We start from the raw sequence: 57,671 nt of genomic DNA on the forward strand, positions 1-57,671 counted from the left end.
GTCGTCCTTCTCGGAGCCACAGGCCGTGAGGCCGACGGCGGCGGCGACGAGGCAGGCCGCGACGGCGGCGGTACGGCGCGGGTGGTGACGGTGACGCATGGGAATCCCCCCAGGGAGCTCGTTCGGTGGGGACATCAGACCAGGTCCCTGTGAACCGAGTCAACACGGGTATGGGTGAGCGTTGAGTTAACGCCGTGAAGCGGCCCGTGCCGCTGATCTCCTGGGTATGCTCGACCCCGCGCGACTGACCCCGCGCACGACGCGCGACTGACCCCGCGCACGAGGGGAGCTGCCAGATGACGCCGCGGGACGACGCGACCGAAGTCACCGCCGCCGGGATCGCCCGCCTTGCCGGGGTGGGCCGCGCCGCCGTCAGCAACTGGCGCAGGCGCCACGGCGACTTCCCCAAACCCGTCGGCGGCACCGACACCAGCCCCTCCTTCGCGCTCGCCGAGGTCGAGCGGTGGCTGCGCGGCCAGGGCAAGCTCGTCGACGTCCCGCTCCGCGAACGCGTCTGGCAACAGCTCGCCGGACACCCCGCGGGCCCCGTCACCGCCCTCCTGCACGCCGGCTGCGTCCTGCTCCTGATCCGCGACAAGCCGTCCGCCTGGCTCGCGGTGAGCGCCGTGTCCGACGAACGGCTCGCGCAGCTCCTGCCGGACGCGCTCGACGAGGTGGTGGCGATGCGGTTCGGGGTGCGGCGCAGGCGCGCCGTCCACGTCCCCGCGCCCACCGAACTCCTGCCGTCCGCCCCGCTGTTGCGCGGAGTCGCCGAGCTCGCGGCCGAGCTCGGCGCGAAGCAGACGTACGAGTTCCTGCTCGGCCGGCAGACCGACGCCAACCCCCGCCAGTACACGCTCACTCCGGCAGGGCCCGCCGAGCTGATGGCGCGGATCGCCGAGAGCAGGGCCCCCGCCCGCACCGTCCTCGACCCCGCCTGCGGCACCGGCGCCCTCCTGCGCGCCGTCACGCCCCGCCCCGACCAGTACCTGTACGGCCAGGACAGCTCCCCGGAGCTCGCCGCCCTCACGGCGCTCCGGCTCGCCCTGCACTCCGACGCGACCGTGCGCACCGCCGTCGCCGACACCCTGCGCGCCGACGCCCACGAGGGCCGCAAGGCCGACGCGGTCCTCTGCCACCCGCCGTTCAACGAACGCAACTGGGGCCACGACGAACTGGCCTACGACCCCCGCTGGGAGTACGGCTTCCCGGCCCGCTCCGAGTCCGAACTCGCCTGGGTGCAGCACGCGTTGGCCCGCCTCACCGACAGCGGCACCGCCGTCCTCCTGATGCCGCCCGCCGCCGCGTCCCGCCGCTCGGGCCGCCGCATCCGCGCCGACCTGCTGCGCCGTGGCGCGCTCCGCGCCGTCATCGCCCTGCCGGCCGGCGCGGCACCCCCGTACAACCTGCCCCTGCACGTCTGGGTGCTGCGCAGGCCGGACCCCGCGGCCCGGCCCGCACCCGAGCTGCTGCTCGTGGAGACGGCGGGACTGCTCGCCGCCGACGGCCGCGACAAGCAGCTGTGGCCCGCCGTGCGGGACGCCGTGCTCGACGCCTGGCAGCACGTCGAGCGGCACGGCACCCTCGACGAACGCCCCGGCTCGGCCCGCTGCGTGCCCGTGCTCGAACTCCTCGACGACGAGGTCGACCTGGCCCCCGCGCGCCGCCTCCCGCCACCCGCCGAATCCGGCGGCGGCACGGAGCTCGCGACCGTACGCGACGGCCTGGGCGAGGCGCTGCGCCGGGCCGCCGACCTCACACCGCCGCAAGGCGACCTGACCCCGGCGGCCGCCGACACCGCACGTCCGCCGCTCACCACCGTCGGCGAACTGGCCCGCGCCGGCGCCCTGACGCTGCACACCGGCACCGGCGCGGGAGCCGCGGGCACCCCCGTCCTCACCGACCACGACGTGCTCACCGGCGCCGCCCCCTCGGGCATCGCGCACGAGGGCCCGGCGGACGACGACCCCGTGCGCACCGCACCCGGCGACGTCGTCGTCCCGGTCTTCGGCGGCGGCGCCGCGGCCCGCGTGGTCGACGAGGCCACCGCGGGCGCCGCCCTCGGCCGCGGCCTGGCCCTGCTCCGCCCCGACCCGGCCGCCCTCGACCCGTGGTTCCTCGCCGGGTTCCTGCGCGGCACCGCCAACCACCGCCAGGCGAGCAGCTACGCGTCGACCGCCGCCCGGCTCGACGTCCGCCGCCTCCAGCTGCCCCGGCTGCCGCTCGCCGGACAGCGCGGCTACAGCGAACGCTTCCGGCGGCTCGCCGACTTCGAGGACGCCCTGCGCCATGCGGCCCGGCTCGGCGACCGGCTGGTGCGCGGCATGCACGACGGTCTGACGGAGGGAACCCTTCCGCCCGGGGCCGCGTGACCAGTACGACAACGGTTCGGTACACCCGGGACCGGTCGCGCCGGACGGCCTATACGCTCGAACCCTCAACCATTCGTTCATCGGGCACCAGGAGCAGCCATGCACGGCCAGGGCTACGCGCCGCCGCAACCACAGCCCCCCTCCGGGGGGACGCATGTGACGCTGCGCGTGCTGTTCGTGGTGCTCGCGGTGCTGTCCTGCGGGCTCCTCTCCTGGGCCGCGATGCTGCGGCTCGCCCTCGTGACCCGCAAGTCGTACGACTGGGTCGTCCTCGGCCTCGTGACGGCCCTCGACATCCTGGCCCTCGTGCTCGTCGGCATCGACCCGGGCGAGGAGGAGTTCCAGGGCCCCGGCAACGCCGGCATGATCGTGACGCTCTGCACGATGGTCGCCGCCGTCGCGTACTACCTGTTCGCGGACATACGCCACTTCAGCCCGTACCGGCAGCAGCCGCAGTTCACCGGCTACGCGCAGCCGCAGCCCTCGTACGGCTATCCGCAGCCGCCCGCCCCGGCCGCGCCCGCCCCGACCGTGCCAGGACCGGTGCACACGCAGCCCACCCAGCTCGGCCACCCGCCGTTCCAGCAGACCCCGCCGCCCGCGCGCCCCGCCCCCGCCCGCATCCACCAGGTCAGGGCCGAGCTCGACGAGCTGAGTGACTACCTGCGCAAGCAGGAAGGCGGCAGCTGACTGTGCGCGTCGTCGCCGGGCGCTACGAACTCTCCACGCTCATCGGCCAGGGCGGCATGGGCCAGGTCTGGACGGCCTACGACCAGCGCCTGGACCGGCGCGTCGCCGTCAAGCTGCTCAGGCCCGACCGGGTCGCGGGCGCCGAGGCCGAGGAGCTGCGCCGCCGCTTCGCGCGCGAGTGCCGCGTCACCGCGCAGGTCGACCACCCCGGCCTCGTCACCGTGCACGACGCGGGCAGCGAGGGCGAGGACCTCTACCTAGTCATGCAGTACGTCGACGGCGCCGACCTCGGCGACCACCTCGCCGAGCACGACCCCTACCCCTGGCAGTGGGCCGTCGCCGTCGCCGCCCAACTGTGCGCCGTGCTCTCCGCGGTGCACGCCGTGCCGATCGTCCACCGCGACCTCAAACCGCGGAACGTGATGGTCAAGCAGGACGGCACCGTCTCCATCCTCGACCTCGGCATCGCCTCGGTCATGGACACCGACACCACCCGCCTCACCCACACCGGGTCCCCCATCGGCAGCCCCGCCTACATGGCCCCCGAACAGGCCATGGGTGGCGCGGTCGGCCCGTACACCGACCTCTACGCACTCGGCGTCCTGCTGCACGAACTCCTCAGCGGCGACGTGCCGTTCTCCGGATCCACCGCCCTCGGCGTCCTCCACCGCCACCTCTACGAACCGCCGCTGCCGGTCCGCCGACTGCGCCCCGAGGTGCCGGAGGCCCTGGAGACCCTCGTCCTGCGGCTCCTCGCCAAGGACCCCCAGCACCGCCACGGCAGCGCCCAGGAGGTCTACGAGGAACTGGCGCCGCTGCTGCCCGCCCGCGGCATCCCCTCCGGCCGCCCCCTCGACCCCACCCGCCCCTTCCTGCGCCCGCACGCGCCGTGGCCGGACCGCGCGACGACGCCCGCACCCGCCCCCGACATGCCGCCGCACCCCCCGGGAGCACCGGGCACACCCCCCGGGCAGGACATCGCCCGGGCCGTCGAGGACGTCAAGCGGCTCCTCGGCGAGGGCCGCATCACCCAGGCCGTGGACATCCTCGGCGCGATCCTCCCGGCCGCCGCCGCCAAGCACGGCGAGCACTCACCCGTCGTCCGCACCCTGCGCAAGCAGTACGCCGCCACCCTCATGGACGACGGCCAGTACCGCCGCGCCCTGCCCGAACTGCGGCGCCTCGCCGACGAGCGCGCCGCCGAGTCCGGGCAGGCCGACCCGCACTCGCTCCAGTTCAGGTACGAGGCCGCGCAGTGCCTGGAGCAGCTCGGCGAGCCGGCCGCGGCCCTCGCCGAGTACCGCGCGCTGCTCCCTTATTACGAGAACCAGTACGCGACGGAGGACCGCCACCAGTCCCTGGAGATCCGCCGCCGCATCGGCCAGCTGCTCCTCGCCCTCGGCGACCGGCATGCCGCCCACGACACGCTGGCCAGGCTGCTCCACGACGCGGAGCTGCTGCACGGTCCCGGCCACCCGTTCCCCGCGGAGATCCGGCGCACGCTCCAGTGGCTCGGACAGGTGCGCGGTTAGCGACGGGCGGTGGAGTGGTGCCGGGTGCCCGAACTCCGGCCGAATCGTTGGTCGAATGGCTGGCCGAGAAGACGGCCACTGCCTACCATCGATCACTGCCGGACTTTGTGCACCGACGCACAAACTCGTAGCAGGGAGGCCCACCTTGCACCGCCGCAACAGCCGTCGCACCGCGCTCATCCTCTCCGCCGCCGCGCTCGCCGCGGCCCCCCTCCTCACCGCCTGCGGGAGCGAGGCGCACCCAGGCGCCGCGGCCGTCGTCGGCGGCGACCGCATCACGGTCGCGCAGCTGGAGGGCCGGGTGAACGAGGTGCGCGAGGCGCAGCGGGCCGCCATCCCCGACGACGCGCAGTACTCGCAGGCCATCGCCAAGTCCGGCGGCCTCACCCGCAGCACGCTGCACACGATGGTGCTCGACAAGGTCCTGCACCGCGCTGCCACCGACGCCGGGGTGAGCGTCACGCGCCGCGACATCCAGACCATGCGGGCCGCCATGGAGCAGCAGGAGGGCGGCAAGAAGGCCCTTGAGCAGTCCTGGCTGCAGCAGTACGGCGTCGCTCCGGCGCGCCTCGACGACAGCCTGCGCACGGAGATCGAGGCGCAGAAGCTCGCGAAGAAGCTGGGCGCGGACATGCAGTCGCCCGAGGGCCAGGCGGTGTTCTGGAAGGCCCTGTCGGCCGCATCCAAGAAGCTCGACATCGACCTGAACCCGCGCTATGGCGCATGGGACGTCGACAAGAACAAGCGCACGGACGCGAAGACCCCGTGGGTGCGCGAGGTCACCGACGCCGGGGCACCGACGGAGGAACAGCCGGCGTAAGAGGCGGCGCAGGGGTATAGAGGAGGGCCGCTGGCGGGCTGGGTTACGTTCGACGGGTGAACGAGACCGAGACCACGCCCCCGGCCGACTCCGCCGACGCGCCCGCCGGCCGCGTCATCCTGCTGACCTCCAGCCACCGGGTCGCGCCCGGCCTCCTGTCCTGGCCCGCCTGGCAGGCGCTGCACGGCGCCGACGCGGTGCTGTGCGCCGACGCCTCCCACCCGCAGCTGCCGTATCTGCGCGAGGCGGGCGTGCGCGTCGAGGAGGCCGCGCCCGGTGCGCAGGAGCTGGTCGACGCCTGCGCGGGCGGCCGCACGGTCCTGGTCGTCGCGACCGCCGAGGGCGACCGGGCACTCACGGACGGCCTGGCCAGGCTCGCGGGCTCAGGCCGTGTCGCCATGCCGGATTTGGAGCTCCTCCCCGGGTCGTACGACCTGCCGGGCGCCCGCCTGCTCGACCTGGTCCAGGTCATGGACCGGATCCGCGACGAGTGCCCGTGGTCCTCGCAGCAGACGCACAAGGGCCTCGCGAAGTACGCGATCGAAGAGGCGTACGAACTGGTCGAGGCGATCGAGGAGGGCGACAGGGAGGAGCTGCGCGAGGAGCTCGGCGACGTCCTCCTCCAGGTCGTCTTCCACGCGCGGATCGCCGAGGAGGCCTCCGGCGAGGACGGCGACGAGGCGTTCTCCATCGACGACGTCGCGGGCGGCATCGTCGAGAAGCTCATCCACCGCCATCCGCACGTCTTCGGCGACGACTCGGCGGACACGCCGGAGGACGTGAAGGCGCACTGGCTCCGCACGAAGGCGGAGGAGAAGCAGCGCACGTCGGTCACCGAGGGCATCCCGCTCGGCCAGCCCGGCCTCGCGCTGGCCGCGAAGCTGGCGTCCCGGGTGCGGACGGCGGGCCTTGAGGTGGAGGTGCCCTCCGGGCAGGGCGTCGGCTATGAACTGCTCGCCCTGGCCCTGCGCGCCGAGGCGGAGGGCGTCGACCCGGAGGCGGCACTGCGCGTCGCCGCCCGGGCCTACCGGGACGCGGTTCGCTCCGCCGAAGGGGCGGGCGCTTAGTACGGTTGCCCTTCAGGCGGTCGGACCGGCTTGGGGGGCGTGTGTGGCAATGCAGTTGGAGGAGCTGGCCGCCGAGGCGGCGGATGTCCTCGTGGCGGCGATGTGGGGCAACGAACGCCGCTGGCGGTGGGTCCGGCACGAGTTCGCGGAGTTCCTCCGGCAGTCGGGCGCCGATGCCGGCGAGCATGATCTGGACATCGACAGGATGCGGGCGACGTCGCTGGACGGCAACCCGGACGCGATGCGGCGGTTCTGGGCGGGGGAGCTGGGCAACTGCCTCCGGAACGGCGACCTGCTGCGGGCGAGCCGCCTCGGCGTCATCGTGGTCGACTCCGCGCTCGCCTCCCGCTGGGCCGTGGCACCGGCGGCGGGCGACGAGCCGGACAAGGCGCGGGACGCCGGGGCCGCGGACACCACCGGCGACTTCTCCATCGACTACACACCCCCCACCTGGTACACCGCCGCCCAGTCCGAAGGCGGGCAGGAGTCCGCCGCGCAGGGCGACCCCGCCACGCGGAACTCCGTCACCGGCGGCGCGCAGAGCACCGTCGTGCAGGCCGACTCCATCGGCTCGCTCACCGTCAACGCCCCAGCCCCGTCACCCGCACCCCAGCACGCCGCCGCCGACGGCTGGCCCCGCCTCGACGGGCTCCGCCGCCTCGGCCTCGGCGTGCGCCCCACCCGCAGACCGGCCGGTACGACGGCGCTGCCGCCCTACATCACCAGGGACTGCGACGACGAGCTGACCGTCCTCCTGAAGCAGGCCGTGCACTACGGCGGCCTCGTCATCGTCACGGGCGGCCCCCTCTCCGGAAAGACCTCGACGGCGTGGGCGGCCCTGCGGGCGAGCGTGGCGGAGGACACCCGGGTCTTCGTCGCGGGCGGCGGAGCGAATCTGAGCGACCTGCCGGACCAGCTCCGGGGCCGGGAGGCCACGGGCACCCACGTGGTGTGGCTCGACGACCTGGACGGCCACCTCGCGGAGCCCGGCACGCCCGGCGTCCTCGCCCGGCTCACCCACGACCGCGTGCTGGTCCTGGCGACGATGCGGGACGAGGCGTACGACCGACACCGCTTCGGACACCATCCGGCCGCCCGGGTCCTGAGCGTCGCGCAGACCGTCGAGGTCCCCACACGGTGGAGCGAGGCGGAGCTGGCGCGGCTCGCGACGGCCGACGACCCGCGCCTGACGGACGCCGTCCGCTGGCGCGGGGACCTCGGCGTCACGGAGTTCCTCGCACTCGGCCCGGACCTGTGGGAGGAGTGGCGCAGGGCGCGCCGCGTGGGCGCGCGGCTGCTGGGCCACCTCCTGGTGCGTGCGGCGATCGACCTGGCGCGGTGCGGGCTGACCCGGGGCGTCACGCCGAAACTGCTGAGGCGGGTCCAGGAGGAGTACGCCCTTGAAGGCCTCTCCGCGACCGAGGCGCGGTCCGAGGAGGCGTTCGAGGAGGCGCTCGCCTGGGCCACCGCGCCCCGGCACGGCGTGACGGGCCTGCTCGTACCGGGGGAGTGGCCCGGCACCTGGCGGGCGTGCGGCTCGCTGATCGCGGACGCGGCCCGCTCCGAGGTGACGGCGCCGGCGCCGGTGCCGGACAGCGTGTGGATCCGCGCGTACGAGGAACTGGAGCCGCACGAACCGGCCGAGCTGCGCGACCTGGTGGCCGCCTTCCGGCTGACCCTCGTGCCCCGCGCCGCGAGCGGGGACGTGGACGCCATGTCGTGGCTCGGACTGCTGGCGGGGGACGAGGGGGACACGGCGGCCGCGGAGGACTGGTTCCGCAAGGCGGCCGACCGCGGGCACTCCCGTGCGGCCGGCCGCCTCGGCCACCTCCTCGCGACCCGGGTCGCGTACGAGGAGGCGCTCCCCTATCTCACGGCCGCCACGAAGGCGGGCGAGACCGGGGCGGCCGCGCTGCTCGGCCAGGTCCACCAGCACCTGGCCGTCCACTACTTCCGCATCGCCGAATCCGAGGGCGACCCTTCGGCCCCCCGCCGCCTGAAGGGCCCCCTCCGCCCCACAGGCCCCCCTTCCCCCCACCCTCCGGACCCCCACTTCGACTGACACCTCCCGGGCCCGCCACCGACGCCCGCCCGGAACCGGCTCCACCCGACGGGCCGCCCCCCGGGGCATGGACCGAACCCGGCTCACGGCCGGGCCCGGAGACCCGGCCCGGAGCCGCCCCTCCCGACTGGCCCCTGGGAGGGGCCCCCAAGCCACGGCCCACGCCGGGCCGGGCCGGAACACCGACCGGGGCCCGCCCGCCCCCGCCCAAGGAAGAGCTCCGGCTCCCCCTAGGGATACGGTCGCCGCATGCACGACCAGCCGTCCGCGACCTGCCCCGCAGGAGCCACCCCCGCGCCCGGGGCGATTCCGCAGCCCGACCTCTTCAGCTGGGAGTTCGCCACCGATCCCTATCCCGCGTATGCCTGGCTGCGTGAGCACGAGCCCGTCAGCAAGCAGCGGCTGCCCAGTGGGGTCGAGGCCTGGCTGGTCACCCGGTACGCCGATGCCCGGCAGGCTCTCGCCGATCAGCGGCTCAGCAAGAACCCCGCCCACCACGCCGAGCCCGCCCACGCCAAGGGCAAGACCGGCATCCCGGGCGAGCGCAAGGCCGAGTTGATGACGCATCTGCTCAACATCGACCCGCCGGACCACACCCGGCTGCGCCGCCTCGTCGCGAAGGCGTTCACGCCCCGCCGCGTCGCCGAGTTCGCGCCCCGGGTGCAGGAGCTGACGGACCAGCTCATCGACCGGTTCGCCCGCGAGGGCAGCGCCGACCTCATCCACGAGTTCGCCTTCCCCCTCCCCATCTACGCCATCTGCGACCTGCTCGGCGTCCCCCGCGAGGACCAGGACGACTTCCGCGACTGGGCGGGCATGATGATCCGGCACGGTGGCGGGCCCAGGGGCGGTGTCGCCCGGTCCGTCAAGAAGATGCGGGGCTACCTCGCCGAGCTCATCCACCGCAAGCGCCTCGAACCCGGCGACGACCTCATCTCCGGCCTCATCAAGGCCTCCGACCACGGCGAACACCTCACCGAGAACGAGGCCGCCGCGATGGCCTTCATCCTTCTCTTCGCCGGCTTCGAGACCACCGTCAACCTCATCGGCAACGGCGTGTACGCGCTGCTCACCCACCCCGAACAGCGCGAGCGGCTGCAGCGGGCACTGGACGACGGCGACACCGGCCTCCTGGAGACCGGCATCGAGGAACTGCTGCGCTTCGACGGGCCCGTCGAGCTCGCCACCTGGCGGTTCGCGACCGAGGCGCTCACCATCGGCGGACAGGACATCGCGGCGGGCGACCCCGTCCTCGTCGTGCTCGCCGCCGCCGACCGCGACCCCGCCCGGTTCGACGACCCCGACACCCTCGACCTCTCCCGCCGTGACAATCAGCACCTCGGATACGGGCACGGCATCCACTACTGCCTCGGCGCCCCGCTCGCCCGCCTGGAGGGCCGCACCGCCCTCGCGACGCTGCTGCGCCGCCTTCCCGACCTGCAACTTGCCGCGGACCCCGCCGATTTGCGGTGGCGTGGCGGGCTGATCATGCGAGGACTGCGCACCCTGCCCGTGGAGTTCACAACCGCACAGAAAACGGTGTCCGGCGTACACCCCACTGACGAGCCGTCAGGACTGTGATCTTCACGTGATCTCGGCTGCATCGACTTGTGACAAGCGTTCGACTGCGGCTACGTTCACGACGACTTGAGCGCCCCAGGCGCCCAAGTCGTCGCTGCAGTCTCCTGAAAGGCACCCGCATGCTCTCCGGTCATGGTCGTCACCGACGCCCCCGCCAAGCCCCGGCCCTCATCGTCGCGGCAGGTGTCACCGGATCAGCCATCGCCATCCCGCTGCTCGGCGCCACCAGCGCGAGCGCCGCCGAGACCACCACGTGGGAGAAGCTCGCCGAGTGCGAGAGCGGCGGCGCGTGGAGCGCCAACCCCGGCAACGGCTACTACGGAGGCCTCCAGCTCTCCCAGGAGACCTGGGAGGCGTACGGCGGTCTCGACTACGCGACCAGCGCCGACCAGGCCAGCCGCTCGCAGCAGATCGCCGTCGCCGAGAAGATCCTCGACGCCAAGGGCACCGCGGCCTGGCCGAGCTGCGCACCGATCGCCGGGCTCAGCCAGGACGGTGCCGCGGCCGACGTCGACCCGGGCGGCCCCATCGCCCCGACGCCCTCCGACTCGACGGGTCCGGCCGACTCCAAGGGCTCCAAGGGCCCTGAGGGTTCCAAGGACTCCGAGGCCCCTGAGAAGGGGACGGGCAAGCCTTCTGACGAGGCCACGGACTCCGCCGACCCGGAGCGGCCCTCCGGCGACGCGAGCGACACGCCCGCCTCCGGCGACAGTTCGCGAGAGAAGAATCACGAGGAGTCCGGCGAAAAGGACGGCAAGGGCGGTAAGGACGGCAAGGGCGACGCCGAAGGCGCCGAAGGTGCCGAAAACGCCGACGGCAAGGGCGACTCCGGCAAGTCCGGCCAGAAGGACACCACTTCGCCCACGCCCGAGAAGTCGACCGACCCGGCCGACGACGCCACGGACCCCAACGGCTCCTCGTCCGGCCGCCACCGCGGCGACCGCGCCGACGAGAACGACAGCGCCGGCGACCGTCCCGGACGGCACGCCTCGCGCGGCGCCGACCGCTCCGAGAAGCTCGCCGACGGCACGTACACCGTGCGCTCCGGGGACAACCTCTCGGTCATCGCGGACGACTTCGGGGTCGACGGCGGATGGCACGAGCTCTACAGCGAGAACAAGAAGACCGTCGGAGGCGACCCGGACCTCATCCTCCCCGGTCAGAGCCTCGATGTGGGCGAAAAGTAACGGAAATTGACGATGCGTCTGCGGGGGACTTGGCATGTGTTGTCCGGTTTGGCGCGAGTGAGAGATGGGTCTCAGAAGCCCTGATCGTCTTTGAAATTCGGTGGGGAGCGTGTCTACGGTCGTGACCGCTCGCCACTGGTGAGCCCCGCCGGTCGGTACGCCGAATCCTGCCAACGGCCGGACGGGAACAGTCGTCGCTCAAGAGCGCCGTGGGCAGGAGCGGGGGACCCAAGGTAAGTGCCGTGTCATGCGGCTAGGGGTGAAGCCGCACTCGCGAGAGTGCGGCCGGGCAACCACATCGGCCCGAACCCGACAGCTCACCTCGCAGGCGTCGGTGTAGGGGATCAACTCATGCTGCTTTCCGGCAAGGGCAAGCACCGCCGCCCGTCCAAGGCCACTCGTGTCGCCACGCTCGTCGGCGTGACCGGCGCCGCCGTCGCCGCCCCGCTGATGGCGGCCGGCTCGGCCTCCGCCGCCACCGCGTCCGAGTGGGACGCCGTCGCCCAGTGCGAGTCCGGCGGCAACTGGTCCATCAACACCGGCAACGGCTACCAGGGCGGGCTGCAGTTCTCGCCGTCCACCTGGGCCGCGTACGGCGGTACGAAGTACGCGCCGACCGCCGACAAGGCCTCCAAGGCCCAGCAGATCGAGATCGCCGAGAAGGTCCTCGCCGGCCAGGGCAAGGGCGCCTGGCCGAGCTGTGGCGTCGGCCTCTCCGGTGCCTCGTACAACGGCGGCGGCTCGCAGCAGCAGGCCCCGCAGCAGCAGAGCAAGCCGCAGCCGCAGCAGACGCAGCAGCAGGCCGCTCCGCAGCAGCAGGCCGCGCCGAAGCAGGCGGCTCCCAAGCCGCAGCCGACGCCGCAGACCGAGACCAAGAAGACCGTCGAGACCCCGACCGGCAAGAAGGTCGAGAAGGGCGACGGCGAGTACAAGGTCAAGACGGGCGACACCCTGTCCAAGATCGCCCAGGCGCACGACGTCAAGGGCGGCTGGCAGAAGGTCTACAAGCTCAACGGCGACATCATCGACGACGCCGACTTCATCTACCCGGGCCAGCAGCTCCACCTGAGCTGACCCGGCCGGTCACGGCCGTGCCTCGGCGGACGCACGGCCGTACCCCCCGTCCCCACGGGCTCCCCGCCCCGGTGCGCGTATCCCCCGTACGCACCGGGGCGGGGCCATGTCCACACCCCGGTCCGGATCCGCGCCACGCCCCTCTTGTTCGCTACTAGCGAGTAGAGAACATGGTCTTACGCCCTGTTTCCACGCCATATGGGCCTTGTGCCGTCCCAGGGGACGGGCGGTCGGCTGGCTGAAGCCCCGGAGCCGGTTAGGCTCAGGAGACGCAGGGCCGAAGCGGCCCGGCGTAATCGTGTTTACGCGTCACACTCCCAGAAGGAGATGCTCGTGCCGTCCATCGACGTCGTCGTAGCCCGGGAAATCCTGGACTCCCGAGGCAACCCCACGGTCGAGGTCGAGGTCGGCCTCGACGACGGCAGCACCGGTCGTGCCGCCGTTCCGTCCGGTGCCTCCACCGGTGCCTTCGAGGCCATCGAACTCCGTGACGGTGACCCCAACCGTTACCAGGGCAAGGGTGTCGAGAAGGCCGTCCTCGCCGTCATCGAGCAGATCGGCCCGGAGCTCGTCGGTTACGACGCCACCGAGCAGCGCCTGATCGACCAGGCCATGTTCGACCTGGACGCCACCGACAACAAGGGCTCGCTCGGCGCCAACGCCATCCTCGGCGTCTCGCTCGCCGTCGCGCACGCCGCCTCCGAGGCCAGCGACCTGCCGCTGTTCCGCTACCTCGGCGGTCCGAACGCGCACCTGCTGCCCGTCCCGATGATGAACATCCTGAACGGCGGGTCGCACGCCGACTCGAACGTCGACATCCAGGAGTTCATGATCGCCCCGATCGGCGCGGAGTCCTTCTCCGAGGCCCTGCGCTGGGGCACCGAGGTCTACCACACGCTGAAGAAGGTCCTGAAGAGCAAGGGCCTGGCCACCGGCCTCGGCGACGAGGGCGGCTTCGCCCCGAACCTCGACTCCAACCGCGCCGCCCTCGACCTCATCCTCGAGGCCATCAAGGAGGCCGGTTACGTCCCCGGCGAGCAGATCGCGCTCGCCCTCGACGTCGCCGCGTCCGAGTTCTACAAGGACGGCACGTACCAGTTCGAGGGCAAGTCCCGCTCGGCCGCCGAGATGACCGAGTACTACGAGGAGCTCGTCGCCTCGTACCCGCTCGTCTCCATCGAGGACCCGCTGTTCGAGGACGACTGGGCCGGCTGGAACGCCATCACCGAGAAGCTCGGCGACAAGGTGCAGCTGGTCGGCGACGACCTGTTCGTCACCAACCCGGAGCGCCTGGCCCGCGGCATCGAGGAGAACTCGGCCAACGCCCTGCTCGTCAAGGTCAACCAGATCGGTTCGCTGACCGAGACCCTGGACGCCGTCGAGATGGCCCAGCGCAGCGGCTTCAAGTGCATGATGTCCCACCGCTCCGGCGAGACCGAGGACGTCACCATCGCCGACCTCGCCGTCGCCACCAACTGCGGCCAGATCAAGACCGGCGCCCCGGCCCGCTCCGAGCGCGTCGCCAAGTACAACCAGCTCCTGCGCATCGAGGAGATCCTCGACGACGCGGCGGTCTACGCCGGTCGCAGCGCGTTCCCGCGGTTTCGCTCTGCGAACCAGTAGGCACAGCAAGGGCTGATCACCGCGCTTAAGGGCTGATCACGCACGAAGCCCGGCAGTGACGCCGGGTTACCTACGTCCCCGCACCCGGTCCCGTACCGTGTGCGGGGACGTACGTACGTGCAGGCGCTGCGCCGGGGAGGCGGAACCATGGCCAAGGCCGGGACCAAGGACCGGTTCTCCACCGCGACCCGTCTGCGGCTGCTCGGCGAGCAGACCGCGGAGCGCGTCTACCGCTCCCAGACCAAGCGCCAGGCCCGCCGCTCCCGGCTCACCGGCCGCGCCGCGCTCCTCGCGCTCGTCCTCTGCTCCCTCGTCGTCGCGCTCGCGTACCCGATGCGGCAGTACGTCTCGCAGCGCGCCGAGATCGACGACCTGCGCAGACAGCAGGCCGAGCACCGCGCGGACGTCGAGAAGCTGCGCGACGAGAAGGCCCGCTGGCAGGACGACGCGTACGCGGAGCAGCGCATCCGGGACCGCCTGCACTACGTGATGCCGGGCGAGACCGGCTTCACGGTGATCGACCCGGCGGCGGCGCAGAGCCGCCGCACGGACCAGGGGGCGGCCGCGCGCCCCTGGTACTCGAACGTCTGGGACGGCGTCGACAAGGCGGACCGCCCCGACGACTGACTCCCCGATCCGTACCCGACCCGTACCGAAACGAAAGACAGGCATGGAAACGCCCCCGCCGAGCACCCCGCGCACCGAGCCCACCGACGCCGACGTGGCGGCCTTCAAGCAGCAGCTCGGCCGACCGCCGCGCGGCCTGCGGGCCATCGCGCACCGCTGCCCCTGCGGACAGCCGGACGTCGTCGAGACGGCGCCGCGCCTCCCGGACGGGACGCCCTTCCCGACGACGTACTACCTGACGTGTCCGCGGGCCGCCTCCGCGATCGGCACGCTGGAGGCCAACGGCGTCATGAAGGAGATGTCGGAGCGGCTCACGAAGGACGAGGAGCTGGCGAAGCAGTACCGCGCGGCCCACGAGGACTACATCGCGCGCCGTGACGCCATCGAGGTCCTTGAGGGCTTCCCGAGCGCGGGCGGCATGCCGGACCGCGTGAAGTGCCTGCACGTCCTGGTCGGTCACTCCCTGGCCGCGGGCCCCGGCGTGAACCCGCTGGGCGACGAGGCCATCGCGATGCTCCCGGAGTGGTGGGCGAAGGGTCCGTGCGTCACGCCGTGCGGGGACGACGCCGATGCCGCCGCCGAGGGCGCCGAGTGACCCGCGTCGCCGCCATCGACTGCGGCACGAACTCGATCCGCCTCCTGGTGGCGGACGCCGATCCGGCCACGGGTGAACTGGTCGACCTGGACCGGCGGATGACGATCGTCCGGCTCGGCCAGGGCGTCGACAGGACGGGGCGCCTCGCCCCCGAGGCGCTGGAGCGCACCTTCGCGGCCTGCCGCGAGTACGCCGCCGTCATCAAGGAGCACGGCGCCGAGCGCGTCCGCTTCGTCGCCACCTCGGCGTCCCGCGACGCCGAGAACCGCGACGCGTTCGTCCAGGGCGTCCTGGACATCCTGGGCGTCGAGCCGGAGGTCATCTCCGGCGACCAGGAGGCCGAGTTCTCCTTCACCGGCGCCACCAAGGAACTGACGGGCCGTGACGACGTCGCCGCGCCCTACCTGGTGGTGGACATCGGCGGCGGCTCCACGGAGTTCGTGGTCGGCACGGACCACGTGCGGGCGGCCCGCTCCGTCGACGTCGGCTGCGTCCGCATGACCGAGCGTCACCTCGTACGGGACGGGGTCGTCACCGACCCGCCCACGGCCGAGCAGCTCGACGCGGTCCGCGCCGACATCGAGGCCGCCCTGGACCTGGCCGAGCGCACGGTGCCGCTCAAGGAGGCCCGCACGCTGGTCGGCCTCGCGGGCTCGGTGACCACGGTCGCCGCGATCGCGCTCGGCCTCGACACGTACGACTGGCGGGCGATCCACCACGCCCGCATCCCGTACGAGCAGGTGAGCGCCATCGTGGACCGCCTGACGCACGCCACGCACGACGAGCGCGCCGCGATCCCGGTGATGCACCCGGGCCGCGTCGACGTCATCGCGGCGGGCGCCCTCGTCCTGCTCGCGATCATGGACAGGGTGGGCGCGCGCGAGGTCGTGGTGAGCGAGCACGACATCCTCGACGGCATCGGTTGGTCCGTCGCCTGAACTCGCTCGCGAGAAAGTTCGTGAAGTTCTTCACAAGGAAAAAGGCCCTGATGGGCGAGGTTCGTCGGTCTCGGGCCGCCTAAAGGGGGCTTTTCGAAGGGCCGCGCCCGTGCGCGGGATGTTTCGTGCGGGTGACCGGAGTGTCGCGGGGCGCTCCGGTTCGGGCCGGGCGGGGCCTCGGAGTGCAGCTCACAAGGGGTGCACAACGACTCGTGTGGCATCGTGGTTCCCCACCGGCACCATGACCTCGGTCACGTGGGCGGCGAAGTGTAGCAGAGGCCCTTGGCATGCTTGTGAAGGGGCGCACGAGCGACCCCCGCCGGGCGGGTGGATACTCGATGGCATGAGCACCACGGAGCGTCCCAGGATCCTCGTAGTAGGCGGTGGGTACGTAGGCCTGTACGCAGCTCGGCGCATTCTCAAGAAGATGCGCTTCGGAGAGGCGACCGTCACGGTCGTCGACCCCCGGTCGTACATGACCTACCAGCCCTTCCTCCCCGAAGCCGCCGCCGGCAGCATCTCGCCGCGGCACGTCGTCGTACCGCTGCGACGCGTACTGCCGAGGGCGGAAGTCCTCACCGGTCGGGTCACCACCATCGACCAGGACCGCAAGGTCGCCACGATCGCGCCGCTCGTCGGCGAGGCCTACGAGCTGCCTTTCGACTACCTCGTCATCGCGATGGGCGCGGTCTCCCGCACCTTCCCGATCCCCGGCCTCGCCGAGCAGGGCATCGGCATGAAGGGCATCGAGGAGGCCATCGGCCTGCGCAACCACGTCCTGGAGCAGCTGGACAAGGCTGACTCCACGACCGACGAGGAGGTCCGCCGCAAGGCGCTGACCTTCGTCTTCGTCGGCGGTGGCTTCGCGGGCGCGGAGACCATCGGCGAGGTCGAGGACATGGCCCGCGACGCGGCCAAGTACTACAAGAACGTGAAGCGCGAGGACATGCGCTTCGTGCTCGTCGACGTCGCGGACAAGATCCTCCCCGAGGTCGGCCCGAAGCTCGGCCAGTACGGCAAGGAGCACCTCGAGGGCCGCGGTGTCGAGGTCTACCTGAAGACCGGCATGGACTCCTGCGTGGACGGCCACGTCGTCCTGAACAACGGCCTCGAGGTCGACTCGAACACGATCGTGTGGACCGCGGGCGTCAAGCCGAACCCGGCGCTGTCCCGCTTCGGTCTGCCGCTCGGCCCGCGCGGCCACGTGGACACCCAGACGACGCTCCAGGTGCAGGGCACGGACTACATCTGGGCCGCGGGCGACAACGCCCAGGTGCCGGACGTCGTCGGCCGCAAGGCCGGCAACGAGAACGCCTGGTGCCCGCCGAACGCCCAGCATGCGCTGCGCCAGGCGAAGGTCCTCGGCGACAACGTGATCTCCGGCATGCGGGGCTTCCCGCAGAAGGAGTACAGCCACGCCAACAAGGGTGCGGTCGCCGGTCTCGGCCTGCACAAGGGCGTCGCGATGATCGTCATGGGCAAGATGAAGATCAAGCTCAAGGGCCGTCTCGCCTGGTACATGCACCGCGCGTACCACGGCATGGCGATGCCGACGTTCAACCGCAAGATCCGCGTCTTCGCGGACTGGACGCTGGGCATGTTCCTCAAGCGCGAGGTCGTCTCCCTGGGTGCTCTGGAGGCTCCGCGCGAGGAGTTCTACGAGGCGGCCAAGCCCGCCCCGAAGCCCGCGGTGGCGGCCGAGCCGGCCCCCGCGGTGAAGACCGAGGAGCGGGCGAAGGCCTCCTGACCTCGCGTCACCGATCCACCCCGAAGGGGCCGCCTGCCATCCGTGGTGCGGGCGGCCCCTTCGGCATGTCGGGATGCCGGCTCGGCATGTCGGCGAAAAGTAGATGCCGGGGGCATCTATTTTGCCGTACCGTGACGCGGCAACGGGACTGCGTCCGGGCCCTTCCGGTGTTGCCGTGGTGTTGGACCGTTCCGGGATTTTCCCTCATTGTCACAACAAAGGGATGCCCCCATCCACGGAGGTGTGCGCCATGCAGGACGCCGCACAGCGGCTGAAGACCCTCGCCGAGCAGCTCACGGGAGCCCCGCTGCCGGTACGTATCCGCGCCTGGGACGGCTCGGAGGCGGGACCGCCGAACGCCCCCGCCCTCGTCGTACGCAACCGCCGCGCCCTGCGCCACCTCCTGTGGAAGCCGGGGGAGCTGGGCCTCGCCCGTGCCTGGGTGGCCGGTGATCTCGACGTCGACGGCGACCTCTACCAGGCCCTGGACGCGATGGCGGAGTTCATCTGGGAGCGCGACGACAACCCCAGGAGCCTGCGGCAGTCCCTGCGCGACCCGGAGTTCCGCGCCGCGGCCCGCTCCCTGCTCGCCCTCTCCGCCCCCTTCCTGCCGCCCGCCCCGCCGCCCGAGGAGATGCGCAGACACGGCCGCCTCCACCTGCACACCAAGGGCAGCGACCGCCGCGCCATCAGCCACCACTACGACGTCGGCAACGACTTCTACGAACTGGTCCTCGGCCCGTCGATGGTCTACTCGTGCGCCTACTGGGAGTCGCCCGACGGCACCCTGGAGGACGCCCAGCGCGACAAGCTCGAACTCGTCTCCCGCAAGCTCGGCCTGCAGCCCGGCATGCGGCTGCTCGACGTGGGGTGCGGCTGGGGCTCCATGGCGATCCACGCGGCGCGCGAGCACGGCGTCAGCGTCGTGGGCGTCACCCTCTCCCAGGAGCAGGCCGCCTACGCCAGGAAGCGGGTGGCCGAGGAGGGGCTGACGGACCGGATCGAGATCCGCGTCCAGGACTACCGCGACGTGCGCGACGGGCCGTACGACGCCATCAGCTCCATCGGCATGGCGGAACACGTCGGCAGCGAACGCTACTTGGAGTACGCCCGCGACCTGTACGCCCTCCTCGGGCCCGGCGGGCGGCTGCTCAACCACCAGATCGCGCGCCGCCCGCAGGCCGACGAATCGGCGTACTCCGTGGACGAGTTCATCGACGCGTACGTCTTCCCCGACGGCGAGCTGGCGCCCGTGGGCACCACGGTGGCGCTCCTGGAGCGGGCCGGCTTCGAGGTCCGCGACCTGGAGTCCATCCGCGAGCACTACGCCCTCACCCTGCGCCGCTGGGTCGCGAACCTGGAGGCGCGCTGGGCCGAGGGGCAGCGCCTCACCTCACCGGGCCGCGCCCGCATCTGGCGCCTCTACATGGCCGCCTCCGCGCTGGCCTTCGAACACAACCGCATCGGCGTCAACCAGGTCCTCGCGGTGAGGACCCCGGACAGCGGCGCCTCGGGGCTGCCGCTGAGGGCCAGGGACTGGCGGTGAAATCCAGCCCGTCCGGCGTTTGAGGACGAGCCGCGCAGCGGCGACACGGGGCAAGCCGAAGGGCCCCGGACGAGGTTCGTCGTCCGGGGCCCTTTTTCCGTACTGCCGAGCGGAGCGCTACTCGCTCTTGATGGCCATCAGCGGGTTCAGCTTCGCCGCGCTGCGGGCCGGCCACATCGCCGCGAGGACACCGACCAGGGCCGCGATCCCGAGGAAGATCACGATCCGGCCGAGCGGGATCTCCATCGAGTACGTGGAGACGCTGTTCGAGATGGTGCCGCCCGCGACCCAGCCTATGAACAGGCCGAGTCCGATGCCGAGCACCGCGCCGAACAGGGAGATGATGACCGCCTCCAGGCGCACCATCTGCTTGACCTTCGCACGGTCCAGGCCGATGGCCCGCAGCATGCCGATCTCGTGCTTCCGCTCGAAGACCGACATCGCGAGGGTGTTGATGACGCCGAGCACCGCGATGAGGACGGCCATGGCGAGCAGGCCGTAGAGCATGTTCAGCATCATGTTGATGGCGCCGGCCACCTGGTTGCTGATCGCGTCCTTGTCCTGGACGGTGATGGCGGGGTTCTCGCCGAGGGCCTTGACGATGGCGTCCTCGGCCTTGTCGGAGGTGCCGCCCTTCATCTTCACGAGGACCTGCTTGTCGACGACCTTGGTCAGGTGCGGGTCGACGACGGAGGTCGGCGCGAAGAGGCCGTTGAGCATCTCGTTGCCCTCGTAGACACCGGCGACCTTCAGCTCGACCTTCTTGCCGTCGTCGTCGAACTTCAGCGGGAGGGTGTCGCCCGCCTTGAGGCCCTTGTCCTTGGCGGTGTCCGTGTCGACGAGCACGCCGCCGGACTTCAGGCCGTCCACCGAGCCGCCGGTGAAGTCCAGGCCGACCAGCTTGCCGAAGGTCTTCGGGTCGACGCCGGAGATGGAGACGAAGCCGCCGTCGGCCTCGCCGTAGGTGCTGCGCAGCGGGGTGGTCGCCGCGACGTCCGGGATCTTGTCCAGCTTCTCGCGGACCTCGGGGGTCAGCGGCTGGAAGTTCGCCATGGAGACGCTGTAGTCGGCCTTCATGGCGCCGGCGGCCATCTTGTTGATGGCGGTGCTCATCGAGGTGGCGACCACGGTCATCGCCGTGATGAGGGTGAGACCGATCATCAGGGCCGCGGCCGTGGAGGCCGTGCGGCGCGGGTTGCGCACCGAGTTGAGGCGCGACAGCTTGCCGGTGACGCCGAACGGCTTCAGGAGCGGCGCAGAGGCGGCGATGAACGGGCGGGACAGCAGCGGCGTGAGGACGATGACGCCGACGAGCATGACGCCCGCGCCGCCCGACTTCACGTAGTTGTCCTTCATGAAGAGCATCACCGCGCCGAGCGCGACGATGACCGAACCGATGGTGTTGCGGACCACCAGGCCCCGCACGGTCGGCGTCGCGTGGACGCTGTTCATCGCGGCGACCGGCGGGATGCGCGCGGCGCGGCGGCCCGGCAGCCAGGCGGCCAGCATGGTCACGACCACACCGATGAGCAGCGCCACGAGGATCGTGGTCGGGGCGATGACGAGGGGTCCGTCGGGCAGCGAGGCGCCGGCGGAGTTCATCAGGGACTCCAGGCCCACGGCCACGCCGATGCCGAGCGCGAAACCGCTCACGGCGGCGATCATGCCGACGAGGAAGGCCTCGATCAGCACGGAGCGCGTCACCTGGCGGCGCGAGGCGCCGACGGCCCGCATCAGCGCGAGTTCCTTGGTGCGCTGGGCGACCAGCATGGTGAAGGTGTTGGCGATGATGAAGATGCCGACGAAGAGCGCGATGCCGGCGAAGATCAGCAGGACCTGGCTCATGGAGCTGGTCTGCTCCTCGATCATCCGGTCCTGCTGGGCCTTGAGCTCGCCGCCCGTCATCGTCGAGGAATCCTTGGGCAGGATCTTCTCGACCGACTTCTCCAGGGCCGCCTCGGAGGTGCCCGCGGCCGCCTTCACGTCGATCTCGTCGTACTGGTTCTTGTTGAGCTCCTTGAGCGCGGTCTTGTTGTCGAAGACGACCAGGCTGCCGCCCGCGACGACGCTGCCCTCGTCGGTGTCGAAGACGCCGCTGACCTTCGCGGTGCGCACCGGGCCGTCGGTGGAGTAGCGGACGGTGTCGCCCACCCGGTAGCCGGTGCGGCCGGCGGTGCGGGAGTCGAGGGCGATGTCACCGGCGGACTTCGGGGCGGCGCCCTCGGTGAAGTCGTAGCGCGGGTCCTTGCCGTCCTTGCCCGGGAAGTAGTTGGCGCCGGTGGTGCCCCACTCGCCGCCCACCAGCTTGCCGTCCTTGTCGGCGAGCGCGGTGAAGCCCGAGACGGAGCCGAGCACGGAACCGGCGCCGGGCAGCCCGTCGGCCTTCTTCAGGAGGGAGTCGGTGAGCTCGGGCTTCTGCTTGGGGCCACGGCCGCTGTCGTCGCCGGAGGAGTCACTGGCGGACGTGATGGCGACGGAGACGTGGTCGAAGCTCTTCGCCGACTTGTTCTTGTAGGCGTTGCCGAAGGTGTCGGTGAAGACCAGGGTGCCGGAGACGAAGGCGACGCCGAGCATGACGGCGAGCACGGTCATCAACAGCCTGGCTTTGTGCGTGAGCACGTTGCGCAGGGCGGTACGGAACATGGGTGTGAGTCCAGGGTGGAGTGAGGGGGGAGCGCCCCGCAGGGGCCTCCCAGGGGCGCGGGACTGTGACATATGCGGCTCCGCCGCGTGGGCGCGACAAGCCACAAGCGGCCCGCAGTCCCGACGAATTCCGGACCTCGACGGCGGTAGGGGGGACCGCCCGAGGCCGAGCGGCCACTAGCTGGTGCGGCCCTTCGCGTCGAAGTGCTTCATGCGGTCGAGCACGCCGTCCGCGGTCGGCCGGTGCATCTCGTCGACGACGCGCCCGTCCGCGAGGAAGATCACGCGGTCCGCGTACGAGGCGGCGACCGGGTCGTGGGTGACCATCACGACGGTCTGCCCGAGGTCGCGCACGGAGTTGCGGAGGAAGCCGAGGACCTCCGCGCCGGAGCGCGAGTCGAGGTTTCCGGTCGGCTCGTCACCGAAGATGATCTCCGGCTGGGAGGCGAGGGCGCGGGCCACGGCGACGCGCTGCTGCTGGCCGCCGGAGAGCTCGGTGGGCCGGTGCTTGAGGCGCCCGGAGAGGCCGACCATCTCGATGACCTGCTCGACCCACTCGCGGTTCGGCTTGCGGCCCGCGATGTCCATCGGCAGCGTGATGTTCTCCAGGGCCGTCAGGGTCGGCAGCAGGTTGAACGCCTGGAAGATGAAGCCGATCTTGTCCCGGCGGAGCTTCGTGAGCTGCTTGTCCTTGAGCGTGGACAGCTCGGTGTCGCCGATGCGCACGGAGCCGGAGCTGAAGCTGTCCAGACCGGCGACGCAGTGCATCAGGGTCGACTTGCCGGAGCCCGAGGGGCCCATGATCGCGGTGAACTCGCCCTGCCCGAAGTCGACGGAGACCCGGTCCAGGGCGACCACCTGGGTCTCACCCTGTCCGTACACCTTGGAGAGTTCCGTGGCGCGCGCCGCCACGGCGGTGGCACGAGTGGCGAAAGGGGTGGTGGTCACGGGGTGGTGCTCCTGTCGGGACGACGAGTGGGGACGTACTCCATCGTCCTGGCCGATCAGCGCCATGTAGTCAGCCGCTGTTCCGGTTCCTGGGGCCCTCTCGAGTCGGACTTGAGGGCGTCCTGTCATACCTGGGGATGACGTGCGTCCCTGATGCGGAAAGGAGGAGAAAGCGGGACCGGGAACGTCGGGAGGGCTAAATTCCGTCATTCCGTGCAGAGGCCCACGAGACCGGCCGGGCCCGGGGAAGGGCCTCCGGCATGTACCAACGGACCGTGACAACGGCTGATGCACCCTCAGACGTCAATAAAATAAGACAACATCGGGCTGCCCTTCCGCTGTTCGGGGGATGCCTCCCGATAGGGTCGAAGCCTCGACGCGGAGCCCATGGCCTGCCCGGATGGTGGAATGCAGACACGGCGAGCTTAAACCTCGCTGCCCCTCGGGGGCGTGCCGGTTCGAGTCCGGCTCCGGGCACATCCGCTGATTGGTGAAGGTGCCGGTGGCACGGCCCCCTGGCACCGCATCCCCGGCACCGCTCCCTCCGGGCCTCCGGGCCCTCGCGGGGTCACCCGAGCGGCGGAACGGTACCGATCCGGGAACAGTACGTCCCCGGTCGAGCGTTCTCCCTCACAGAGAGGGAAAGATCCTCCCCAAGCACTAGGCCCATCCCTTTGCCTACGCATTACTCTTGAGGCAAAGCCACACACGGTGGCCATGGAGGAGTGAAATGAGGAGCAGTAACCCGGTCTTCTCGCGACGGGGGTTCAGCCGCGACAACGGCTTCGCCGGCTTCGGCGCGCAGCCGCAGGCCGGGGGACCCGCAGCCGCGACCCAGACCCAGCAGGGCAACCCGTACGCGCAGGGCAATCCGTACGCAGGCGGCCAGCAGGCCCCGGCAGGCAATCCCTACGCCACCAATCCGTACGCCCAGCAGGACCTGCAGCACGGCGCGCCCCAGGCGCCCGTGACCACCCGTATGACGATGGACGACGTCGTCATGCGCACCGCGACCACGCTCGGCACGCTCGTGGTCACGGCCGCGCTCGCCTGGGCGCTGCTGCCGGTGGACGACGCGAACATCAGCAAGTCGTACGGCATCGCGATCGGCGCCGGCCTCATCGCGATGGTGCTCGGCCTCGTCCAGGCCTTCAAGCGCAAGGCCTCGCCCGCGCTGATCCTGACGTACGCCGCGCTGGAAGGCGTCTTCCTCGGCGTCATCTCCAGCGTCGTCGACAACCGCATCGCGAGCGGCGCGGCCATGCAGGCCGTGCTCGGCACGATGGCCGTCTTCATCGGCGTCCTCGTGGCCTACAAGGCGGGCTGGATCCGCGTCAACCGCCGTTTCTACGGCTTCGTGATGGCCGCGGCCCTCGGCTTCCTGCTGCTGACCGCGGTGAACCTGCTGTTCATGGTCTTCGGCGGCGGTGACGGCCTCGGCTTCCGCAGCGGTGGCCTCGGCATCGCGTTCGGCATCGTCGGCATCCTGCTCGGCGCCTGCTTCCTGGCCCTCGACTTCAAGCAGGTCGAGGACGGCATCGCGTACGGCGCCCCCAAGGAAGAGGCCTGGCTCGCCGCGTTCGGTCTGACGATGACGCTCGTCTGGATCTACATGGAGTTCCTGCGCCTGATCGCCATCTTCTCGGGCAACGACTGAGACGGCTGACAGCGCCTGACGGCTGAACCGAAGGGCCCGCGGACCGGAGACGGTCCGCGGGCCCTTCGCCGTGTGTGGGTGGGGGGTCAGAGGAATTTTCGGGCGGCCCGCCTGAGGTCGTACTCGTGGATGATCGCCTTCGCGTGGCCGTACGCGAGATTGTGTTCGGCGCGGAGCCAGCTGACCTTCTCCTCGAAGCGGAAGAGAGAGGGTCCTTCGTCCACGGCGCGGAGCCAGTCGGAGACTTCACGACCGGTGCATTGGGGGATTCGGGCGAGCAGGTTGCGGTGGGTCTCCTCGGAGAAGACTTGTGACATCGGCGCCTCCGGACGCGTCGCGATGTGTTCCGTCCTTCCCGACACCGTGCCTGAGCGCCGGGGCGTTGGCAACAGTCCCGTAAAGCCACATAGGGTCGCGGGGTGCTCGATACGACGCCTTTGACGGCCGCAGTGGACCATTTCGCCGACCGCCTGCGGGCCGCGCCACAGAGCCGGCTGCAGCGCGGAGCGGCGACCGAAGCGCTTGCCCTGGCCAGGGAGTTGGCGGTGCTCGCGCAGCGCATCGAGGAGCCGGGGACCCCACCGCGGGAGATGCCGGACGCCGGGATGTTCGCCGCCGCCGACCAGATCACCGTCGCGGGCCGGGACCTGGCCCTCGTCCTGACGGACGCCGAGGAGCTGGAGCGGGTGCTGCGCCTCGTGGAGGAGGCGCAGAAACGGGCCGGGGTCTAGGAGAGCCCGTCGGCGGGCCCTGGGCCCGCCCGCTCAGACGGACGCGATGACGCGGTCGGCCAGGATGTAGACGTTCTCGGTGCCGCACTCGAAGGTCAGGGCGTACGCGCCCGAGATGCCGGAGCCGCCCAGCAGGAACGGGGTCCGGCCCTCGCGCAGGGCCGCGGCGAGGAGCTCCGCCGTCTCGCGGTGGCCGGGCGTCATGCACAGCGTCGTACCGTCCGCGAAGACGTACACGTCCAGAGTGCCCAGCGGGCCGGGGCGGACGTCGGCGAGGGCGGTGCGGGCGGCGGCGAGCTCCTCGAGGCACTCGACCGTGCGCTCGTGGTCGCCGATGGCGTCGGGGGCCGGGGTCTGCACCGGCACGAAGTCCGGGTGCGAGGGGTGGCGGCGGCGGGCGGCGGCCAGCTCCGGGGAGTCTCCGCCGTGGATTCCGTCCAGGGAGGTGCCGCCGGCGAACTCGTCGCTGCCCGCGGGGTCGGCGAAGGGCTCGATCACCGGCTCCAGGCTGTCGGCCTCCAGGCCCGCGAAGTCGGCCTGGCGCGGCAGGAACAGCTCGTCGGCGATGCTGTCCGGGATGCCGGGCAGCCCGCTGAGCAGAGAGGGCCCCTCGGAGCCGTCACGGGCCTCCTGGGCCGCCCAGAAGGCCCGGGCCTCGGCGAGCTCGCGCTCCCGCTCCTCGGCGAGCGCCTCGGTCACCGCCGCGCGTATCTCGTCGGTGTCCACCGTGGTGCGGGCGGCCGGCACCGTCGGGTGCGGGCCGCTCGCGGCACGGCTGTCGGCCGCCTCGGCGTGCAGGGCGGTGATCTCGGCTATCTGCTTGCGCAGGCCGTGCACGGCGTGCAGGGCGGCGACGCCCACGGCCGTGGCAGCGGCCGTGGAGAGCAGCAGGGCAAGAGGCAAGGCGCTCACTGACGTACTCCCGGTTTCAAGTCGACCCCCGACTTCCTACATCAGCTTGAAGCCTGCACGATCCACCTGTCAGTGCATTACGTCACGAAATGGACAGGTCTTTTGGCCCGGTGTGCCTTACCGGATGTGCTCTGAGCTGGGCATATGTATCTCCCCCAGGAGATAGGTCACATCCTGGGGGAGATTGGGTCACGAAGTGATCCAGGGGGCCTGGCCGGACCTAGCTGAGGCGCTCGATGACCATCGCCATGCCCTGGCCGCCGCCGACGCACATCGTCTCCAGGCCGAACTGCTTGTCGTGGAACTGGAGGGAGTTGATGAGCGTGCCGGTGATGCGGGCGCCCGTCATGCCGAAGGGGTGGCCGACCGCGATGGCGCCGCCGTTGACGTTGAGCTTGTCGATGTCGATGCCCAGGTCGCGGTAGCTCGGGATCACCTGCGCGGCGAAGGCCTCGTTGATCTCGACGAGGTCGATGTCGTCGATGGTGAGCCCGGCGCGCCGCAGGGCCTGCTTGGACGCCTCGACCGGGCCGAGGCCCATGATCTCGGGGGAGAGGCCGGTGACGCCGGTGGAGACGATGCGGGCGAGCGGGGTCAGGCCGAGGTCGCGGGCCTTGGTGTCGCTCATGATCACGAGGGCGGCGGCGCCGTCGTTCAGGGGGCAGCAGTTGCCGGCGGTGACCATGCCGTCGGGGCGGAAGACGGGCTTGAGGCCCCCGACGCCTTCGAGGGTGACGCCGGCGCGGGGCCCGTCGTCCTTGCTGACGACGGTGCCGTCGGGGGTCGTCACGGGGGTGATCTCGCGCTCCCAGAAGCCGTTCTTGATGGCTTCCTCGGCGAGGTTCTGCGAGCGGACGCCGAACTCGTCCATGTCCTGGCGGGTGACGCCCTTGGCGCGGGCCAGGTTCTCGGCGGTCTGGCCCATCGCGATGTACGCGTCCGGGAGCAGGCCGTCCTCACGCGGGTCGTGCCAGGTGGAGCCCTCGGTCTTGGACACGGCCTCGGTGCGGGCCTCGGCGTCGGCGAAGAGGGGGTTGTGGGTGTCGGGGAGGCCGTCGGAGGTGCCCTTCACGCTCCGGGACACCATCTCCACGCCCGCGGAGATGAAGACGTCGCCCTCGCCCGCCTTGATGGCGTGCAGGGCCATGCGGGAGGTCTGGAGGGACGAGGAGCAGTACCGGGTGATGGTGCAGCCCGGGAGGTGGTCCATGCCCAGCTGCACGGCCACGATGCGGCCGAGGTTGTGGCCCTGCTCGCCGCCGGGCAGGCCGCAGCCGAGCATCAGGTCGTCGATGTCCTTGGGGTCGAGCCCCGGGACCTTGGCGAGGGCGGCCTCGATGATGGTGGCGGTCAGGTCGTCCGGACGCAGATCCTTCAGCGAGCCCTTGAAGGCGCGGCCGATCGGGGTGCGGGCGGCAGAGACGATCACGGCTTCGGGCATCAGGACGCTCCAGTGACGAGGCGAAGGGTGGGGCAGGGCTCAGGTCTCTTTGAGGACTCTCTGGGAAGTTACCTGTACGTAATGGGGTGGGTCATCGGGTCGGGGGTGTGACGCGGACCGCATTTCTAAGCGGGCGCTCAGGCCGCGGGGCCGGGGCGGGTGGGGTGGGTTTCTCCCTGCGGGCCGGTGGGGGCTGGTCGCGCAGTTCCCCGCGCCCCTGAACTACTTGCCCGGCGCCGTTCCGTTGCGGCGCAGGGCGAGGTGGACCACCTAGGGGCGCGGGGAACTGCGCGGCTCGCCCCCACCGGGCCGCAGGTGAAGGTGGAGGTCAGTGGGGGAGCGGGGAGGGTTCTGGGGTGTGGATGCGGCGGCGGCGTCGGCGTTTGAGGAGGGCCCACGGACCCCGGGGGCCAGTGGGCATTGCCGCCGTGACCTCCGTACCGCCCTCCGAAGCCGCCTGCGCCGCCGCCCTGGCCACCGGCAGGAACCCTTCGTGCCGCGAGACGTCCGGCCGCTCCTCCTCCGGCCACAGGCCCAGCGCCGCGCACAGCGTGGGAAGGACCGCCATCGCCGCCGTCGCGTACCCCTCCGCGGAGGGGTGGTAGCGGTCGGGGCCGAACAGTTCCCGCGGGTGCGCCGCGAACTCGGGGCCCAGCAGGTCGCCCAGCGACACCGTCCGCCCGCCCTGCTCCACCACACCGATCGTCTGCGCCGCGGCCAGCTGCCGCGAGACGTGCCGGGCCAGCCACCGCAGGGGCTGGTAGACGTTCTCGACCGTGCCCAGGTCGGGGCAGGTGCCGACCACGACCTCCGCACCGGCCGTACGGAGCCTGCGCACCGCGGCGGAGAGATGGCGCACCGACCGCGTCGGCGGCATCCGGTGCGTCACGTCGTTCGCGCCGATCATGACGACGCAGACGTCCGGCACCCACGTCGGGTCCGACAGGATCAGCGTCACCTGCCGGTCCAGGTCGTCCGACTGGGCGCCGGGCAGCGCCACGTTCCGGAGATCGACGGGCCGCTCGGCGACCGCCGCGAGCCCGGAGGCGAGCAGCGCCGCCGGGGTCTGCCTGGCCCGGTGCACGCCCTGCCCCGCCGCCGTGGAGTCCCCGAGCATGGCGAACCGCACCGGTTCGGGGGAGTCGGCGCGGGCAGGACGGGCGAACGCCCCGCCGTACCGGCCGTCCGCCCGCGGTGGATCCGCGTGCCCGCCATTGCCCACGTTCCGCTTCGCCAGCTGTACCTCGGCCAGCACCACGCCCACCGTGGCGGCCCCGAGCAGCCCGATGCCTCCGCCGCCGTACGCCGCGCCCGCGGCGATCCGTCGTGCCACCCTCGCCCTCGACATGCCCTGCAGCCACCTCCTCGTGCCGTACCGGTTCGTACGGCCGTACATCCACTCATTGCCCCGTAAGCACGGTCGGCCAATCGCGAGCGGAGGTGAACGGATGAGGTGGACCCTTAGGCTGACCGCACCAATTCGTCGCACTACATCGCAGCCCGGAGACAACGGTGCAATTCCACGACTCGATGATCAGCCTCGTCGGCAACACCCCGCTCGTGAGGCTCAACAACGTGACCGCGGGCATCCAGGCGACCGTCCTGGCCAAGGTCGAGTACTTCAATCCCGGCGGTTCCGTGAAGGACCGCATCGCGCTGCGCATGATCGAGGCGGCCGAGCAGAGCGGGGAGCTGAAGCCCGGCGGGACGATCGTCGAGCCGACGTCCGGCAACACGGGCGTCGGCCTTGCCATCGTGGCCCAGCAGAAGGGCTACAAGTGCATCTTCGTCTGCCCGGACAAGGTGTCCCTCGACAAGATCAACGTGCTGCGCGCGTACGGCGCCGATGTGGTGGTCTGCCCGACCGCCGTCGACCCCGAGCACCCGGATTCGTACTACAACGTCTCCGACCGGCTCGTACGCGAGACGCCCGGCGCCTGGAAGCCCGACCAGTACAGCAACCCGAACAACCCGCTCTCCCACTACCACTCCACGGGCCCCGAGCTGTGGGAGCAGACGGAGGGGAAGATCACCCACTTCGTGACGGGCATCGGGACCGGCGGCACGATCTCCGGCACGGGCAACTATCTCAAGGAGATCTCCAAGGGCTCCGTCACCGTCGTGGGCGCCGACCCCGAGGGGTCCGTGTACTCCGGTGGGTCCGGGCGGCCCTATCTAGTCGAGGGCGTCGGTGAGGACTTCTGGCCGACGGCGTACGACCGCAATGTCACCGACGAGATCATCGCCGTGTCCGACAAGGACTCCTTCCAGATGACCCGGCGGCTCGCCAAGGAGGAGGGGCTGCTCGTCGGCGGTTCGTGCGGCATGGCGGTCGTGGCGGCGCTGCGGGTCGCCGAGCGGCTCGGCCCCGACGACGTGGTGGTCGTCCTGCTCCCCGACTCGGGTCGTGGCTACATGAGCAAGATCTTCAGCGACGAGTGGATGAACGACTACGGCTTCCTGGAGGAGGCCGGCGACCAGCCGCGCGTCGGCGACGTGCTGAGCCGCAAGGAGGGCGGGGAGCTGCCCTCGCTGGTCCACATGCACCCCGAGGAGACGGTCGGCGAGGCGATCGAGGTCCTGCGTGAGTACGGCGTCTCGCAGATGCCGATCGTCAAGCCGGGCGCGGGGCACCCCGATGTGATGGCCGCGGAGGTCATCGGTTCCGTGGTGGAGCGGGAGCTGCTCGACGCGCTCTTCACGCAGCGCGCCTCGCTCTCCGACCCGCTGGAGAAGCACATGTCGGACCCGCTGCCGCAGGTCGGCTCCGGGGAGCCGGTGGCGGACCTCATGTCGGTGCTCGGTGGCGCCGACGCGGCGATCGTGCTGGTCGAGGGGAAGCCGACCGGGGTCGTGAGCCGGCAGGACCTGCTCGCGTTCCTCGCGGGGCAGCAGTCCCAGTAGGGGAGTTCCGTAGGGGGCTTCTTCGCCGAAGCGGTACGAGCACGTCATGTGCGTGCAGTACGCGCTTAACACGGCTGGGGCACATTGGTCGTTGTCGGCGTCAGGACCTCCGGAGCGGCTCCCGGATCCGCGGACGCCCGGACGTGGACCGGCTCTGACCCGGCCCACGTCCCGCGCGGGGACCGCCGTCGTCCCGCCCCCTGGGTGACCCCGGGGGTGCGGCGGTCCCTGCGCTGACGCGCTGCCGGGTTGGCGATTATCTGCGGCCGAGCGGGGGCTGGCCGCGCAGTTCCCCGCGCCCCTGAGCAGCCCACCGCGCCGCCCCACAGAAGGCACCGCTACACCGCACCGCGCCCTTTGGGCAGCGCGTTTCACGCGACGGTGAGGCGGACCACCCAGGGGCGCGGGGAACTGCGCGAGCAACCCCCACCGGCCCGCAGGCGCCCAAATACGCCGCCCCCGCGCCCTTTGGGCGGCGCGTTTCACGGGACGGTGAGGCGGACCACCCAGGGGCGCGGGGAACTGCGCGGCCCGCCCCCACCGGCCCGCAGGGGAGGCACAAACCGGGGCTACGTCGCCGCCCAACTGCCCAGGAGGGAGAGCCGCTCCGCGCTCTCGCTTCCCGGCTCCGGGGTGTAGACGACCAGAAGCTGCTCGGGATCACCGGGCAGGGACAGCGTCTCGTAAGGGAGGACCAATTCACCCACCACAGGGTGCTTCATCCGCTTCACGCCGTGGGTCTTCTCCTTGACCTGATGGTCCGCCCACAGCCGACGGAAGTCCTCGCTCTTGACGGACAACTCGCCCACCAGGGAGCAGAGTTCCGTGTCGGACGGGCAGCGCGCGGCGTCCAGACGGAGATACGCCACCGTCTCCGCCGCCACCGCCTCCCACTCCGGATAACAGTCCCGCCGGGGCCCTTCGAGGAACACCTGCCGGGGAATGTTGCGCTCGGCGGGGGTCAGGAGGGAGAAGCCGTTGAGCGCGTCGGCGAGGTCATTCCACGCGAGGACGTCCATGCGGCGCCCGAAGACGAACGCAGGGGCCCGGTCGATGGAGTCGAGCAGACGCCGCAGCCCGGGCCGGACCTGCCGCCCCGCGGCACCGGCCCGGCGGGGGCGCGGCGGCCGGGGCCGGGCCACGGTGCGCAGATAGGCGTGCTCGGTCTCGTCCAGGCGCAGCACGCGGGCGATCGCGTCGAGGACGGAGTCGGACACGGAGGGACCGCGGCCCTGTTCGAGACGGATGTAGTAGTCCACGCTCACGCCCGCCAGCTGCGCGACCTCCTCGCGGCGCAGCCCCGGCACGCGGCGCCTGCCGTACGAGGTGAGGCCCACGTCAGCGGGTTGTATGCGGGCCCGCCGTGAGCGCAGGAAGTCTCCGAGGTCGCCGTCCATGCGGTCGATCCTAGGCGGCGGGGCCCGTTCGAACCTGGTACTGGCAGACCCAGGAAAGGCTCAGCCCTGGGTAGCGGTCAGCGGCCTGCGCAGAGTGGTCACCGACGCCGCCGAGGGAACCGACCCGGCGGCCGGAACCAGGGAGAACCCCCATGACGTACACGGCACTTGAGAACCGCACCGCCCTCGTCACCGGCGCCGCGAGCGGCATCGGCGAGGCCACGGCCAGGCTGCTCGCCGCGCGGGGCGCGAGGGTCGTCCTGCTCGCCCGGCGGACGGAGCGGCTCGGCGAGCTGGCCGCCAAGATCGAGGCGGACGGCGGCCGGGCGCTCGCCGTCACCGCCGACGTCACCGACCAGGCGTCCGTGGACGCCGCCGCGGAGCGGGTCCGGGCGGCCTACGGGCGGGTGGACCTGGTGGTGAACTCGGCGGGCGTCATGTTCCCGAACCCGGTCACCGAGGGCCGCACCGACGAGTGGCAGCGCATGCTGGACACGAACGTGGCGGGCGCGCTGCGGATCATCCGGGCCTTCACGCCGGACCTGATCGCGGCCGCCGACGAGGGCGGCACGGCAGATCTGGTCAACATCTCGTCGATCGGCGCGCACATCCCGTTCACCAATTACGCGGTGTACGGGGCGACGAAGGCCGCGCTGACGTACCTGTCGGAGTCCCTGCGCACCGAGTTCGGCCCGCTGGACGTGCGCGTCACCAACATCGAGCCGGGCCTCACGGAGACCGAACTGCGCGGCCACATCGACAACGCGGAGCTGAGCGGCCAGCTCGAGGGCATGTTCGGCGCGGTCGGCTCACTGGCCTCGGAGGACGTCGCGGACCTGATCGCCTACGCGGCGAGCCGTCCGCGCCACGTCAACCTGCGCCAGCTGATCGTGCTGCCCACGCGGCAGGCGTGAGCCGCCGAAGGGCGTCGCAGGGCAGGCTCAGTCGTCCCACTCCGACGCGCGCTCGCCGCGCCGCCGGACGAAGGTCGTGCCGCGCAGTCCGTGCACCGCGTTCACGCCCAGGATGCCGGCCCAGGAGATGAAGAGGCCGGTCAGGCCGGCGTTGACCGCGGCGATCGCGGAGAGCGGGATCGCGAGGACCAGCGAGATGACGCCGAAGCCGAAGCGCTCGCTCCAGGAGTCGACGGGGCTGCCGGGGGAGCGGGCGCCCCGTGCGACGACCATCTGCTGCTCGGCCAGGTGGCGGCGCAGACGGCGGTCGATCGTGCCGTCCAGGCGCTGCTCGACCTTCCCGAGGAACGAGTCGACCAAGGCGGAGTCGTACTCTTCGCCGAGCTCTCTGCGGGCGTGCAGAGTGGCGTCGAGTTCCTTCTTGAGTTCCGCGTCACGGGCTTCCATAGCCGTCTACGTTACGGGGCCGGGGTCGCCCCCGCGCTGGGGCTAACCCCCCTCTCCGCCCGGGCACCGTCCCCAGGGACGGGCGGGTTCCGCCTGGCCAGGGACCAGTACAGCACCGCGGGCACCACGAGACCCACGATCCACGAGATGTCGGCGCCGCCCAGCGGCTCGACCAGCGGGCCCGTGTAGAAGTGCGTGACGAGGAACGGCAGCTGGGCGAGCAGGCCCACGCCGTAGACCAGCAGCGCGTCCCAGCGCCAGGCGCCGTAGCGGCCGTGCGGGTCGAAGAGGGCGGGGATGTCGTACCGCTCGCGGGAGATCAGGTAGTAGTCGACCAGGTTGATCGCCGACCAGGGCGTGAAGAAGGTCAGCAGGAACAGCAGGAAGTCCTTGAAGGACGCCAGGAAGCTGTCCTTGCCGAGCAGCGCCACCGCCGTGCCCGCCACCATGATCACGGCGATGTACGCGGCCCGCCCGCGCGGCCCGAGGACCCGCTGCCCCCGGAAGCCGCTGATGCTGGTCACCATCGACATGAAGCCGCCGTAGGTGTTGAGCACGTTGATGGTCAGCTTGCCGAGCGCGATCACGAAGTAGAGGAAGGAGGCGATCAGGCCGGTGCCGCCGAGGCCGACGACGTACCCGACCTGGTTGGCGAGGAAGGCGTCCCCCGCGCTCGCCGCGACCAGCACCCCGAACGTCATGGACCACTGCGAGCCGATGGCCGAGCCGGACAGCGTCCACCAGAACGTGGCCTTCGCCGACGTCGTACGCGGCAGATAGCGCGAGTAGTCCGCGACGTACGGCCCGAAGGCGAGCTGCCAGGACGCCGACAGGGAGACGGCGAGCAGGAACATCGGCAGGTCGAAGCGGGCGTCGCCGAACAGCGCGCCGATGTCCACGCGGTCGACGAGCCGGATGCCGAGGTAGACGAACGCGAGCGCGCAGATCACGCTCGCCACCCGGCCGAGCGCGTGGATGACGCGGTAGCCGACCGCGGCCATGACCGCCGTGACGGCGGCGAAGATCACGATGCCGGTGGTGTCGTTCGTGTGCGTCAGCTCTGCCGTGGCCTGTCCGGCGAGGACGCTGCCGCTCGCGAAGAACCCGACGTACATGAGGATGACGAGGAGCAGCGGGACGACCGCGCCCTTCACGCCGAACTGGGCCCGCGACTGGATCATCTGCGGCAGGCCGAGCCTCGGACCCTGCGCCGAGTGCAGGGCCATCACCGCGCCGCCCAGCAGGTTGCCGAGGACGAGGCCGGTGAGCGACCACACCACGTCGCCGCCGAAGACGACGGCGAGGGCGCCCGTGACGACCGCGGTGATCTGGAGGTTGGCGCCGAGCCAGAGCGTGAACTGGCTGAACGCGGTGCCGTGCCGTTCGTCGTCGGGGACGACGTCGATGGAGCGCCGCTCCACCAGGTCTTCAGCTGCCATGCCGATCGACTCCCCCTTCGGTTTATGCGGACTTCTCCGTGAGTCCGTGGCGGGACGCCCAGTCGTCGGCGACGTCCTCCGGGTCCTTCTTGTCCTTGTCCACCAGGCGGTTGAGCTCGGTGAGCTGCTCGGTCGTCAGGAGGGCGCCGAGCCGTGCGAGCGCCTTGCGGACCGTCGAGTCGGCCTTGCGGTCGGCGATGAGCGGGACGACGTGCTGGCCGGGTATCAGGTTCTTGGGGTCGGTGAGGACGACCCACTTCTCGGCGGCGATGTCGGTGTCGGTGGTGAAGAGGTTCGCCACGTCGACGTCGCCCTTGCGCAGGGCGCCCTTGACCAGGGGACCGGACGAGTCGAGCGACTTGAACTCCTTGAACTCGACTCCGTACACGTCCTTGAGGCCGACCGCGCCCACCGTGCGCTTCTTCACCTCGGGGGCGGCGCCGATGACCAGCTTGCCGTTGTGCTTCGCGAGGTCGGCGAGGGACTTGAGGCCGTACTCCTTCGCCGTCTCGCGCGTCACGACGAACGCGTCGGAGTCCTCGGCCCGCCCGTACGGGAGGATCTGGAGGCCGCGCGGCAGGGCCATGGCGAGGGCGTTCTGCATCTCGCCCTCCTCGGTGGCCTCCGCCTTCGGGTCCAGGTAGTGCAGGAGGGCGCCCTGGTACTCGGGCAGCAGGTCGATGTCGCCGCCCTTGAGGGCGGGGATGAGGATCTCGCGGGTGCCGAGGTTGGGGCGGACGTTCGTCTTCACGCCGGCCGCCTTGAGCGCGGCGGCATAGAGGTACCCGAGGACCTGGTTCTCGGTGAAGTTGGCGGTGCCTATGGTGACGCCGCCCTTGCTGGAGCCGCCTCCGCCGCCGCCCGAGCCCTCGCCGTCGAGGGAGGTGACGCCGCCGCTGCAGGCGGCGAGCGCGGGGACGGACGCGGTGGCGAGGAGCCCGCCGAGGAGGGTTCTGCGGTTCATGGCTGGCATCTGGTGTCTGCTCCTAGGCCGACGTGGTGGGGCGGTGGCGGAAGAGGGCGCGCTGGAGGGCCGAGAGGGCGAGATCGAGTACGACGGCGACGAGGGCCACGAGCACGGCGCCGCCGAGCACCTGCACGAGGTCGCGCTGGGCGAGGCCGTCGAACACGTACCGGCCGAGGCCGCCGAAGGAGACGTACGCGGCGATGGTCGCCGTCGCGACGACCTGGATCAGCGCGAGCCGCAGGCCCGTCATGATCAGCGGCAGCGCGAGCGGCAGCTCGACCTGGAACAGCACCTGGTGGGCGCGCATGCCCTGGCCGCGCGCCGCGTCCCTCACCTCGGGGTCGACGGCGGTCATGCCCGCGTACGTGTTGGTGACGATGGAGGGGACCGCGAGCGCGACGAGCGCGATGTAGACGGGTGTCATGGAGAGGCCGCTCGCCAGGAAGACGAGGACGACGAGTCCGACGGTGGGCAGTGCCCGGCCGAAGGAGGCCAGGTTGATGGCGACGAAGGCGCCGCGTCCGGTGTGCCCGATGAGCAGGCCGAGCGGCAGCGCGATGGCGGCCGCGACGAGCGTCGCGATCAGCGAGTACTGGAGGTGTTCGGCGAGGCGGTGCCCGATGCCGTCCTGGCCGGTCCACTGCTCGCCGCTGACCAGCCAGGCGCCGAGGTCCTTGAAGAGTTCGTACATGGTCAGGCACTCCTCCGGCGGCGGGTCCAGGGCGTCAGGACGTACTGGAGGGCGACGAGCAGCGCGTCCGCGACGAGCGCGAGGAGCAGCGTGAGGACCACGCCGGCGATGACCGGGGTGGGGAAGTTGCGCTGGAAGCCGTCCGTGAAGAGCTGTCCGAGGCCGCCGTCGCCGATGTACGTCGCCACGGAGACGAGGGAGATCGACATGACCGTCGCGATCCGTACGCCCGCCATGATCACGGGGAGGGCGAGGGGCAGCTCGACGGTGAGGAGGGTGCGCAGGGGCCGGGCGCCCATGGCCTTGGCGGCCTCCTTCGTCTTCGCCGGGACGGAGTCGAGTCCTTCGACGGTGTTCCGCAGGAGCACGACGAGCGTGTAGATCGTCAGGCCGATGACGGTGGTGGTGCGGGTGAGCCCGCTGACCGGCAGGAGCAGGACGAAGACGGCGATGGACGGGATGGTGAACAGCACGTTCGAGAGGCCCAGGAGCAGTCCGCGCAGGGGGCGGACGCGGTGAGCGACGACGGCCAGGGGCAGCGAGATGAGCAGCCCGAGGGCTACGGCGGAGAGGGCGGCCTGGAGGTGGGAGAGGGTGAGGGTGGTGAGGTCGTCGGTGTGGTCGGCTATCCACGACCAGTCGATGGTCATGGGGTGGGGGCCGAGTCGTTCTTCGCCTGCGGCCCGGTGGGGGCTTGTCGCGCAGTCTCGCGCGCCCCTGACTCGTCCACCTTGCCCGGCGCCGCTGAGGGGGCCTCGTCCAGGGGCGACTCGGTGCCGGATGCGGGGGACGACCTGGGGGCGCGGGGAACTGCGCGACCAGCCCCCACCGGCCCGCGGTTGACCGCGTGCGCCGCGCTCGCCCCGTCGTGGATGTCCTCACGGGACGACACCCCCGTCAGGCGGCCCTCCGCGTCCACGCGGGCGACCAGCCCCGTCGGGGAGGACAGGGACTCGTCCAGCGCCGCGAGAAGCGTGTCCGTGTCACGGAGTGGACGTACGGGAACGTCCGCCGCGTCCCCGTCCTTGTGCCGCCAGGCAAGCGGCGCCCCCACCGCGTCGAGCCGGAGCGTCCACGCGCCGCCCTCGGGCGCCGGCCCCTGCGGGACGCCCGACAGGGAGGCGAGGGAAAGAAGCTTCAGGCCGCGCTCCGCACCCAGGAAGTCCGCGACGAAGTCGTCCGCAGGACGGGCCAGCAGCTCCGCGGGCTCGGCGCACTGCACAAGGTGCCCGCCGGTGCGGAAGACGGCTATGCGGTCACCGAGCCGCACCGCCTCGTCGATGTCGTGCGTGACGAAGACGATGGTCTTGCTCAACTCCCGCTGAAGGCGGAGCAGTTCGTCCTGGAGCTGGGTGCGGACCACCGGGTCCACCGCGCCGAACGGTTCGTCCATGAGGAGGACCGGCGGGTCGGCGGCGAGCGCGCGGGCCACGCCGACGCGCTGCTGCTGGCCGCCGGAGAGCTGGTGCGGGTAGCGCTTCCCCGCGTCGGGGGCGAGACCGACCGTCTCCAGGAGCTCCGCGGCCCGCGCTCGCGCCTTCCTGCGGCCCCAGCCGAGCAGCAACGGCACCGTGGCGACGTTGTCGAGGACCGTGCGGTGAGGGAAGAGGCCGGCCTGCTGGATGACGTAGCCGATGGAGCGGCGCAGTTCGGCCGCGTCCTGTTCCAGGATGTCGCGGCCGCCGACCCGGATCGTCCCGGAGGTCGGGTCGACCATGCGGTTGATCATGCGGAGGGTCGTCGTCTTGCCGCAACCGGAAGATCCGACGAGGACGGTCACGCCGCCTTCGGGCATGTCCAGGGTGAGGTCGTGGACCGCTGTGGTGCCGTTCGGGAAGCGCTTGTGGACCGTTTCGAATTGGATCATGTGGAGTCCCTTGCCCGGCTGTATATCGTCATGCAGAGTTCTCGCTGTCTGAATAAGTTGTCAATAGTTTTGGGTGCGCCCGGCGTAAATCGCCGGTAACAAGTGGCCGCAGGGCAAGACAGAACGTCCGGTTGAGGAGGGAATGCGTGTGAAGTCGTCTCGTATCGCGGACACGGCGACCGACCACAGGGAAGCGGTCGTCGTCCTCGACGGCCGGGGACTGATGGTCGCAGACGTCGTACGCCTGGCCGAATCCGACGCCCGGCCGGTACCCGCCACCGACGGCATGAAGCGCGCCGAGGACTCCTGGAACGCCGCCAGGGAGATCGCCGCCTGGGGCCGCGTCTACGGCCGCTCCACCGGAGTCGGCGCCAACCGGAACGAGGACGTACCGACCGATGCGGCCGCCGACCACGGCCTGAGGCTGCTGCGCTCGCACGCCGGGGCCATCGGCGCCGAGCTGCCCGCCCGGCAGGTCCGCGCCATGCTCGCCGTCCGCGCCAACCAGCTCCTCGCGGGCGGCGCGGGCCTGCGCCCCAGCGTCGTCACCGCGCTCTGCCGGGCCCTGGAGACCGGCGCCCACCCCACGGTCAACGAGTTCGGCTCGGTCGGCACCGGCGACATCGCCGCCCTCGCCCAGCTGGGCCTCGCGCTCGCCGGCGAACACCCCTGGCGGGGGAGCGGGGCGCCCCCGGAGCCGCAGCCCCTCGACAACAACGACGCCCTCGCCCTGATCAGCAGCAACGCCCTCACCCTCGGCCAGTCCGCGCTCGCCCTGCACGAACTGCGCGGCCTGATCGGCGCCACGCAGGTCGTCGCCGCGCTGTCGCTGATGGCGGTCGACGGGTCGTACGAGGCGTACGCGCTGCCCGTGCACGAGGCGCGCCGCCACCCCGGCTCCTACGCGGTCGCCGAGCGCATGCGCCGCCTGCTCGGCGCCCCCGACCGCCCCACCCCGCCCCTCGGTCGCATCCAGGACCCCTACGGCTTCCGCTGCGTGCCGCAGATCCACGGGCCCGCGCACGACGCGGCGGACGCCCTGGAGGAGGTCCTCACCGTCGAGATCAACGCCGCCGCCGAGAACCCCCTGATCTCACCCGACGACATGGCGGCCTACCACCACGGCGGCTTCTACCTCGCCCAACTGGCCCTCGCCCTCGACCACTTCAGGCTCGCGGTCACCCAGGCGGCCCGCCTCTCGACATCGCGGCTCTCCACGCTCAACGAACCGGCCTTCACCCGTCTGCGGCCCTTCCTCGCCGACGGGGAGCCCGCCTCGTCGGGCGTCATGATCCTCGAGTACGCGGCCGGAGCCGCCCTCGGCGACCTGCGGGCCTTCTCCGCGCCCGCGTCGCTCGGCCACGCGGTGCTCTCCCGTGGTGTCGAGGAGCAGGCCAGCTTCGCCTCCCTGGCCGCCCGCCAGACGCTGCGGGCCTGCGAGGCGTACCGCATGGTGGTGGGCTGCGAACTGGTCGCGGCCGTAAGGGCGTTGCGCCAGCGCGAGCTGCGCCTCGACCCGGCCACCCCGCTCGCGTACGCCTTCGAACTCGCCGACTCCGTACTCGAAGCGGAGATCGCCGACCGGCCGCTGACGGATGATGTGACGGCGGCGGCGGGGCTCCTCGACCGGTTCACCCGGCTCTGGTCGGAACTCGGCGCCGGAACGACTGCGGGTACGGACATCCTGAGGGGGACGGCATGACTGACAGCCCTGCCGCGCGACTGCAAGTGCTCTTCGAGGGCCACCGGCTCACGCCCACCCAGCGGCGCATCGCGCACTGCATGGTGCGCAGGGCCGCCGACGCGCCCTTCCTGTCCAGCGTGGAGCTGGCCGAGCTCGCCGGGGTGAGCCAGCCATCGGTCACCCGCTTCGCCGTCGCCCTCGGCTTCGACGGCTACCCGGCCCTCCGCAGGCACCTGCGGGACGTGGCGCCCCCCGAGACGTCGGCCACGACGCTGGCGAACGAGTACCAGCAGGCCGTCGAGGCCGAGATCGAGAACCTCAGGCACCTCGCCGAGGTCCTCGCCGACCCGGCACCCGTGGAGCGGGCCGGACGGCTCATCGCCGCCTCCCGGCCGCTGCCCGTCCTCGGACTGCGGGCCGCCGCGTCGCAGGCGTACGGCTTCTCGTACTTCGCCGCCAAGGTCCACCCCGACGTGCGGCTCCTCGACGAGGGCGGCACGATGCTGGCCGACCGCGTCGACGCGGCGGTCCGCGCGGGCGCCACCGCCCTCCTCTGCTTCGCGCTGCCCCGCCACCCCCGCGAGGTCGTCGACGCGCTCGCCTACGCCCGGTCGGCGGGCCTGACGGTCGTCACCGTCGCCGACTCCGCGTTCGCCCCCGTGGCCGCCCACTCCGACCTCCTCCTGCCCGCCGCGGTCGGCACCGGCCTCGCCTTCGACACGGCCTGCGCGCCGATGCTCCTGGGCCGGGTCCTCCTGGAGGCGATGTGCGACGGCCTTCCGGACGCGCAGGCGCACCTGGAGGAGTTCGACGTACGGGCGGCGGCGCGAGGGCTGTTCGTGGAGTAGGCCGCAGGCAGGGCCCGCTACGCCTTGGGCACGGTGAAGCGGAAGAGCTTGCCGGACCAGGTGGCGTACAGGTGGTCGCCGACGGCCCGTGCCGTCCACGATCCGGAGCCGCCGGTGGCCCGGTGGTGCCAGACCTGCTCGCCGGTGTCGGCGTGGAAGGCGTACAGGCCCTTGTCGCCCGCGGCGAGGAAGAGGCCGTGCAGGGCGCCCAGGAGGTCGAGGCCGCCCAGGCCCGTCCCCGCCGTCCAGCGTTTCGCGCCGGTCCGGGCGTCGAGCCCGTGCAGCACCTTGTTGTCGAGGTGGCAGACGGTCGCGCCGGCGCGTGCGTAGCCGCGGTTGCCGCGGGCGGCGGTCCGCACCGACCACAGGGTCTTGCCCGACGCCGGGTCGAAGGCGGCGAGCAGCCCGCGGGTCGAGCCGCTGAAGCCGGTGCTCGGATAACAGAAGAGGGTGCCTTCGAGCAGGCTCAGGGAGTCCGCCCAGCCGAGTATCTCGGCGTTCGTGGGCGGGAGTTCGGTGGGCTCGCTCCAGCGTGTCCGGCCGTCGTCCGGGTCGAGGGCCAGCAGCTTCATCTTGGCGTCGATGGCGTAGAGGACCTTGCTCTTCTCCGGTGGGTAGAGGGTGACGAGGTCCTTCGTCCACACGCGCTCGCCCGAGTCCCGGTCGAGGGCGGAGTAGCCCCTGAGCAGCGCGCCCGGGGTGGTCTTCGACGCGTCGCCCCAGACGAGCAGCGCGCCCGCCGGAGTGGCGCCGAGCGCCACGCTCACGTCCTCCACGTCGCGTGCGGTCCACCGCACCTCGCCGCTCGACGCCTCCAGGGCCCGGAAGCGTCCGCCGCTCGTCGTCATGAGCAACTCGCCGTTCGCGAGGCCGAGTTGGGGCGCGCTGTCGCCGACCGGTGGCGCGTCCCACAGCTTCTTGCCGGACCGGCCGTCGAACGCGTGCACCTTGCCGTCGGTGCGGACCGTGTAGACGCGCTTGTCGTCGGCGAGCGCGTCGGTGTTCTGGCCGCCGAGGTCCTTCCACAGGAGCTTGCCGGTGCTCCGGTCGAAGCAGGCACCGGAGGACTTCTCGGTGCACAGCAGCGTGGACCGGGTGACCGTGTGCAGGAACATGGCGGGCCGCGGCAGCTCCTTGGTCCAGTCGAGTTCGGATGCGGCGGCCGTGTCGCCGCCGCCCCCGCCGCGCTCGCGCAGGAACCAGAAGGCGCCCCCGGCCGCCCCGGTCACCGCGAGCGCGCCGCCGCCGGCCAGCAGCCGGCGGCGGCTGAGCAGCGGGCCGCGCAGCGCGCCCTGGAGCGTGCGCTGGTCCTCGGTCACCTGGAGCTCGACCGCGCCGAGCCAGCCGGCGGTCGTCTCCGGGCGCAGCCACGCCTGGAGCTGTTCGACGGTGGGGCGGCGGGCGGGGTCCTTGTCGAGGCACGCGGCGACGATGCCGAGCAGGCCGGGCGGGACACCGGTCAGCTCGGGCTCTTCGTAGGCCGCCCGGTAGAGGAGGGCGTGGACCGCGCCGGTGCCGAACGGCGGAGTGCCGGTGGCGGCGAAGGCGAGCACGGCGCCGAAGGCGAACACATCGCTCGCGGCAGTCAGTTCGCCTCCCCTCGACTGCTCGGGCGACATGAAGCCGGGCGATCCCGCGACCTGCCCGGCGGCGGTGAGCACCGTCCCGTCGACGGCACGGCTGATGCCGAAGTCGATGACCCGCGGGCCGTCGAGGGTGAGCAGGATGTTGGACGGCTTGAGGTCGCGGTGGATGAGCCCGGCCCGGTGGATCGCGGCCAGCGCCTCGGCCAGACCGCCGCCGAGCACGCGCAGGGTCGACTCGGGCATGGGCCCGTGGGCGTCCAGGGCGTCGGTGAGGGAGGGGCCGGGGATGTACGCGGTGGCCAGCCACGGCTGCGGGCCCTCGGGGTCGGCGTCGACGACCGGCGCGGTGAAGGCGCCGGAGACCGCGCGGGCGGCGTCGACCTCGGCCTTGAAGCGGCGGCGGAAGTCGGGGTCGGCGGCCAGTTCGGGGCGTACGACCTTCACGGCCACCGCACGGCCGCTGCGCGACGCGGCGAGGTGCACCCGGCCCATGCCGCCCGCGCCGAGCTCCCTGATCACCCGGTAGGGGCCGATGTACGAGGCGGGGGCGGCGGCCTGCGCGGGCGGCGGGGGCGGCGGCTGCGGCGCCGGCTGCGGTGTCGGACCGGCGGGCGGCGGCGCGGACGGCGGCATCGGCGGGGTCGGCGGCATGGTCACGAGGTGTCGCTCCGGAAGGCGTGGAGAGTGGACGCGGACGCGGCGAAGAGAGTGCTGCCGGAGACCTGGAGCAGCCAGTCGGTCTTGCCGGCCTCCTTGGCGCCGGACGGCTGGTGCGCCCAGAGCGGCTTGCCGTCGGAGGCGCGCAGGACGACGAACCCCGGCACGTCGCCGGTGGCCCAGGTGGCGATGGCCACCACGGACGAGGAGACGGTGGGGCCCTGGTCGTCCGCGCCGCCGGTGGTCGTCAGGCGCACCGGGCTCGCGGTGTGCCACACCTGCTTGCCGCTCCGCGTGTCCAGGGCGAACGCGGTGCCGGGACCGTCGTAGAGATAGGCACGCTCGCCGCGGACCCTGGCCGCGCTGATCGTGGTCGTCTCGTTGACGGCGGTCCACAGCTTCTTGCCGTCGGTGACGCGGAAGGCCTGCGCCTTCGTGCTGGTGACGAGCAGGATCCTGCCGTCGGTGGACAGGTGGGGATAGGCGCCGGGCTTGACGACGTCCGGGACCTTCCACTGCTCGGCGCCCGAGCGCAGGCCGAGGGCGCGGAGTGTGCCGTTGTCCTGGACGAAGCAGCGGTCCCCGTCGGCGTACGCCTGGAAGTCGCTGCCCTTGATCCTGCGCGACCACAGCACCTCACCCGATCCGAGATCTACTGCGAGAACCCCGTAACCCTTGTGGCCACTGGTGCCGACGATGGCGACCGAACCGGCGACGGACAGCAGCCCGTCGACGAAGTCGGCGGAGTCGGTGCTCTGCTCGGTGACCGTGTGGCCGAACTTCTGCCGGCCCGCGGCGTCGACGCCGAACAGATAGCCGCGCTCGCCGCTCCAGGCCGTGGCGAACAGCGTCGACCCGCCCACGCCCAGCCACTTCGGACCGGTCGACACGTCGGAGGGCATGCGCAGCGAACCCTTCCAGCGCTCCTTGCCCGACGCGGGGTCATAGGCGGTCGCGTGCTCCTGGTCCCAGTGCACCAACACATCGCCCTGGAGCTGTAGTTGGGCGCTCTGGAGCTTCTTCAGCGGGACCGACCACCGCGGCTTCGGACCGGCAGGGACCTTGGGCTCGGGCCGCCCCGTGGAGCCCTCGCTGCCCTTGCTGCCGCTCGGGGCCGGGGACTTGCCGGGCTCCGACCGCCACCCGGCCAGCGCCGCGGCACCGCCGCCCGCCGCGACGGTGGTGCCCGCCGCGGCCAGCCACAGGAATTTGCGGCGGCTCGGCCCCCTGGGGGCGGTGGCGAACGGGTCGACGGGCGGCCCGAGCGGCGCCATCGGCATGGGCGGCGCGGAGACCAGGACCGCGGCGTGCGTCTCACGCCGCGCCACGTCCTCCCGCAGGCCCGGGGTGAGCAGCGCGGCCGGATCGGCGGGCCCCAGCGCGGCGAGCACCGAGGCGGCGGACGGCCTGAGGGCCGCGTCCTTGCCCAGGCAGCCGCTGATCAGCGGCACCAACCCCGGGGGTACGCCATCGAGTCGGGGCGGATGGTGGACGGCACGGTAGAGGATCTCGGCCGTCCCGCCGGATCCGAAGGGGCCCTGTCCGGTGGCCGCGAAGGCCAGGACGCAGCCCAGCGAGAAGACGTCCGCCGCCGGTCCTGCCGCGCGGCTCGACACGATCTGCTCGGGCGCCATGAACCCGGGCGTCCCCATCACGGCGCCCGTCCGCGTCACCTGCGTGGCGTCGACCGCGCTGCTGATGCCGAAGTCGATGACCCGGGGCCCGTCCTCGGCGACGAGGACGTTGCCGGGCTTGAGGTCGCGGTGGACGATGCCGGCGTCGTGGATGGCGAGCAGCGCCTCCGCGAGTCCGGTGCCGAGGGCCCGCAGGCCCGCCTCGGACAGCACGCCGAAGCGGCGTACGACGTCGTGGAGCGACGGCGCGGGGACGTAGGCGGTGGCCAGCCAGGGCTGCGGGGCGTCCGCGTCCACGTCGAGCACCGGCGGGGTGAAGAAGCCGCTCACGCGCCGGGCCGACTCGGCCTCGCGCCGGAACCGTCCGCGGAAGTCGGGCGCCTCGGCGTACTCGGGCCGGATGACCTTCAGGGCGACCAGCCGCGACCCCGGCGACCTGGCCAGGAACACCCTGCCCATGCCGCCCTCGCCGAGGAGCTGGAAGACCTCGTAGGGGCCGATCCGGACGGGGCTGTGCACGACTGCGGGGTCGCTGCCTTCGTAGGTGTGGGTGTACACGTCGTCGTCGCGGGGGTCAGCTCATCGAGGCGAGCACGTCACGGGCGGCGGTGACGACGGTGTCCTCGGCCTGCTTGCGGGTGAGTTCGGAGGTGTCCTGGCTGTAGACGAGCTCAACCCTGAGTGAGGCGTTGCCCTCACGGACGACCACCTTGGCATAGGTCAGCGACCCGCCCCGGGCGTCGACGTGGTGAGCGGCGAACGCCTCCTCGCCGAGCCCGCTGACGGAGTGGGGGTCCTCCACCTTGTTGCCGGTCACCGCCTTGAGGAGGCCCCTCTTCTTCAGGTCGTACTGGCCCTCGACGCTCGCGCCGACCGTGAGGTTGACGTCCAGGCTCTGATAGAGGCTGTAGTCCGCGGGCTGCCACCTCGGCATCCTGCTGATCATCATGGACGTGTCCGCGTCGTCCATCAGGCCGGGCGTGCACTCGCCGCCGGGCGCGATCTTCTCGATGGTGGCCGCCTTGATCAGCTCGCACCCCTTGGGCACCTTGGAGAACGCCTTGCCCGCCGACGGTGCCTTTGGCTTGGCGGCGCCTCCCGGCCCGCTTCCGGGCGCACCCGGGGGCTTGGCCGACTCGCTGCCCTTGTCGTCGTCCCCCGAGGTGGCGACGACGACCACGCCGACCACCAGGGCGGCGGCGAGCGCGGCGGCACCGCCGATCAGCCAGCCGCGCGAACGGCCGCCGCGGGGGCCCGAGCCGCCGGGGCCGCCCGCCGGAACGGGTTGCGACCAGGCCGAGGGCGCACCGGGCGCCTGCGGCGGGACGGGCGGCGGCGCCTGGCCGGGCATCGGGGGCGGCGCTTGGCCTGGCATCGGGGGTGGCGCCTGGCCGAAGCCCTGCCGGGGATCCACCTGCGGGTTCTCACTCACGGAACAGCTCGCTTCCTCGACGACCGGGACCGGACATGACCCGCCGCACCTTCTCGCGAGACACTGCAATGCCGATGAAATCCTGCTGAAGCAGGGGACTCGGCTGCCGCGAAGGACCAACGCTGCGCTACGGGGAACCACAGGAACGACGGGGGAGTTCGGGTGGACGAGAACACAGAGGTCATAGGAAACCCACCAGGCTCCGGCGGCTCGGGGGCGGCCGTCGAGGACCGGCTGCGCCTTGCCCTGCTCGGTCCGGTCGCCGCGCACCGCGGTGAGGTGCCGCTCGACCTGGGACCCGTACGACGTCAGGCAGTACTTGCCGCACTGGTCCTGCGCGCGGAGACGCTCGTCACGCGGCAGCAACTGCTCGACGACGTATGGGGAATGGAGCCCCCGGGCACGGGCCACCGGGTCCTGCCCAGCTACGTCTACCCCCTGCGCAAGGCGCTGGACGCGCCCGGCACCGGCCCCGCCGCGTCGGTGATCCGCGGCGAGCGCGGCGGCTACCGCTTCGTGCCGGGTCGAGCGCGCACGGACTTGGGGGAGTTGGCCGCGGAGTCGGGCGCGGTACGCGGGGCGAGGGCGGCGGGTGACCTGGTCGCCGCCCTCGACGGCTGTACGCGGGCGCTGGACCTGTTCCGCGGGGAGCCGTTGGCCGGTCTGCCGGGACCGCTCGCCGACGCCGAGCGGCAGCGCCTCGCCGGGCTGCGGCGCACCCTCCACCAGGAGCGGGCGGAGTGCCTGGTGCTCCTGGGCCGGTATGCGGAGGCCCTGGACGAACTGCTGGCGGCGCCCACGGCAAGCCCGCACGACGAGCCCCTCGCCGCCCTGCGCATGCGCGCGCTCTACGGCAGCGGCCGCCAGGCCGAAGCGCTGGCCGCGTACCGCGAGACAAGGGACCGGCTCCGCGACGAACTGGGCGTGGACCCCGGCGACGAACTCCACCGGACCCACCAGGCCGTACTGCGCCGGGACGATCGGCTCCTCCTCGCCCACCCCTCACCGCCCCGCACCACGGACACCACCACTCCCCGCACCCCGCCCCACCCCCGCCGCAACGACCTCCCCGGTGACACCTCCTGGCTCGTCGGGCGGGAGGCGGAGCTCGGTCTGCTCACCGCGCCGGTGCCGGGCGCGGCCGTGTCCGTGGTTGCTGTGGACGGCACCGCGGGGGTCGGCAAGACCGCGTTGCTGGTCCGGGCCGCCTGGGCGCTGCACGAGCAGTATCCGGACGGCTGTCTCTTCGTGGATCTGCACACGCACGGCGCCCCGCACGAGAGTCTGCGCCCCGAGCGCGCACTGCATCGGCTGCTCCGCGCCGTCAACGCCGGGGACGGCGAACTCCCCGACGAGCTGCATGAACTGGTGGCCGCCTGGCGTGCGGCCACCAGTTCTCTGCGGCTGCTGCTCGTCGTGGACGACGCCCGCAGCGCGGAACAGGTGCGTCCCTTGCTGCCCGCGGGCCCGGGCAGCCGGGTCCTCGTGGCCGGCCGGCAGCGCCTGCCCGGCCTCGACGCCGACCGGCGCCTCACCGTGGAGCCGCTGGACACGGGCGAGGCGGTCACCCTGCTCACGCGCCTCCTGGGCGAGACACGCGCCGAGCAGGAACCGGACGCCGCGCAGGAGCTCGCCCGCCGCTGCGGCGGCCTCCCGCTGGCGCTGCGGATCGCCGGGGCCCGCCTGCAGAACCGCCCGTCCTGGACCGTGGCCCACCTGGTCGGCAGGATGTCGGACGACGAGCGCCGCCTGGGTGAGCTCCGCGCGGAGGACCGCAGCGTGGAAGCGGCCTTCCGGATGTCGTACGACCTCCTCGCCCCCGAACTGCGGCGCGGCTTCCGGGCGTTGGGCCAGTCACCGACCGCCGAGTTCGACGGGCTCACCCCCGCCGTCATGCTGGGGCGCCCCGTCGACGAGACCGAGGATCTGCTGGAGCGCCTGGTCGACGCCAGCCTGTTGCAGCAGCCCCGGCCCGGCCGCTACCGGCTGCACGATCTCGTACGCGACCACACGCGCCGCCTCGCCGCCGCCGAGCCGGAGGAGGCCGCCGCGGACCGCGCCGCCGTGCTGCACCTCTATACGGCCGCCGGGCGCATCGCCAGCGACTGGGGCCCCGAGGGCTTCCCGACCGGCCCCGACGTCTCCGGCTCCCCCTTCTCCGACTGGCGGGAAGCCGACGCGTGGCTGGAGGCCGCGGGCGGCCAACTGCTCGACGTGGTCGCCTTCGCGGCGGCCACCGGGCAGCGCGACCACGCCTGCTGGATCGCCGAGTCCCTGCTCGACCCGCTGGTCCGCCAGGGCCGCTACCACGAGTGCCGCTCCGCCCTGGAGCTCGCGCTGTCCGGCGCCGACCTGGCCGACGACCGGCGGATGCCGTCCTCGCTGCGCAACTGCCTCGCCATCGCGGACATCTACCAGGGACGCTTCCCGCAGGCCCACGCCTGGTGCACCGATGCGCTCCGCATCGCCCGCCGCCAGGGCGACCTGCGCGAACAGGCCCGGGCGACCGCAGGCATGGGCGCCTCGGAGCGCGCGCTGGGCCGCTTCCCCGAGGCGGCCGCCCACCTGGGCGAGGCCATGGAGATGGCGGCCCGGCTCGACGACGACTGGCTCGCCGGGATGTCGAGCTGCAACCTCGGCGCCCTCCACGACCAGCAGGGCCGGCACGAGCAAGCACTCACGTACTACGCCACGTCCCTCACCTTCGCCGAGAAGATCGGCCGCCCCAGAATGATCAGCAAGACCCTGTGCTTCACCGCGGAGGCCCACCTGGCGCTCGGCCGGCACACCGAGGTGAAGGATCTCGCGCGGCGCGCGGCGGAGCTGGCCCAGGAGGTCGGCGACCTGCAACTGCGCGCGACGAGCCTGTCCCTGCTCGGCGCCGCGGAACACGGCTGCGGAAACCTTTCGTTGGCCATCGCTCTCCAGCAGGAGGCCCTGGCCACACTCACCGAGCACACCAGCAGACCCCTGGAGATGGAGGTCCGCCGTCGGCTCGGACGCACCTACACGGCAGCGGGCCACCCGGCCGAGGCCGAGCAGCAGTTCCGAGCGGCCCGCGCCCTGGAAGCGTGACCCGGCCGGGGAGCAGGCCCGGTTCTCAGCCAGTCCTCAGATTCCGCCGCTAACCTCCTCCGCCGAAGCAGCGCGACGGGAGGCATGGGAGGCGACGTGGGACGCGGTGGACACGGGCTGGCGAGGGTGCCGGTGGTGGTGCGGGCCGGGGCGGCGCCCCTGTGGTGGCTGGGGGTGCTCGCCGCGGGCGTCGGCGCGCTGCCGCCCGGGCTCACCGGACGCCGTATCGGCGTACTCACCGGGGCGGCCCTCTTCATCGTCGTCGCGGCCACCGTCGCGTACGCCCGCAGGAAGCGCTACACGGCCCTCGCCCGCGAGGCCGTCCGCGCCGGGAAGCACGACGTGCTCCAGAGCCGGTCCGTGAGCGTGCGCAACTGGCGACGCGGACACCGCTGGTGGCTCGCCGCCGCCTTCCTCGCCGCACTCGGCAGCGCCTTCGCCCTGCCCGTGGCGGGCGGCGCGGCCCTCGCGGGCGCCGGTGCCGGCCTGTGGGCGAAGGCCGCCTGGGTCGGCCGCCGCGAGCAGGCGGACGACGTGCTCCTGTGGGTGCGCGTCGACTGGCTCGGCCGGGGCGCCGGCGCCCCCGCGGGCAAGGCGGTCAGGGCCTACCGCACGACGGGTCCGGCGGCGGGTGACGCCGGGCCCGGCGGCGGGGTGCGGCGCCGCACCGTCGCGGCGGCCCGGTAGCGACGAGGGCTCGCACCGCCCCCGAAACAGTCGAACTCCCCTACCACCGACCTGCGTTCGAGGGGTCGAGATTGCGACGAACTCGACCCGTGGACAAGCAGGCTCACCGGGCTGATGTTCATACCCGAACGGGTGGCTAGCATGGCGCGATACGTGGTCCGGAAGATCGCCGTCCTCTTGGCGCCCCCTCCGGGCCCACGACCGATGCGTACCGATCGGCTCGTTGTCCGCCCGCACCCAAGGACCGAGGGACCGCTGAATGTCAGTGCCTGCTCCTCCCAGCCCGCGCCGCACAGCGAAGGCGGAGCGCCCCGCGTGGGCCGTGCCCGTCGGCGTGCTGGTGGTGACCGGCGGCGCCGGTGCCCTCGCGGCTGCCGCGGCACCGGACGCCGCCCGCGGCTGGGCGGCGGCCTCGCTCGCGGTCGGCTGGCTGTGCCTGGCCGTCTGTCTGCTCGTCGGCTCCGTGGCGCGGCAGCGGCTCGCCCGCTCCGCCGCGGCGGCCCGGGCCGAGGCCGAGGCGCTGCGGGCGCAGCTCGGCCACCAGATCGCCGAGTCCGCCCACCTCGTGAACGTCACCCTCCCGAGCCTCGTGAAGCAACTGCGCGACGGTACGGCAGCGGGTGAGGCGCTGGCGACCACGGCACCTCCGTCGGACGCCCAGCTCCGTCGGATCGTGCAGTCCTTCGCCTCGGTGGTGGAGGAATCGGTGCGGCACGCCCGTACCGTGGAGGCGCAGCTCGTGCACGCGCAGGGCCAGTTGGCGCAGTCCTCCGACGAGTTCGACGTCCTCACCAAGGTGACCATGCCGTCCGCGATCGGGCAGCTGCGCGAGGGGGCCTCCGCGGACACCGTCCTCGCCGGGCTCCAGTGGCCGCAGAACCCCTTGCTGCGGCTGCCCGCGGAATCGTTCATCCGGGAACTCGCCCACAGCGAACGGCGCGCCGCCGCCGCGCAGGCCGCCTCGGCCAAGGCGCTGAGCCGCGTCCAGGCCAAGGCCGTGAGCATGCTCGCCGATCTGCGGGACATGCAGGAGCGGCACGGCGTCGAGGTCTTCGGCGACCTGCTGCGGCTGGACCACAGCACGTCCCAGCTGGGCCTGATGACGGACCGCCTCGCCCTGCTCATGGGCGGCCGGTCCAGCCGCGCGTGGAACAAGCCGATCGTCATGGAGAGCATCCTGCGGGGTGCCGTCGGCCGCATCTCCGCGTACCAGCGGGTACGGCTGCACTGCTCGACGACCGCGGCGGTCGCCGGCTTCGCCGCGGAGAGCGTCATGCACGTCCTCGCCGAACTCATGGACAACGCCGCGAACTTCTCGCCGCCCATCGACGAAGTGCACGTCTACGTGGAGGAGCGCAGCGCCGGGATCGTCGTCACGATCGAGGACAGCGGGCTGCGGATGGCCGACGCGGCGATGCGGCGGGCCGAGGAGTCCGTCTCCGGGAAGACGACGGACCTCGCCTCGCTCCAGGGCACCCGCCTCGGCCTCGCCGTGGTCGGACGGCTCGCCGCCAAGTACGGCATGAGCGTCAACTTCCGCCCGTCCTCGCGGGGCGGTACGGGTGTGGTGGTCCTCCTGCCGCCGCAACTCCTCGCCCAGCAGCGCGATCCCGCCCCGCAGCACCCCGTGCGGCGCCCCACCGCGACGACGCCCCCGCCACTCCCGGCAGCACCGGCCCCGGCGGCCGGGGCGGTCGAGGTGGCCGGGATGGCCGAGGCGAACCCCGCCTTCCCCGCTTTGCTGGAAGCACCCGCGGCCCCCGTGACGCCCACGTCACCCGCAGCACCCGGGACACACCCAGAACCCGTGACACCCGTGGCGCCCGTGACTCCTCCGGCAACCGTGACACCCACGTCACCCGCAGCACCCGCGACACCTGCGGGCCCCATGACACCTGCGGCACCCGCAGCACCTCCGGCCCCCGTGCCCCCCACGGCACCCCCGGCCGCCGCGCTGCCGCCCGCCGCCGACCCGGCGGCTCCCCGCGCCCTGCCCACCGCCGCGGACACCCCCGCCCGGCCGGCGCACGCCGCCCCCGCCCCCGCCGCGACGCCGAACGGCCTGCCCGTGCGTGCCCCCGGCCGCACCATGGCCGAGGCGGACCGTGAGCGCCGTCAGCGCAAGGCGGCGTCCGAGGCCAACTCCGCCGCGGGAGCCGGCGCGCTGCCCGGCGAGGCGGGGCGGTCGCGCGACGCCGGCTCCCGGTTCGGCGCCTTCCACCGCGCGCGGCGCGCGGGAGGCGAGGCCCCGGGCTTCCCGGCGGCGCCCGAGCCCCCGGCCGCTCCGGGCTCGCCCGGCGAACCCGGCCCGCCCCCGACCGAGTGACCGAAGCGTTCCCCGCACGGCGCCCGGGTCCGGCGCCCTCCTTCCCCCTTCCCCCGCTCAAGACCGTGATTGGAGGCATGGGCCGGTGACTGGGCTCGGTTCGCCCGAAGCACCTCGCCCCACCCACCATGCAGACCACTGACAACAGCCTGACCTGGCTCCTCCAGAGCCTTCTCCAGCGCACCCCCGGTACGCGGCACGCCCTGGTGCTCTCCCGGGACGGCCTGAAGCTGTGCTGGAGCGAGCATCTGACGCTCGACCAGGCCGACCAGCTGTCGGCGATCTGTTCCGGCATCCAGGCCCTGGCCCAGGGCGCGTCCGCGGAGTTCGGCGACGGAACCGGCGGCGTCCGGCACTCCATGACCGAGTTCCACGGCGGACTGCTCTTCATCGTCGAAGCAGGGCAAGGAGCGCACCTGGCGGTCATCGCCGACGAGAACGCCGATCCGGGCGTGGTGGGCCACCAGATGACGGAGCTCGTGGAACAGATCGGGGAGCACCTGCGCGCCGAGCCGCGCGCCGAGGCCGAGAGCAGCGGCTCCTCGTGACGCCGCGCAGGCCCGTGGACATCGGTGACCCGGACCGGCTCTACACGGTCACCGGTGGCCGCAGCCGGGCCGACGACGATTCGTTCGACCTCGTCACGCTGGTGGTGAGCGAGTGCGAGCCCACGGCCGGGATGCAGTCGGAGCACGCCCGGATCCTCGACCTGTGCCGGCATCCGACAGCCGTGGTGGAGATCGCCGCGGAGCTCAAACTGCCCATCACCGTGGTGCGGATTCTGCTGGGCGACCTGCTCGCGACGGGCCGGATCACGGCCCGTCATCCCCGCGCGGCCCACGCGGTCGCCTCGATGCCCGAATCCGACCTTCTCAAGGAGGTGCTCCATGGGCTCCGCAACATCTGAGCTGCCGTCCCGCACTCCGCTGTCCGACACCGCCGAGACAGGCTTGAAGATCGTCGTGGTGGGCGGATTCGGCGTCGGCAAGACCACGTTGGTCCGCTCGGTCAGCGAGATCCGCCCGCTGAACACCGAAGAGGTGATGACGCAGGCGGGCATCGGTGTCGACGAGACGTCCGAGGTGTCCGCCAAGACCACCACGACGGTGGCGTTCGACTTCGGCCGGATCAGCCTCAACGAACGCGTGGTGCTCTATCTGTTCGGTGCGCCGGGCCAGGAGCGCTTCTGGTTCCTGTGGGACCGGCTCTTCGCCGGCACGCTGGGCGCGGTCGTCCTGGTCGACACCCGGCGGATGGACGACTCCTGGTACGCGATCGACCGTCTGGAGCACCACAGGACGCCGTTCGTGGTGGCGGTGAACCGGTTCGACGACGACACCGCCAGGCACTCGCTGGAGGAGATCCGCCAGGCCCTCGCGCTCCCCGACCACGTGCCCCTGATCGACTGCGACGCGAGGGTGAGATCGTCGGGCAAGGACGTTCTGATCACCCTCGTGGACCACCTCTACAAACTGGCCATGGCCCAGGAGATGACACCGTGACCGAGCCGACCGGATCCCCTTTCGAGCAGAGTGACCCTCCGCCGGGGTGTCCCGCTCACGCCGGTGCCGTACGCCTCGGCGGTCTGGAGTACCAGCAGACACCGGCGCAGCTCTACCGCGGTCTGCGCCGTGAGCACGGTGCGGTCGCGCCGGTGCTGCTCGACGGGGACGTACCGGCGTGGCTGGTCCTCGGGTACTCCGAGGTCAGCTATGTGACCGGCCACGACGAGCTGTTCGCGAGGGACTCGCGCCGCTGGAACCAGTGGGACCGCATCCCCGCGGACTGGCCCCTGATGCCCTTCGTCGGCTACCAGCCGTCGGTCCTCTTCACCGAGGGCGAGGAGCACCGGCGCCGGGCCGGTGTGATCACGGAGGCGCTCGAGGGGGTCGACCAGTTCGAACTGGCCCGCGACTGCGGCCGGATCGCCGACCGGCTGATCGCGGCGTTCGCCGGCAGCGGCCAGGCGGAACTGATGAGCGCGTACGCCCACGCCCTGCCCATGCGGGCCGCGGTGCAGATGTGCGGCATGCCCGAGTCGGGCACCGATACGCAGCAACTCGTGGACGACCTGCGGATCTCGCTCGACGCGGCGGAGGGCGACGACCCCGTGGCGGCGTACACGCGCGTCGGCGAGCGGATCCAGCTCCTGGTCAAGGAGAAGCGGGAGAGGCCGGGCGCGGACATCACCTCACGGATGCTGCTGCATCCGGCGGGCCTCACCGACGAGGAGATCGTCCAGGACCTGATCTCCGTCATCGCCGCGGCCCAGCAGCCGACGGCCAACTGGATCTGCAACACGCTGCGGCTGATGCTGACCGACGAGCGGTTCGCCCTGAACGTGTCCGGCGGGCGGCTGAGCGTGGGCGAGGCGCTCAACGAAGTTCTGTGGCTCGACACCCCCACGCAGAACTTCATCGGGCGCTGGGCGGTGCGCGACACCCAGCTGGGCGGCCGTCAGATCCGGGCGGGCGACTGCCTGGTGCTCGGTCTCGCCGCGGCCAACACCGACCCGCAGATCTGGCCCGAGTCGCACGTGGGTCCGGAGAACTCCGCGCACCTCTCCTTCAGCCACGGCGAGCACCGCTGCCCCTATCCGGCCCCCCTGCTGGCCGACGTCATCGCCAGGACCGCGGTCGAGACGCTCCTGGAGCGGCTGCCCGACCTGGTCCTCGCGGTGGAGCCGGAGGAGCTGCGGTGGCGCCCGTCCATCTGGATGCGCGGCCTGACGTCGCTGCCGGTGCAATTCACGCCGGTGACGCACTGACCGGACGCTTCGCCCGGTGGGGTGGGTGCGAACCGCCGCGTGATCCTCAGGCGGCCCGGCTGATGTCCAGGCGTTCGGACGACGGCTCGTATCCGGCCGCCCGGTAGGTGGCGACGGCGGCGGCGTTCGAGCTCGGGGTGCTGACGATCGCGCTCGACGCACCCAGTTCACGCAGCGCCGCCGCGGCGGCGACGCCGATCGCCGTCCCGTGGCCGCGACCGCGGTGGTCGGCGTGCACACCCACCGGCTCCAGCAGGCCGGGCCTGCCGGGCCCGGCCGACCAGACCGTCGCCGCGGCCACCGCGTTGTCCTGGTCGTCGTAGCCGATCAGGCAGCGGGCGTCGGCGTAGACCGGCCCGGCGGCCAGCACGTGCCATACCTCCTCGGTGAACACCGGGCTGCCGAACGCCGAGCGGTGCACTGCCGTCCGCACCCCCGCTGTCTGCGGACCCGCTACCTCGATCCGCAGGCCGCAGTCCTGCACCGGCGCGGCGAGGTCGCGGCGCAGCGGCGTCCACGGCTCGTCCAGGTTCCAGCCCGCCTCCAGGAGGACCTCGCGGAGCAGGGCACCGTCGGGGATCTCGAGGCCGACCTTCCCGGGCGGCAGGACCCCGCGCTCCGGATCGTCGAGGTCCGCCAGCAGCTGACGCGCCAGAGCCTCGTCCTGGCGCAGGTCCGGCGCCGTCGTCAGGCGCAGCACATCGGGACCGTCCAGATATCCGACGGCGATGATCCGGCCGGCCACGCTCCAGGTGCGGACGGCCGCGGCCAGCCTCTCCGCGCCCAGCGCCCAGGCCCAGCCGAGGTCTCCCGGGTGCAGTTGCAGCGGCGTGCGGTCGTCCTGCCATACGCGGAGGGCGTCCACGGCATCGGTCAACCCGTCGACACCGGGCTCGTTCAGAACGATGGTCATGTCCCGCATCCCACACCATGGGGGCGACCGGCCACACATGGTTTTTCTCAGCCGGTGACGGGGGTGAAGCGCACGGGCAGCGACTGCGGGCCGCGTGTGAACACCCCCTGCTCCACCGGGTCGAAGCCCTCGGCGAGCCGTACGTCGGGCATCGCGTCCAGGAGCTGGCCGACACCGATCTCCACCTCCGCCTTGGCCAGCAGGGCGCCCACGCAGAAGTGGCGGCCGAGGGCGAAGGAGAGGTGGTCCGCGGCGGCGGAGAACGCGGTCGTGGTGGTCAGGTCGTCCCGGAAGATGTCGAAGCGGTCCGGGTCCTGGTAGCGCCGCTCGTCGCGGTTGGCCGACCCGATCAGACAGGTGACGGTGGCACCGGCGGGGACGGTGCCGCCGCTGAGCTCCACGTCGACCGCCGACTGCCGCATGATCATGTGGACCGGCGGCGTGTGGCGCAGCGTCTCGGCGAACGCGCGGGCGATCAGCGTGCGGTCCTGGCGGACGGCTTCGAGCTGATCGGGGTGGGTCAGGAGGTTGGCGAAGATGGAGGCGATCGCCTTGTCGGTGGTCTCGCCCCCGGCGGCGAGCAGCAGGCTGCAGAAGGCCTTGATGTCCTCGTCGCTCATGCGCACCCCGTCGACCTCGGCGGCGCACAGGGTGGACAGCAGGTCGTCCCCGGGCAGGTCGCGGCGCTTCTGGATGATCGGGATCATGTACTCGGCGAACTCCACGCGGGTCCGCTCGCCGGCCGCCGCGACCTCGGGGTCGCCCGCCAGGTTGCCCAGGAAGGCGATGACCGTGGTGTACCAGCGGTGGAAGCGCGCGTGGTCGGCCTTGTCGAGGCCCAGCATGTCGGCGATCACGTTGACGGGGAAGCGGGTGGCGTAGGCCTCGACGAGGTCCACGCCACCGGTGTGCCGGAAGGTGTCGATGAGCTCGCGGGAGTTGCGCTCGATGACCGGCAGGAACTTCTCCTGGAGGTCGCTGCCGCGGAAGGCGGGCGCGACCAGGGCCCGCCGCACGGCGTGCTCCCGGCCGCTGAGCTGGAGGATCGTCTTGCCATGGACGGGCTCGATCTGCCAGTCGTAGTTGTCGGTGGTGAACTGCGAGCCCTTGTCCTTGAACACGCGCTCGACGTCCTCGTACCGCGAGACGATCCAGCTCTGGGTCGCCTCGTGCCACAGGAGCGGTGTGGTGTCCCGCATCGCCCGGTAGGCCGGGTAGGGGTCCTTCGCGAACTCGGGCGAGAGGATGTCGGGGACCTGCTGCGCGGCGGACATAGAGCTCCTTGGTCGGTACAGGCAACGCGCATCAGGCTATTGATCGCCGCTGACCCCAACCAGCCTCCTCCTGGCCGACTGTTGAGCGCTGCACTAATTTTGGCCGAAAATCACCCCTCTCCCCGGGCCTTCAGCACCGCCTTGTTGACCACCCACAGCGCGATCCCGATGGCGATCAGGACGCCCGCCCGGATGTAGACCTCCGCGGGACGGTCCGCCAGCGGGCTGGCGAGGACCAGGGCGGTGATCGCGCCCAGGACGGGCAGCACCGTCGGCGTGCGGAAGTGCTGGTGCTCGACGGGGTCGCGGCGCAGGACCAGGACCGCCACGTTGACCACCGCGAAGACGCACAGCAGCAGGAACGCCGTC

Annotated in this window: 48 protein-coding genes, 1 tRNA gene and 1 riboswitch (2 of these 50 cut by a window edge); of the genes, 29 read left to right on the top strand and 20 right to left on the bottom strand. The window is 72.1% G+C overall.

The genetic code is table 11. From position 1 onward, the window contains the following. A protein-coding gene (locus ACZ56E_RS36585) for a hypothetical protein (protein WP_471221086.1) crosses the window boundary here: on the bottom strand, positions 1-99 show its beginning. The gene continues 657 nt to the left of window position 1, outside the view; only the first 99 of its 756 coding nucleotides appear in the window; the start codon lies at positions 97-99; its stop codon lies off the left edge, out of view. A gap of 197 nt (positions 100-296) precedes the next feature. Between ACZ56E_RS36585 and ACZ56E_RS36590 the strand changes: the two genes are divergently transcribed. The 15 genes from ACZ56E_RS36590 to ACZ56E_RS36660 all read left to right on the top strand — a co-directional run bounded on the left by ACZ56E_RS36590 (position 297) and on the right by ACZ56E_RS36660 (position 19,461). Then, complete coding sequence (locus ACZ56E_RS36590; RefSeq protein ID WP_471221088.1) at positions 297-2,372, top strand: N-6 DNA methylase; 2,076 nt, start codon at positions 297-299, stop codon at positions 2,370-2,372. Between the two features lie 99 nt (positions 2,373-2,471). Continuing rightward, positions 2,472-3,062 (top strand): hypothetical protein, encoded by a 591-nt coding sequence (locus ACZ56E_RS36595; protein ID WP_471221090.1) that lies wholly within the window; start codon positions 2,472-2,474, stop codon positions 3,060-3,062. Positions 3,063-3,064: 2 nt separating this feature from the next. Next, positions 3,065-4,594: a serine/threonine-protein kinase gene (locus ACZ56E_RS36600; RefSeq protein WP_471221092.1), complete on the top strand. Its 1,530-nt coding sequence runs from the start codon at positions 3,065-3,067 to the stop codon at positions 4,592-4,594. Between the two features lie 145 nt (positions 4,595-4,739). Next, a complete protein-coding gene (locus ACZ56E_RS36605) occupies positions 4,740-5,414 on the top strand; it encodes a SurA N-terminal domain-containing protein (protein WP_471221094.1) in 675 nt (224 codons plus the stop codon). A 56-nt stretch (positions 5,415-5,470) separates the two neighbouring features. Then, entirely contained in the window at positions 5,471-6,481 is a 1,011-nt protein-coding gene (locus ACZ56E_RS36610) for a nucleoside triphosphate pyrophosphohydrolase (RefSeq protein WP_471221096.1), read from the top strand. Between the two features lie 43 nt (positions 6,482-6,524). Continuing rightward, positions 6,525-8,543: a sel1 repeat family protein gene (locus tag ACZ56E_RS36615; RefSeq protein ID WP_471221098.1), complete on the top strand. Its 2,019-nt coding sequence runs from the start codon at positions 6,525-6,527 to the stop codon at positions 8,541-8,543. Positions 8,544-8,792: 249 nt separating this feature from the next. Further along, positions 8,793-10,124 (top strand): cytochrome P450 family protein, encoded by a 1,332-nt coding sequence (locus ACZ56E_RS36620; RefSeq protein ID WP_471221100.1) that lies wholly within the window; start codon positions 8,793-8,795, stop codon positions 10,122-10,124. A 119-nt stretch (positions 10,125-10,243) separates the two neighbouring features. Then, on the top strand, positions 10,244-11,311 hold the full coding sequence (locus tag ACZ56E_RS36625; protein WP_471221102.1) for a LysM peptidoglycan-binding domain-containing protein: 1,068 nt from the start codon (positions 10,244-10,246) through the stop codon (positions 11,309-11,311). A 195-nt stretch (positions 11,312-11,506) separates the two neighbouring features. Then, positions 11,507-11,658: riboswitch (cyclic di-AMP (ydaO/yuaA leader) on the top strand. A 4-nt stretch (positions 11,659-11,662) separates the two neighbouring features. Next, positions 11,663-12,385, top strand: coding sequence for a transglycosylase family protein (locus ACZ56E_RS36630; protein WP_468610141.1), 723 nt, complete (start codon positions 11,663-11,665; stop codon positions 12,383-12,385). Between the two features lie 333 nt (positions 12,386-12,718). Next, positions 12,719-14,008, top strand: a complete 1,290-nt coding sequence (eno, locus tag ACZ56E_RS36635) for a phosphopyruvate hydratase (protein WP_471221104.1) — start codon at positions 12,719-12,721, stop codon at positions 14,006-14,008. 147 nt (positions 14,009-14,155) lie between these two features. Beyond that, positions 14,156-14,635: a septum formation initiator family protein gene (locus ACZ56E_RS36640; protein WP_398303525.1), complete on the top strand. Its 480-nt coding sequence runs from the start codon at positions 14,156-14,158 to the stop codon at positions 14,633-14,635. Between the two features lie 43 nt (positions 14,636-14,678). Then, the gene (locus ACZ56E_RS36645; protein WP_471221106.1) at positions 14,679-15,230 is read left to right on the top strand and encodes a DUF501 domain-containing protein; all 552 of its coding nucleotides are present in this window, start codon (positions 14,679-14,681) and stop codon (positions 15,228-15,230) included. Then, positions 15,227-16,168: a Ppx/GppA phosphatase family protein gene (locus ACZ56E_RS36650; protein ID WP_471221108.1), complete on the top strand. Its 942-nt coding sequence runs from the start codon at positions 15,227-15,229 to the stop codon at positions 16,166-16,168. The genes ACZ56E_RS36645 and ACZ56E_RS36650 overlap by 4 nt, the downstream gene beginning before the upstream one ends. 343 nt (positions 16,169-16,511) lie before the next feature. Continuing rightward, positions 16,512-17,915, top strand: a complete 1,404-nt coding sequence (locus tag ACZ56E_RS36655; RefSeq protein WP_468610133.1) for an NAD(P)/FAD-dependent oxidoreductase — start codon at positions 16,512-16,514, stop codon at positions 17,913-17,915. A gap of 250 nt (positions 17,916-18,165) precedes the next feature. Further along, positions 18,166-19,461 carry a class I SAM-dependent methyltransferase gene (locus tag ACZ56E_RS36660; protein WP_471221110.1) on the top strand — a complete coding sequence of 432 codons (1,296 nt, stop codon included), beginning with the start codon at positions 18,166-18,168 and terminating at the stop codon, positions 19,459-19,461. A 117-nt stretch (positions 19,462-19,578) separates the two neighbouring features. Here ACZ56E_RS36660 and ACZ56E_RS36665 read toward each other — a convergent pair whose 3' ends face one another. Both ACZ56E_RS36665 and ACZ56E_RS36670 read right to left on the bottom strand, forming a co-directional pair. Beyond that, positions 19,579-22,104 carry an ABC transporter permease gene (locus ACZ56E_RS36665; RefSeq protein WP_471221112.1) on the bottom strand — a complete coding sequence of 842 codons (2,526 nt, stop codon included), beginning with the start codon at positions 22,102-22,104 and terminating at the stop codon, positions 19,579-19,581. Between the two features lie 177 nt (positions 22,105-22,281). Next, the gene (locus ACZ56E_RS36670; RefSeq protein WP_362998497.1) at positions 22,282-23,052 is read right to left on the bottom strand and encodes an ABC transporter ATP-binding protein; all 771 of its coding nucleotides are present in this window, start codon (positions 23,050-23,052) and stop codon (positions 22,282-22,284) included. Positions 23,053-23,446: 394 nt separating this feature from the next. Between ACZ56E_RS36670 and ACZ56E_RS36675 the strand changes: the two genes are divergently transcribed. Both ACZ56E_RS36675 and ACZ56E_RS36680 read left to right on the top strand, forming a co-directional pair. Continuing rightward, positions 23,447-23,529, top strand: a tRNA-Leu gene (locus ACZ56E_RS36675). A 253-nt stretch (positions 23,530-23,782) separates the two neighbouring features. Continuing rightward, positions 23,783-24,709 carry a Bax inhibitor-1/YccA family protein gene (locus ACZ56E_RS36680; protein ID WP_468610127.1) on the top strand — a complete coding sequence of 309 codons (927 nt, stop codon included), beginning with the start codon at positions 23,783-23,785 and terminating at the stop codon, positions 24,707-24,709. Between the two features lie 86 nt (positions 24,710-24,795). Here the strand turns inward: ACZ56E_RS36680 and ACZ56E_RS36685 are convergent, their stop codons facing one another. Beyond that, on the bottom strand, positions 24,796-25,026 hold the full coding sequence (locus ACZ56E_RS36685; protein ID WP_125513198.1) for a DUF4287 domain-containing protein: 231 nt from the start codon (positions 25,024-25,026) through the stop codon (positions 24,796-24,798). A gap of 102 nt (positions 25,027-25,128) precedes the next feature. Here ACZ56E_RS36685 and ACZ56E_RS36690 point away from each other — a divergent pair, with 102 nt between their 5' ends. Then, on the top strand, positions 25,129-25,440 hold the full coding sequence (locus ACZ56E_RS36690; protein ID WP_468326749.1) for a hypothetical protein: 312 nt from the start codon (positions 25,129-25,131) through the stop codon (positions 25,438-25,440). 33 nt (positions 25,441-25,473) lie between these two features. Here ACZ56E_RS36690 and ACZ56E_RS36695 read toward each other — a convergent pair whose 3' ends face one another. The 3 genes from ACZ56E_RS36695 to ACZ56E_RS36705 all read right to left on the bottom strand — a co-directional run bounded on the left by ACZ56E_RS36695 (position 25,474) and on the right by ACZ56E_RS36705 (position 29,141). Continuing rightward, positions 25,474-26,352, bottom strand: coding sequence for a hypothetical protein (locus tag ACZ56E_RS36695; protein ID WP_471221115.1), 879 nt, complete (start codon positions 26,350-26,352; stop codon positions 25,474-25,476). 220 nt (positions 26,353-26,572) lie between these two features. Beyond that, positions 26,573-27,793 carry an acetyl-CoA C-acetyltransferase gene (locus tag ACZ56E_RS36700; protein WP_468610123.1) on the bottom strand — a complete coding sequence of 407 codons (1,221 nt, stop codon included), beginning with the start codon at positions 27,791-27,793 and terminating at the stop codon, positions 26,573-26,575. A gap of 328 nt (positions 27,794-28,121) precedes the next feature. Next, on the bottom strand, positions 28,122-29,141 hold the full coding sequence (locus tag ACZ56E_RS36705; RefSeq protein ID WP_471221117.1) for an SGNH/GDSL hydrolase family protein: 1,020 nt from the start codon (positions 29,139-29,141) through the stop codon (positions 28,122-28,124). Positions 29,142-29,305: 164 nt separating this feature from the next. On the opposite strand from ACZ56E_RS36705, the gene ACZ56E_RS36710 reads away from it, so the two are divergent. Then, complete coding sequence (locus ACZ56E_RS36710) at positions 29,306-30,697, top strand: cystathionine beta-synthase (protein WP_471221119.1); 1,392 nt, start codon at positions 29,306-29,308, stop codon at positions 30,695-30,697. Positions 30,698-31,266: 569 nt separating this feature from the next. Here the strand turns inward: ACZ56E_RS36710 and ACZ56E_RS36715 are convergent. Further along, positions 31,267-32,094, bottom strand: coding sequence for a helix-turn-helix transcriptional regulator (locus tag ACZ56E_RS36715; RefSeq protein WP_471221121.1), 828 nt, complete (start codon positions 32,092-32,094; stop codon positions 31,267-31,269). A 152-nt stretch (positions 32,095-32,246) separates the two neighbouring features. On the opposite strand from ACZ56E_RS36715, the gene ACZ56E_RS36720 reads away from it, so the two are divergent. Then, positions 32,247-33,008 carry an SDR family oxidoreductase gene (locus tag ACZ56E_RS36720; protein ID WP_471221123.1) on the top strand — a complete coding sequence of 254 codons (762 nt, stop codon included), beginning with the start codon at positions 32,247-32,249 and terminating at the stop codon, positions 33,006-33,008. 27 nt (positions 33,009-33,035) lie between these two features. Here the strand turns inward: ACZ56E_RS36720 and ACZ56E_RS36725 are convergent, their stop codons facing one another. From ACZ56E_RS36725 to ACZ56E_RS36750, 6 genes are read right to left on the bottom strand one after another with little or no spacing between them, the layout of a single operon-like run. Next, on the bottom strand, positions 33,036-33,455 hold the full coding sequence (locus ACZ56E_RS36725) for a hypothetical protein (RefSeq protein WP_468610113.1): 420 nt from the start codon (positions 33,453-33,455) through the stop codon (positions 33,036-33,038). An 11-nt stretch (positions 33,456-33,466) separates the two neighbouring features. Beyond that, on the bottom strand, positions 33,467-34,894 hold the full coding sequence (locus ACZ56E_RS36730; protein ID WP_471221125.1) for a purine-cytosine permease family protein: 1,428 nt from the start codon (positions 34,892-34,894) through the stop codon (positions 33,467-33,469). A 22-nt stretch (positions 34,895-34,916) separates the two neighbouring features. Beyond that, positions 34,917-35,858, bottom strand: coding sequence for an ABC transporter substrate-binding protein (locus ACZ56E_RS36735; protein ID WP_471221127.1), 942 nt, complete (start codon positions 35,856-35,858; stop codon positions 34,917-34,919). 22 nt (positions 35,859-35,880) lie between these two features. Next, positions 35,881-36,552 carry an ABC transporter permease gene (locus tag ACZ56E_RS36740; RefSeq protein ID WP_471221129.1) on the bottom strand — a complete coding sequence of 224 codons (672 nt, stop codon included), beginning with the start codon at positions 36,550-36,552 and terminating at the stop codon, positions 35,881-35,883. 2 nt (positions 36,553-36,554) lie between these two features. Continuing rightward, positions 36,555-37,202, bottom strand: a complete 648-nt coding sequence (locus tag ACZ56E_RS36745) for an ABC transporter permease (RefSeq protein WP_471221131.1) — start codon at positions 37,200-37,202, stop codon at positions 36,555-36,557. Then, positions 37,199-38,419: an ABC transporter ATP-binding protein gene (locus tag ACZ56E_RS36750; protein ID WP_471221133.1), complete on the bottom strand. Its 1,221-nt coding sequence runs from the start codon at positions 38,417-38,419 to the stop codon at positions 37,199-37,201. The genes ACZ56E_RS36745 and ACZ56E_RS36750 overlap by 4 nt, the downstream gene beginning before the upstream one ends. A gap of 142 nt (positions 38,420-38,561) precedes the next feature. Here ACZ56E_RS36750 and ACZ56E_RS36755 point away from each other — a divergent pair, with 142 nt between their 5' ends. Together ACZ56E_RS36755 and ACZ56E_RS36760 are read left to right on the top strand one after the other, a co-directional pair. After that, the gene (locus ACZ56E_RS36755) at positions 38,562-40,121 is read left to right on the top strand and encodes an aromatic amino acid ammonia-lyase (protein ID WP_468610103.1); all 1,560 of its coding nucleotides are present in this window, start codon (positions 38,562-38,564) and stop codon (positions 40,119-40,121) included. Then, positions 40,118-40,951, top strand: a complete 834-nt coding sequence (locus ACZ56E_RS36760; RefSeq protein ID WP_471221135.1) for a MurR/RpiR family transcriptional regulator — start codon at positions 40,118-40,120, stop codon at positions 40,949-40,951. The genes ACZ56E_RS36755 and ACZ56E_RS36760 overlap by 4 nt, the downstream gene beginning before the upstream one ends. 17 nt (positions 40,952-40,968) lie before the next feature. Here ACZ56E_RS36760 and ACZ56E_RS36765 read toward each other — a convergent pair whose 3' ends face one another. The 3 genes from ACZ56E_RS36765 to ACZ56E_RS36775 are packed head-to-tail and all read right to left on the bottom strand — an operon-like array spanning position 40,969 to position 46,260. Continuing rightward, positions 40,969-43,188, bottom strand: a complete 2,220-nt coding sequence (locus ACZ56E_RS36765) for a protein kinase domain-containing protein (RefSeq protein ID WP_471221242.1) — start codon at positions 43,186-43,188, stop codon at positions 40,969-40,971. Positions 43,189-43,190: 2 nt separating this feature from the next. Continuing rightward, positions 43,191-45,386, bottom strand: a complete 2,196-nt coding sequence (locus ACZ56E_RS36770; RefSeq protein WP_471221137.1) for a protein kinase domain-containing protein — start codon at positions 45,384-45,386, stop codon at positions 43,191-43,193. Positions 45,387-45,402: 16 nt separating this feature from the next. Then, positions 45,403-46,260 (bottom strand): hypothetical protein, encoded by an 858-nt coding sequence (locus tag ACZ56E_RS36775; protein ID WP_471221139.1) that lies wholly within the window; start codon positions 46,258-46,260, stop codon positions 45,403-45,405. A gap of 162 nt (positions 46,261-46,422) precedes the next feature. Here ACZ56E_RS36775 and ACZ56E_RS36780 point away from each other — a divergent pair, with 162 nt between their 5' ends. From ACZ56E_RS36780 to ACZ56E_RS36810, 7 genes are all read left to right on the top strand, one after another. Beyond that, positions 46,423-49,335, top strand: a complete 2,913-nt coding sequence (locus ACZ56E_RS36780) for an AfsR/SARP family transcriptional regulator (RefSeq protein WP_471221141.1) — start codon at positions 46,423-46,425, stop codon at positions 49,333-49,335. 96 nt (positions 49,336-49,431) lie between these two features. Continuing rightward, the gene (locus tag ACZ56E_RS36785; protein ID WP_471221143.1) at positions 49,432-50,022 is read left to right on the top strand and encodes a hypothetical protein; all 591 of its coding nucleotides are present in this window, start codon (positions 49,432-49,434) and stop codon (positions 50,020-50,022) included. A 259-nt stretch (positions 50,023-50,281) separates the two neighbouring features. Beyond that, entirely contained in the window at positions 50,282-52,348 is a 2,067-nt protein-coding gene (locus ACZ56E_RS36790; RefSeq protein WP_471221145.1) for a sensor histidine kinase, read from the top strand. Positions 52,349-52,476: 128 nt separating this feature from the next. After that, a complete protein-coding gene (locus tag ACZ56E_RS36795) occupies positions 52,477-52,896 on the top strand; it encodes a roadblock/LC7 domain-containing protein (RefSeq protein ID WP_398303577.1) in 420 nt (139 codons plus the stop codon). Next, a complete protein-coding gene (locus ACZ56E_RS36800) occupies positions 52,893-53,255 on the top strand; it encodes a DUF742 domain-containing protein (protein WP_398303579.1) in 363 nt (120 codons plus the stop codon). The genes ACZ56E_RS36795 and ACZ56E_RS36800 overlap by 4 nt, the downstream gene beginning before the upstream one ends. Then, the gene (locus ACZ56E_RS36805) at positions 53,236-53,850 is read left to right on the top strand and encodes a GTP-binding protein (RefSeq protein WP_471221147.1); all 615 of its coding nucleotides are present in this window, start codon (positions 53,236-53,238) and stop codon (positions 53,848-53,850) included. Before ACZ56E_RS36800 ends, ACZ56E_RS36805 begins: the two co-directional genes overlap by 20 nt. Next, on the top strand, positions 53,847-55,115 hold the full coding sequence (locus tag ACZ56E_RS36810; RefSeq protein WP_468610086.1) for a cytochrome P450: 1,269 nt from the start codon (positions 53,847-53,849) through the stop codon (positions 55,113-55,115). The genes ACZ56E_RS36805 and ACZ56E_RS36810 overlap by 4 nt, the downstream gene beginning before the upstream one ends. Positions 55,116-55,161: 46 nt before the next feature. Here the strand turns inward: ACZ56E_RS36810 and ACZ56E_RS36815 are convergent, their stop codons facing one another. The 3 genes from ACZ56E_RS36815 to ACZ56E_RS36825 all read right to left on the bottom strand — a co-directional run. Beyond that, complete coding sequence (locus ACZ56E_RS36815) at positions 55,162-56,028, bottom strand: GNAT family N-acetyltransferase (protein ID WP_471221150.1); 867 nt, start codon at positions 56,026-56,028, stop codon at positions 55,162-55,164. Between the two features lie 47 nt (positions 56,029-56,075). Continuing rightward, positions 56,076-57,302: a cytochrome P450 gene (locus tag ACZ56E_RS36820; RefSeq protein WP_471221152.1), complete on the bottom strand. Its 1,227-nt coding sequence runs from the start codon at positions 57,300-57,302 to the stop codon at positions 56,076-56,078. Positions 57,303-57,412: 110 nt separating this feature from the next. Continuing rightward, positions 57,413-57,671, bottom strand: partial view of an APC family permease gene (locus ACZ56E_RS36825; protein WP_471221154.1) — the 3' end only. The gene runs 1,109 nt beyond the window's last position; 259 of the gene's 1,368 nt are visible here — the last part of the coding sequence; its start codon lies off the right edge, out of view; its stop codon occupies positions 57,413-57,415.

The organism is Streptomyces sp. NPDC039480 (assembly GCF_055597165.1).

Coding starts and splice junctions, on each gene's coding strand:
- ACZ56E_RS36590 (WP_471221088.1), top strand. CDS start 297: ATGACGCCGCGGGACGACGCGACCGAAGTCACCGCCGCCGGGATCGCC.
- ACZ56E_RS36595 (WP_471221090.1), top strand. CDS start 2,472: ATGCACGGCCAGGGCTACGCGCCGCCGCAACCACAGCCCCCCTCCGGG.
- ACZ56E_RS36620 (WP_471221100.1), top strand. CDS start 8,793: ATGCACGACCAGCCGTCCGCGACCTGCCCCGCAGGAGCCACCCCCGCG.
- ACZ56E_RS36625 (WP_471221102.1), top strand. CDS start 10,244: ATGCTCTCCGGTCATGGTCGTCACCGACGCCCCCGCCAAGCCCCGGCC.
- ACZ56E_RS36630 (WP_468610141.1), top strand. CDS start 11,663: ATGCTGCTTTCCGGCAAGGGCAAGCACCGCCGCCCGTCCAAGGCCACT.
- ACZ56E_RS36640 (WP_398303525.1), top strand. CDS start 14,156: ATGGCCAAGGCCGGGACCAAGGACCGGTTCTCCACCGCGACCCGTCTG.
- ACZ56E_RS36645 (WP_471221106.1), top strand. CDS start 14,679: ATGGAAACGCCCCCGCCGAGCACCCCGCGCACCGAGCCCACCGACGCC.
- ACZ56E_RS36655 (WP_468610133.1), top strand. CDS start 16,512: ATGAGCACCACGGAGCGTCCCAGGATCCTCGTAGTAGGCGGTGGGTAC.
- ACZ56E_RS36660 (WP_471221110.1), top strand. CDS start 18,166: ATGCAGGACGCCGCACAGCGGCTGAAGACCCTCGCCGAGCAGCTCACG.
- ACZ56E_RS36665 (WP_471221112.1), bottom strand. CDS start 22,104: ATGTTCCGTACCGCCCTGCGCAACGTGCTCACGCACAAAGCCAGGCTG.
- ACZ56E_RS36680 (WP_468610127.1), top strand. CDS start 23,783: ATGAGGAGCAGTAACCCGGTCTTCTCGCGACGGGGGTTCAGCCGCGAC.
- ACZ56E_RS36685 (WP_125513198.1), bottom strand. CDS start 25,026: ATGTCACAAGTCTTCTCCGAGGAGACCCACCGCAACCTGCTCGCCCGA.
- ACZ56E_RS36700 (WP_468610123.1), bottom strand. CDS start 27,793: ATGCCCGAAGCCGTGATCGTCTCTGCCGCCCGCACCCCGATCGGCCGC.
- ACZ56E_RS36705 (WP_471221117.1), bottom strand. CDS start 29,141: ATGTCGAGGGCGAGGGTGGCACGACGGATCGCCGCGGGCGCGGCGTAC.
- ACZ56E_RS36715 (WP_471221121.1), bottom strand. CDS start 32,094: ATGGACGGCGACCTCGGAGACTTCCTGCGCTCACGGCGGGCCCGCATA.
- ACZ56E_RS36720 (WP_471221123.1), top strand. CDS start 32,247: ATGACGTACACGGCACTTGAGAACCGCACCGCCCTCGTCACCGGCGCC.
- ACZ56E_RS36725 (WP_468610113.1), bottom strand. CDS start 33,455: ATGGAAGCCCGTGACGCGGAACTCAAGAAGGAACTCGACGCCACTCTG.
- ACZ56E_RS36730 (WP_471221125.1), bottom strand. CDS start 34,894: ATGGCAGCTGAAGACCTGGTGGAGCGGCGCTCCATCGACGTCGTCCCC.
- ACZ56E_RS36735 (WP_471221127.1), bottom strand. CDS start 35,858: ATGAACCGCAGAACCCTCCTCGGCGGGCTCCTCGCCACCGCGTCCGTC.
- ACZ56E_RS36740 (WP_471221129.1), bottom strand. CDS start 36,552: ATGTACGAACTCTTCAAGGACCTCGGCGCCTGGCTGGTCAGCGGCGAG.
- ACZ56E_RS36745 (WP_471221131.1), bottom strand. CDS start 37,202: ATGACCATCGACTGGTCGTGGATAGCCGACCACACCGACGACCTCACC.
- ACZ56E_RS36750 (WP_471221133.1), bottom strand. CDS start 38,419: ATGATCCAATTCGAAACGGTCCACAAGCGCTTCCCGAACGGCACCACA.
- ACZ56E_RS36755 (WP_468610103.1), top strand. CDS start 38,562: ATGCGTGTGAAGTCGTCTCGTATCGCGGACACGGCGACCGACCACAGG.
- ACZ56E_RS36760 (WP_471221135.1), top strand. CDS start 40,118: ATGACTGACAGCCCTGCCGCGCGACTGCAAGTGCTCTTCGAGGGCCAC.
- ACZ56E_RS36765 (WP_471221242.1), bottom strand. CDS start 43,188: ATGCCGCCGACCCCGCCGATGCCGCCGTCCGCGCCGCCGCCCGCCGGT.
- ACZ56E_RS36790 (WP_471221145.1), top strand. CDS start 50,282: ATGTCAGTGCCTGCTCCTCCCAGCCCGCGCCGCACAGCGAAGGCGGAG.
- ACZ56E_RS36795 (WP_398303577.1), top strand. CDS start 52,477: ATGCAGACCACTGACAACAGCCTGACCTGGCTCCTCCAGAGCCTTCTC.
- ACZ56E_RS36805 (WP_471221147.1), top strand. CDS start 53,236: ATGGGCTCCGCAACATCTGAGCTGCCGTCCCGCACTCCGCTGTCCGAC.
- ACZ56E_RS36815 (WP_471221150.1), bottom strand. CDS start 56,028: ATGACCATCGTTCTGAACGAGCCCGGTGTCGACGGGTTGACCGATGCC.
- ACZ56E_RS36820 (WP_471221152.1), bottom strand. CDS start 57,302: ATGTCCGCCGCGCAGCAGGTCCCCGACATCCTCTCGCCCGAGTTCGCG.